We start from the raw sequence: 56,847 nt of genomic DNA, 5'->3' as shown, positions 1-56,847 counted from the left end.
GGTCAAACCTTCACAGTGGAGCAAGTAGGCCAATTGCTGCTGCCTCATCTTATTCATGTTTTCGGATTCGAAGCGGCCAAGCTTGACACTTCGTTGTTGGTGTAGGGGCTGCAATTAAGTTCAAGCCATGCGATTGCTCGCATGGCTTGTCCCGTAGCTGCTCTGCTTATGTGGTTGCAAGATGAGATGCAGCTAGGTACCCCTAGCATGGATCAGCTTGAAGCACTAGCCATATATAAATGGCTCGACAATCACAAGCACGGTGGATGCGAGCATCGCGGCGAGCATGACATATATAATGATTTTAAACCATCGTTTGGATTGCATAAGAACAGAGAACTCCTTTCATCAATAAGATCATGAGTTATTCTCTATTGTACCTTAAATAAACGTTTGGAGGAAAGAGATATGGTTCAACAGGAAAGACTTGTAAAGCACTTTATGGAATTGGTTCAAATTGATAGTGAGACGAAAAACGAACGTGCGATCTGTGATGCGTTGAAACAGCAGTTCGAGGCACTTGGCCTCCAAGTAACGGAAGATGATACAACGTCTGCAACTGGACATGGAGCAGGAAACCTGATTGTGAACTGGCCAGCAACAGAAGGTCAAGAGAACGCAAAGCGTTTGTTCTTCACCTCCCATATGGATACTGTTACACCGGGCAATGGCATTAAGCCGCAGCTTGGCGAAGATGGATATATCCGCAGTGACGGTACGACGATTCTTGGATCAGACGACAAGGCAGGCCTTGCTGCTATGTTCGAAGCGATCCGACTCATTCAAGAATCGAATACACCACACGGTTCGATCCAGTTTATCATTACAGTAGGTGAGGAATCCGGCCTTGTAGGTGCTCGTGTAATGGACAGCAGCCACTTGCAGGCTGACTTCGGTTATGCGCTGGACTCAAATGGTGAGATTGGAGCAATTGCAGTTGCGGCTCCTACGCAAGCGAAAATTACAATGGAAGTGTTTGGTAAGTCCGCGCATGCAGGCGTGAATCCGGAAGATGGCATCAGTGCAATTCAAGTTGCCAGCAAAGCGATCTCCCGTATGCCGCTTGGACGCGTTGACCACGAAACGACTGCGAACATCGGCAAATTCGAAGGCGGTGGAGCGACGAACATTGTATGCGACTATGTGAAGCTGCATGCGGAAGCGCGCAGTATCGTACAGCATAAGGTTGAAGCTCAAGTGAAGGCAATGAAGGAAGCGCTCGAGAGTGCTGCAGAGGAATGTGGAGCAAGAGCCGAGTTCCACAGTGACATCGTGTACCCTGCATTCCAATTCACAGAGAAAGATGAAGTTGTGCAGCTCGCGAAGCGTGCTATTGAGAGTATTGGCGCAACGACGCGCTTGTTCCATTCAGGCGGCGGCAGTGATGCAAATATCTTCAACGGCATGGGTGTACCTACCGTTAACTTGGCAGTAGGATACTTGGACATCCATACGACGAAGGAGCGTATTCACATATCCGACCTGGTGAAGACGAGTGAATTGGTAGTCGCGATTATTCAACAAGCTGCACAAGCATAATGCACGCAATAAACATGTAGCTTGCTTCTGAATGATTATTGCAGGAAATGAATGAAATGATTATCATACTCAGCAGTTGTGCTGCATAGGATAAGCCCTTGTTCGATACCACTCATGAACAAGGGCTTAATTGTTTTGAAACGGTTCGATTGTGCATAAGATGCAGGGGGATTAAGCATGGTAAGGACAGAACAGCGGAAGCCGCCAAGAGGTAAGCTATTTGCTCGATAATTTGCGGGTGGCGGGTTGGTTGTCCAATATCTGAGACAGTGGAGTGTTTCCACCATGGCGCATCATGAGACGACGCAGTTCGGCGATTACTTCTTGCTTCTTGCCTACTAACAGCATTTCCTGTGCTTGATATATGCGTTGCATCCATTCATCACTCCCGGATCGAATCGGACAAGCCGTAATGATATAATGGGTATGTTCAGCGGAACGGAAATATGTACATAAAGGAGCACGAATATATGAATGAGCAACGAGGTTCTGAACGGGCAAGCAATCCCTTAGAAGAAGTTACAATAGAGACGAAGCCTATTTTTGATGGGAAGATCATTAAGCTTCAGGTAGATACGGTTACGCTCCCTAACGGTTCGACTGCAACAAGGGAGATTGTCCGTCATCCAGGGGCTGTTGCGGTATTAGCGATCAAAGAGAATAAAATGCTTGTTGTTGAACAGTATCGCAAGCCTCTTGGGCGCAATCAGGTTGAGATTCCAGCGGGCAAACTTGATCCGGGTGAAGAGCCAATCGTAGCTGCAATGCGTGAGCTTGCGGAGGAGACAGGCTATCGTACAGATCATCTCATTCCATTAGGCTCATTCTATACATCGCCTGGTTTTGCGGATGAAATCATTCATTTGTACGTAGCAGATCAATTGATAGCTGGCGAAGCACATACGGACGAAGATGAATTTTTGGAAGTAGATGCGATGACGCTAGAGGAAGCATTTTCTGCGATGCGCGCAGGGCGAATTAGCGATGCGAAGACTATCAATGCGATGTATGCATGGCAAATTTACAAACTAACAGGAAAGTGGCCGGTATAACCGAATGGAGAATGCAGCAAGAAGTGGACAGCATGATGAGTTGCATACCATGTATGGTGACTTCCATATTCATATAGGCAGTACCTCGGAAGGACAGCCTGTGAAAATCAGCGCGAGCCGCAACTTGACCTTCGAGGCAATAGCACATGAAGCTTCCGAACACAAAGGGGTTCATCTGATTGGCATCATTGATGCGCATGCGCCGGGTGTACTGCGGGATATCGCAACGCTTCTTGATAAAGGCGAGATGGAGGAACTTCAGGATGGCGGTATCCGGTATAAGAACACCACGATATTTCTAGGAACCGAGCTCGAAATTCGTGAAGAAGGATATGGCATTGCACATGTGCTGTGTTATTTGCCGAATATCCATGCAATGGAACGATTCTCGAATTGGCTAACCCCTCATGTCACCAACATGAGTTTATCGTCCCAGCGTGTGTACTTGCCAGGGCGAGCACTGCAGGAAGAAACTGCGGCATATGGCGGATTGTTCGTGCCTGCGCATGTGTTCACACCTTTTAAAAGTATATATGGGAACTGTGCTGACAGAATGGCAGATGTGCTCGATCTGGAGATTATAGATGCTGTGGAGTTGGGCTTAAGTGCTGATACGGAAATGGCGGGATGTATCTCTGAGTTGGATCGTTTTACATTGCTGACGAATTCAGATGCACATTCACTAAGTAAAATTGCAAGGGAGTACAATGCACTTGCCATGGCTTCACCAACATTCAAGGAGTGGGCAATGGCCTTGCGTAGGGAAGCTGGACGCGGGGTTACAGCCAATTATGGTCTTAATCCGCGGCTTGGTAAATATCATCGCACTTCTTGTGCGAAATGTGGCCACGTTGTAGACAGTACTGCTTCCGTAGAAATCACAGATACCCACGCGAATCAGGTACAGCCAAGATGTCCAGAATGTGGTTCAACGAAGTTCATCCGTGGTGTATCCGAGCGGATACGTTCTATCGCAGATCGCGAACAATCGGAGATTCCAGCTCATCGCCCGCCATATTGCATGCAGATTCCGCTTGAATTCATCCCTGGTGTAGGGAAGCGAACGCTTGCCAAGCTGCTGGAGCATTTCGGAACGGAGATGAACGTACTGCACCATGCAACGGAGGAGGAACTCAAGCAAGTGGTTGGACAAGCTACAGCAGAACTTATTGTGCTCGCTAGGAGCGGACAGCTGTCTCTACAAAGTGGCGGCGGAGGCACATACGGCAAAGTAATTACAGGAGAATAGTTCGAATCATAAAGGGACGAGCATGAGCATAAGCTGGATGGACGAGGTATTCGTCGCTTCAACTTATTCGAAAGGGGCATCATCCATGAAGCCTATTGCTCACTCTTTTCGCTCTCAGCTCCATTTATATATTTTCGTGTCCGTTCTCTTCCTCGTCGGCGTTGTATTTGGTTCCTTGCTCGTGAATGCACTGACATTGGAACAACAGCAGGATATCGGGAACCATGTGAGTCAGTTTGTGTCCACAATGGGACAAGAGTCTGCTGCTTCTAATCAGGTGGGGAATAGTGGAGAGACGTTTTTGAACTCGACGATGTTCTACGTCAAATGGATTGCATTAATTGCATTGCTTGGCATATCTATAATCGGATTTCCGCTTGTGCTTGCACTTGTATTTGCGAAGGGTGTGTTTATCGGATTCTCGGTGGGGACACTCATCAGTCAGTATGCATGGAAAGGCGTATTATTCGCATTAGTATCAGTCGCCCCGCATAATATTATTGCGATTCCTTTTCTGATGATTGCAAGCGTTGCGTCTATGGTATTTGCCATGCATATTCTGAAAAATCGATTGTTCGTTCCGAGGATGCAATCCTTGCGTGATCCTCTGCAGCGCTTCATGACACTGCAATCTGTATCCTTAGTAGGAATGGCAGGAGTTGCAGCTGTTGCAACTTGGGTGTCACCTCTTCTAATGAGATGGGTTGTTCCAATATTGACAACGTGATCAGGAATAGACAACACCAAGAATATTGACTTTGTGCAATTCATTTGACACTGCTTGCGTTCTCCCCCTATAATATATAGAAGTGATACAAATGAAACGTGGATGGCAGGCAAGGGGGGAGACCATTGGAAGCGCGGATTGAGAAGATTAAGCAGCAACTTCAATCCCAAGGGTACAAGCTGACACCACAGCGCGAGGCAACCGTGCGCGTCCTGCTCGAGAATGAAGAAGATCATCTTAGTGCTGAGGACGTATTCATGCTCGTGAAAGAGAAAGCGCCTGAAATCGGTCTTGCCACCGTATATCGTACATTGGAACTGTTAAGTGAGCTGCATGTCGTGGAGAAGATGAACTTCGGCGACGGCGTTGCACGATATGATTTGCGCGGTGATACGAATAAGCACCATCATCACCATTTGATATGTGTCCAATGCGGCTCTATGCAAGAAATCCGTGAGGATTGGCTTGGGCCATTGGAAGAGCGCTTGGAGCGAGAATTTCATTTTACTGTCGTAGATCATCGTTTGGATTTCCAAGGCATTTGTAAGAATTGCCGGGAGAAGCAAGCAGAAGAGCAGGCGGAATAACCGCAAGCATTCAACAGGGAATTGAAATGGCGCTACGCTATGACTGCAGGTCGATAGCAGCGAATGAAGATGGATATGATGAGGAAGCCTCGGCAGGACTGCCGAGGCTTTATTGCTTGAGCAATTACATAATTGAAGGATTCGTAGATGCCCTTCTTCTTGGCTGCACTTGCCGTTTGCGATGAGCGGCAGAGGTTCTTTTGGCGCCGATGGAGGAATGCCGCGGGACAACAGCTTGAGAATGACGGGCGGCACGTTGACGATTGCGGCGACGAATTACCAGCACCTTTGACCTGTGTTTGTGTCGGGAAGCGGCTGCAGCCTGAATAGGGATGGCTGGAGTCGAATGCGCTGATTCGAGACCCTCGCTGGCTTCTGCTTCTTGCTGAGCGGCAATAGAGAGTGAAGAGAAGGCGCGGTCTGCTTGAATAAGGCCAGATCCTTGTGAATGGCGAGAATAGTCGTTCAGAGGCCTCGCAGTATCCATGAGCAGCTTGCGAATAAGGGAAGGTTTTACCTTGCGGTTGTGAGCAAGCAGCAATGCAGCTGTACCTGATACATGTGGGGCAGCCATAGATGTTCCTGAATTTGTGATGAATCCTTGTTTATTGCTTGTGGATACAATATCGCTGCCGGGCGCAGCAACATCAATTCCGCGTCCGCGGCTGCTAAATGATGCAATGCGATTGTTTTTGTCAGTGGCGGCTACTGCGATGACTTCCGGGTAGCTGGCAGGCTGATCGATTTTACCGCTGTTTCTTCCTCCATTTCCAGCTGAGGACACGATCACGATGCCCTTGCGATAAGCACGTTTGACCATAGAGCGCAGAGATGCACTGGCGCCATTCAGTCCTAAGCTCATATTGATGACATCCATGTTATTGCGAATGCACCATTCCAACCCTTCCACAATATCTGACACATATCCGTCACCAGACTGATCCAGTACCTTTACAGCATACAGAATGACCTCTGGGGCAACGCCATACTGCATACCACTTTTTCCAAGTGCAGCAACAATCCCGGCTACATGTGTTCCATGGCCATTATCGTCTCTATAGGAACCTCCCTTGCGAATCGTGTTCACACCACCCGCAATATTGAGATCAGGATGAGCCGATATCCCTGTGTCGACTACGGCTACCTTTATGCTCTTCCCCTGGGATGATTTCCATACTTCTGGAGCCTGTATGCGCTTGACGCCCCACGGAATTTGCTTGCTGGAAGTAGGTTCTGCTGTAACAGAATTCAGGATCTGACTAGCAGGATAGTACGATAAGGGATAAATATGTGCCCTTACTCTCGCATCCGTTTCAATTCTACGGACGCTGGGGTGCTTCCTCAATCGCTGCAAGGCATGATGGTTGCCGTCCATATGACAACACAGCATGTTAGCTGAACCTACTTGTTTTACTGGGGTAATGCCAAATTTTTTGAGTTCGAGTATGCATGCATTGTAGCTTTTTTCGTCTTTTAAAATGATCATTTTACGTACAGCTTTACGATGAGGACGGCTGCTTACAGCCGCCTTCAACATGCGTGATAAGGTGCGCATGCTTGCTAGCCCTCCAGTTCGAAACGAATTTGTGCAACTTCTTAGACACTAGTGGAATGGAATGCCTTGTTGTATCGTATGAGACAAATATAGAACGGTGAAATGTTTTAGCAGCGAATTTCAAAAGGGAATACGGAGAGAACCGCATATCCTAAGGCTTGGCATCATATGTTACAGGAGAGTCGAACTTGCCCAGCGGAAGGGGATGAGCAGTGTGATAGTGCCTTTGCGAGCTCTATTAAGACGAATCAAGTTTATGGCGTTATTCCTCATGATGACCTATGCGGTTGCTTATATTATGGGGGCCGTCAGTGACTGGATTTATCCAGTGGACAAGTACCGCGAGCCACATGGCAAGGCAGTTAAGGTCTTCCGCTGGGAGGATGGCTTGGATAAAGAGCATATGACGTTCACAGAACGATTGCGGTTGTACTATTGGTTGGGCGAGTAGCGAACTGTTCGGACAAGGGAAGGGATTTACACTCGTGTTGTTGAATTATTGTAGAGCAGTTGCTTAGATTTGCAGATGTGAAAGTCGCAAGGTAAGGAGTATAGTACGATGGCAGGCTTAATTGAACAACAGGTGGAAGCATACCGAGATTATCTAATACATGAACGGCGAGTGTCCTCGAATACGCGAGAAGCCTATATGCGTGATATACAGATGTTCATCGTATCAGTCGCTGACAATGTGAGCATGGTGGACGACATTCGTGCGTATCATGTGAATCATTATATGTATCAATTGAAACGGGATGGACGTGCGGCCTCGAGTATTGCGCGCATTGCGGCCTCACTGCGATCCTTTTTCCATTTCTGTATCCGTGAAGGGAATTTGAAGCTGGATCCATCCTATGAAGTAGAGCGCCCGAAGGCATCTTCCAAAGCGCCAGAGATCTTGTCATTGCAAGATACAGAGCGGTTGCTGGCATTACCCGACGAGAGCAATCCGTTAGGGATTCGTGATCGGGCAATGCTGGAGACTTTATATGCGACAGGGGTTCGAGTGTCGGAGCTTATGTCGCTTAATATGGAGGATGTTCAGCCTAAGTTGGGGTTTCTGCGCTGCATGAGCGGCAAGGAGCGGGTTGTGCCTCTCGGACAGGTTGCGGCTGAAGCGTTGGAACGATACTTGAACGATGCACGCCCTCAATTATTATCCTCCTCTTCACAGGCTGATGGATTGGAGACTACTGAGCATAATGCGCTCTTTGTCAATGTGCGCGGACAAAGGATGTCACGGCAAGGTTTCTGGAAAATGATCAAAAAATATGCAGAAGAGTTGGAGTTATCCTTTCCCATTACGCCCCATACGCTGCGGCACTCGTTCGCTGTTCATATGTTATCGAATGGTGCGGATGTGCGGGCAGTGCAAGAAATGCTCGGGCATGCAGAGCTTGCGACCACACAGCGGTATGTGGAGCATATGAGAAAGTCAAGTATGAAGGACGTATATACCTCTGCCCATCCAAGAGCGAAGAAGAAATAGCGGGAGTATGGTTCAAATCTCCTTAACATAATCTAAGACGAAGAAAGAGAAGGAGTGGTAACCGTGGATAGAGAGAGCAAGCAATTTGGACGCATTGCAGTTATTGTTCTGGACAGTGTTGGCATTGGAGAACTGCCGGATGCATCGCAATTTGGTGATGCGGGTACACATACCTTGGGACATATCATAGAGCATAAACCGAGTATCAAACTCTCGAATTTACAGCGCCTTGGCTTAGGCAATATCGCCGATCTCGGCAGCTTGAAGGCTGCCGAGTGCCCAGAAGGCGTATATGGCAAGATGGCGGAGATTTCAGTCGGCAAAGACACGATGACTGGTCACTGGGAACTGATGGGACTACGTATTACTTCACCTTTCAATACGTATCCAAATGGATTCCCACAAGAGCTGATTGAAGCATTCGAGCAAGAAACAGGCCGCAAAGTGTTAGCCAACAAGCCGGCGTCAGGCACCGAAATCCTAGATGAATATGGCGAGGAGCAGATGGCGACTGGATCGTGGATCGTATATACATCTGCGGATAGCGTGTTCCAAATTGCCGCCCATGAGGATATTATCCCACTTGATGCGTTATATCGCGCTTGTGAGATCGCCCGGAAGCTGACATTGTGTGAACCGCACACTGTCGGCCGTGTTATCGCACGGCCTTATGTTGGCAAGCCAGGTGCATTCACGAGAACGCCGAATCGCCATGATTATGCAATCAAGCCCCCGGCAAATACCGTGCTCAACCTGCTGCAGCAGGCAGGCAAGGACGTTATTTCGGTAGGGAAAATTAATGATATCTTCTCGGGAGAAGGGATAAGTGCTTCTTATCCGACCAAGAGCAATGCACATGGCATCGACACGACGATCGAGTTGCTAGATCAATCATTTGAAGGGCTGCTGTTCGTCAACTTAGTGGATTTCGATTCATTATACGGACATCGTCGTGATCCGGCAGGCTATGCGAAGGCATTGGAGGAGTTCGACGCCGCCCTACCTAAGATGATGGATAGAATTGGGCCGGATGATTTATTAGTCATTACGGCAGATCATGGAAATGATCCGACACATACGGGTACCGATCATACGAGGGAGTATGTTCCACTTCTGCTGTACAGCCCTTCCCTGCATGCGGGGCAATCACTTGGGGTTCGTACCACATATGCGGATTTGGGTGCTACGATCGCAGATAATTTCCGAGCAAGGCAACCTCAAGTAGGCACAAGCTTTTTGCAAGAACTGTAAAGAGTTTGGACAACAATGGAACAACACATTTTGAAAAGTTTGATGAAGATGATGTTACAACCGATCGATTCTGATCGGACAATGATGAATGGGGGAAATAAGATGAGCAACACAATTACACACGATCATATTCAAGAGGCAGCGACTTATATCCAATCTAAGATTAGTGATACGCCTGAAGTAGGTTTGATTTTGGGATCTGGACTAGGTGTGCTGGCAGATTTGGTGGAACAGCCTGTAACGATTGCATACGGGGACATTCCGCATTTCCCTGTATCGACTGTAGAAGGCCATGCGGGCGAGCTTCTGATCGGCAAGATCGCAGGCCGTACGGTAGCGATGATGAAGGGCCGGTTCCATATGTACGAAGGATATGGGCCAGAGCTAACCGCATTCCCGGTTCGCGTTATGAAGGCGATTGGCGTATCCAAGCTGCTCGTAACGAATGCGGCAGGCGGGATCAACACTTCCTATAAGCCTGGGGATCTGATGATCATTTCCGATCATTTGAACATGACTGGGCGCAATCCGCTGATTGGTGCGAACGACAGCCGTCTCGGGGTACGCTTCCCGGATATGTCTCAGGCGTACAGCCCGCAGCTTCGCCAGAAGGCTAAGGACGTTGCAGCTTCGCAGGGTGTTGAACTGCAGGAAGGTGTATATGTCGGCTTTCTTGGCCCGAACTACGAGACGCCTGCAGAAATCCGCATGCTTCGTGTGCTAGGTGGCGACGCTGTAGGAATGTCGACGGTATCCGAAGTAATTGTCGCGCAACATGCAGGCATGGAAGTGCTCGGCATTTCCTGCATCAGCAACATGGCGGCGGGCATTCTGGATCAGCCATTGTCGCACGATGAGGTCATGGAGACGGCAGAGCTCGTTCGAGACCAATTCCTCAAGCTTGTTATTGGAATTATCCCTGTGATGTAAGAAACACATTCACATGTGAAAAAAGGCCGCTGCATGGCTGTCCGTTGATCGGGCAGCAGCAGCGGCCTTATCTTATGGTTCCAGCAATATAAAATGAGCGAGTCCATTCGAAGAAGGCAATTGTATAACGTTCAATTCGATGAGCTGGTTAGTCACATAAGTATATAAAAAATGATAGTACCAAATAAAATACTCCTCGAAGGAGGTTTCTTCAGCGAAAGGAGAGGCGTGATACGCTTGAACTAGCATCGAACGATAATCCTCGAACAGTCTGATTAAATCTGCCGTAATAAGATTGGCAATGCGATGCAGTGCTTGATATTCCTCGTTGTTCAGTACAGGGATCATCAGCTTGCCGTTCTTCCACAAATGTAACTGCCCCAAACCCTTTCGTATCTCACTTTCAATCGAACCGTTGCCAGATGAGCTTTGAATAATGTGATCGATGATCGTTGGAATTGCAGCCTTATTTTCCGATAATGCAGGGCCAAATAAAGTACATACCTGTTCCTTGCTGAACAGGGGAAGAAGAGGCTGATTGTATCTGTTATTCCCATACGCGCAATAGTACGCCGAACCGATAGGAACACAGTGGTTTCCGTAAATTCCGAACGGTTCTAGCTGCTGATCAGCATGTTTTTCCAACAAACCATAGTAATAGTTCTTTCCATTGCGAGACGGTCTGTCGGACTTGAGGAATAACTGTTCCACATAGTCGATTTGCACGAAATCTAATAATACATCGCTCATTATAAATAGGGAGAGATCGGCAAATTCAAAATTGTGCAATGCCGGGACCTTGAAAGTCTCTTGCTGGATTCGATTCGCGTTGTGATTGATTAGAGATACGATGTCATTTCCGATTGCGATGCTAAGCTGGTAGAACTGTTGCCCCGCCTCATGTGAGATGACCGGAAATGTCGGAACATATCGCCCCTCTACTTTTTTGGCGAGACCTTCACCATAGAGCAGATCGATGCTCTTCTTCCACTGTGCTTGCGAAATAGAGAGCTCCTTCATTAGCTGTTCCTCTGAATAGCCCAGATGCAACCCGATACAGATGCGATCAAGGTTATCCTTAGTAAAATCAAAATCCGGGAAATTCACACCCCTCGAGATCATTTTGTGTTCAAATTGCGACTGAAGCATGATGTCATCCTCTCGCGTTGTGTACTGCATTTCATTTTCGTAGGCTATAAATTTATTTCCCAATTTATTTCGACATCGTGACATGATAAACCTTCCAAGTTCTGCTCTATCTTTCAGTAAGAGTGGAATATTTTGCTTCTGAAAGGTAACACTGGATAGAAAGTGCATCCTGCGCATGTAATGCGCTCAGAATGTACGCTATTTAGATAGGAGGGGACAATCAGTGAACAAATGGCTGTGTGCTAGCCTTAGCTTTTTATTTGCTGCCGCTTGTATATTGCCTTCTTCGGCGAACGCATCTTATGCACGGACAGACTTGCCGCCTTGGACAAATTCAGAAACGCCAAGCCAAGCAACATCCTCTGCTGCGCCGGATGCCCAACTGGCGGATAACGCGCGCTCAGCGGTGCTTATGGATGCGGACACGGGAACGGTGATTTTCGAGAAAAATAGCCACGATCGGCTTCCGCCAGCGAGTATTACGAAAATTATGACGATGCTGCTTGTCATGGAAGCCATTGACAAAGGAAAGCTGAAGATGACGGACAAGGTGGCAACAAGCGAGTATGCCGCGTCTATGGGCGGATCGCAAATCTTTCTGGAACCGGGCGAAGAGATGACGGTTGAGGAAATGATGAAGGGAATCGCAATGGCCTCAGGCAATGATGCATCGGTTGCGATGGCTGAGAAGATCGGCGGCTCCGAGAAGGCGTTCGTACAAATGATGAACGATAAGGCTGCAGAGCTTGGCATGAAGGATACACATTTTGTAAATTGCAATGGCCTCCCTGCTGAGAATCATTATACGTCAGCGCATGATATTGCCTTGATGTCGCAAGCGTTGTTGAAATATCCGAATGTAACGAAATTTACAGGTGCATATGAGGATTATTTGCGACAGAACACCAGCAAGAAATTTTGGCTTGTCAATACGAATAAGCTTGTACGGTTCTACCAAGGTGCAGATGGGTTGAAAACAGGCTTTACTTCAGAAGCTCGTTATTGCCTGTCTGCGACAGCGAAACGGGATAATATGCGTGTGGTAGCTGTTGTGCTTGGCGAACCGAATACGAAGACACGCAATGCAGAAGTCACGCAAATGTTCGATTATGCCTTCGCTCAGTATACGAATGTTCCGCTGCTGAAAAGCGGAGATAAGATTGGCGATATTCGTGTGGAGAAAGGGATGGTCGAGAATATTGAGCTGAAGGCTCGGCGTCCATATCATGTTTTACTCAAAAAAGGCGAGGGCACTGACAATCTTCGCTTCGAACTGGAAGGTCCGAAATCTGTGAAGGCTCCAGTAGCGGCTGGTCAGTCGCTTGGGAAACTTGTCGTTTATCAGGGAGATAAGAAGGTTCGTGAATATCCTGTCGAATCCACCGAGGAAATTGCGAAAGCTGGCTGGTGGACACTCTTTAAACGTACGTGCGGCAAGTTGTTTTTTGTCAATTAACGGCGTGCAGCTTCTAGTTTTGTCGTCAGGCAGGAATTGGTTATCCCATTGACGAACTGTATCGGCATCATGGGGAGGAGAGTGAAGCGCCATGAATCTGCAGGTGGAATTGGAACACCAGCGCAACGTATTGATTACCCGTCTGAGAGGGGAACTGGATCATCATACGTCTGAGTACGTACGAATTCAGCTCGACGAAGCGATTCAACGCAAGCAAGTGAACCATGTCGTGCTAAGCCTTCGTGATTTGACGTTTATGGACAGTTCGGGTTTGGGGGTCATTCTAGGAAGATACAAGCAGATCAAGGGACGAGGCGGAAAAATGGCGGTATGCGATATGAATCCCGCGGTACGACGTCTGTTCGAATTGTCTGGCTTGTTTAAAATTGTGCATGTTTACGATAATGAGCGCAAAGCGCTTAATGGGTTGGAGGTCGTATCATGAGTGTACAATCAGACACGAACGTAATGACGCTGCAATTTTCCAGTCGTTCCGAGAATGAAGCATTTGCCCGTGTGGCTGTTGCAGCCTTTGTATCGCAGCTGGATCCGACAATGGACGAGCTGACAGATATGAAGACCGTAATCTCTGAGGCAGTGACGAATTGTATCATCCACGGATATGATAATGATCCTACTGGGATGGTTACGATTTCAGCGGTTATTTCCGGTGAGGAGATTATGCTGACCGTATCAGACAATGGACGAGGCATTGAGGATCTTGAGCTTGCAAGACAGCCGCTGTATACGTCGAAGCCGGACATGGAACGCTCTGGCATGGGCTTCACGATCATGGAGAACTTCATGGATGAATGCGAAGTAACTACCGAACTGGGCGTGGGTACGAGCATCCGCATGAAGAAGCGGATTGAATCGAAAAAAGCGCTCTATAATTAGGGGTTGAAGCCATGGAAGCTGATTTGAAGCAGTCGTCGCCCAATTATTTGGATGACGCGGAAGTGAAGCGTCTGATTGCACTCAGTCAGACAGGTGACTCGCTAGCGAGAGAAACACTTGTCAATTGCAACATACGCCTTGTCTGGTCCGTCGTTCAGCGCTTTATGAATCGAGGATATGATCCAGATGATTTGTTCCAGATTGGTTGCATCGGATTGCTGAAATCTGTTGATAAATTCGATTTATCATATGACGTGAAGTTCTCGACTTACGCAGTGCCGATGATCATCGGTGAAATTCAGCGTTTTCTGCGTGATGATGGAACGCTGAAGGTGAGTCGATCACTGAAGGAGATGGCGAACAAAGTTCGCAAGACGAAGGATGAGTTGTCCAAGCGGCTCAATCGGCTTCCAACGATTAAGGAAGTTGCAGCGGAGCTTGGGGTATCACCGGAGGATGTTGTGTTCGCACAAGAAGCGAATAAACCACCGACCTCCATTCATGAGACGGTATTCGAAAATGATGGTGATCCAATTACGTTAATGGATCAAATTGCCGATGATACGCAGGACAAATGGTTTGATAAGCTTGCGCTGAATGAAGCGATAGAAGGCTTGAGTGAACGAGAGCAGCTTATTGTCTATTTGCGGTACTATCGGGATCAGACGCAATCTGAGGTTGCCAGTCGCCTCGGAATATCGCAGGTGCAAGTGTCACGGCTGGAGAAGAAAATATTGCAATCCATCAAAGCCCAGATCGCTCAGTGAGCCAGAGAGGGTATGAGGAGCGAACCGCAGGGAGATGTCCTTGCGGTTTTTTTGCTGTCTATTCAACCATACTAACAATATGGAGGAAGGAGGGGGATGAACATGGCGACTTTGGATGAGTTGCCTGATTCCGGCAGTACCTGCTATATCCGGCTGCGCAAGCAATCTTCGGTCAAGCCAGATCATCCGATTCGACTTAAGGATGTAGCTGAGGTCATTGCAGACGATGCATGGTACACGAAATTAAGAGAGCTTGTGCTGAAGGAACCAAAGACAAGCGACGGTAACATGATATTGATTGACATGATGCACATTACGAGGGCAATTAAGGAACTGTGTCCGATAATGACCATAGAATGCTTCGGCCAGCCGCATACATTAGTTGAGGTTGTGACGCAGGTGAAGAAGCCAAATATCGCCCTAATTGTTCTTGTCTGGCTGCTGCTGTTCTTCGGTTCTGGCTTAGCGATCATGAACTTTCACGCCGATGTAAGCATGCTCCCTGTACATAAACGAATTGTAGAAATGCTTACGGGTCGGAAGGATGCGAATCCATTTTGGTTCCAAGCCTGCTATTCCATTGGCATCGGTCTTGGGATGGTCGTATTTTTTAATCACTTTTTCCGCAAGAAGTTCAATGAAGAGCCGACACCGCTTGAAGTTGAGATGTTCCTATATCAGGAAAACTTGAACCAGTACATGATAACCGAGGAATACAAGCGATTGCGCAAGGAGGATTTGAAGCGTGACTGAGACTTGGCTGTATGGTCTTGCACAGCTGCTGGCATCGTTCGCGGGAATCGCTGGCGGGATTACGGTTGGGGGCGCGATGGTGGCATTATTTGTCGTGCTTGACATGCTTCCACGGCTAGCACAGCTTACTCGCTCCTTCCACTGTTCGTATTGGTTTGAGTACGCCATTATTGCGGGCACGCTGTTCTTTACCGTAACAGATTTATGGAGTATCCGATTCTTCTATGCGGGATGGTTCTCTCCATTCATCGGACTGCTGGATGGGGTATTCGTGGGACTTTTGGCTGCAGCGCTGACGGAGGTATTGAATGTTTTTCCGATATTGGCGAAACGGCTTGGTATGACACATGCGCTCCCTCATCTACTGACCGCAATGGTAATTGGCAAGGTTCTTGGATCTTGGTTCGACTGTTTTAAATACCCGCATTGAAATTTCTGTGTGAATGGTGAGAATCTCGCGATGAAGGATATGCCAAAACATTGCGATTCAATAAGAAGGAGGACATTGCCCAATGACAGAGCAGCAAACAGAACAAGAATCGTCGCAAAAGGACGTACTTCCCCCTCCTCATTCGAAATCACCGAAAGAGAAGTCTGAGGATGGAGGAAATCAGCAGCATGCATCTGAGCAAGGCAGCTTGCATGACAGAAAAAAGCAGCGTGAGAAGTCCGATACGATAGAAGAGTCCATCATCTATTGGCAGGACAAGGACGAAATCTCCAAGAAGCTGGACGAGACGAAACGAACGCTGCAGCAGGTAGTCGGACTTGGGGAGTCGTTCGATATCTTGCTGCGCGAGATGGTCTTCGGTGAGCGGCGGGTGGGCCTGTTCTATGTGAATGGGTTTGCTAAGGACGAAGTGATGACGTTAATTTTGTCCCGCATGTCTTACTTGGATAAGGAAGAAATGTCGCCGAACGCGCTCAAATCCTTATTCGAACGCTATATCCCTCATGTTCAAGTGGAGCGGGAGAATAAGTTAAGCAGCGTCATTAATAAGGTGCTCGCTGGCAGCAGCGCTTTCTTTATTGATCATGAATCAAGTGCAATTATAGTGGACTGCAAAACCTTCCCTGTGCGGGGTCTTGAAGAACCGTCGCTCGAGCGGGTGGTTCGGGGTGCGCGTGACGGATTCGGCGAGACACTGCTCACGAACGTTACCCTTGTCCGACGCCGCTTGCGTGATCCAGGGCTTATGTATGAAATGGTGCAGGTGGGACGGCGTACCCGTACCGATGTGTGTATTGCCTATATAGATGATATTGCTGACAAGCGTCAAGTGGAGTCGGTTCGTAATAAAATAAAAGCGGTGAATGTGGATGGTCTGCCACTGGCCGACAAGCAACTGGAGGAGGCGATTATCAATAAGGCGTGGAACCCTTATCCGCTAGTACGATACTCGGAACGTCCAGATGTTGTCGCTTCCCATTTGATGGATGGCAGCATTGTCATATTTGTCGACACTTCTCCATCTGTCATCATTTTGCCGACGACGTTTTTCGACTTATGTCAGCATGCAGAAGAGAATCGACAAACTGCATTTATGGGAACCTATTTGCGGAGTGTGCGCTTCATCGGTATTTTTGCATCGCTCTTCATTCTCCCGTTGTGGCTGCTGCTCGTTATCGAGCCGGGATTAAAGCCTGCCACCCTACAAATTATTGGACCGCAGGAGACAGGGAAGATACCGCTCATTTTCCAGTTCCTCATCGCAGAGCTCGGCGTGGATCTCATGCGAATGGCGGCTGTTCATACTCCGTCGCCGCTTGCGATAGCATTGGGCTTGCTAGCTGCGATACTCGTAGGTGACATAGCGGTCAAAACAGGAGTGTTCGTCAATGAGGTTATTTTGTACATGGCTGTAGCTGCCGTAGGGATGTTTGCGACACCGAGCTATGAGCTGGCGCTGGCCAATCGAATCGTGAGGCTTGTGCTGCTTATTTCGGTTGCGCTATTCAGAGTTCCCGGACTCGTAATTGGTACAACCGTTTGGCTGCTCTGGCTGACCCTGCATCGCTCGTACAATGCATCATACTTATGGCCGTTCATTCCGTTCAATGCCAAAGCGATGTACAATATCATCGTGCGACAGCCATTCTTGCTGATAAAGACGCGCCCTAGCTTGAATCAGACGCGAGATAATACAAAGATGCCGCCAAGAACGAAGCGATAGCTTCAACGTTTGGAAGGCAAGGTGTTTGTCCCTTGACAACCTCTATAATGCAAATGATGGACGGAAAAATCCATTCTTTCAAGATCGAATAAGCTGATATACTCGATGTAATATTTTCACCAACAATTGGAACAACATGAGGGGATAGACATAGAAGATCGAGTGGGAGTGGGGAGAAATGACGATGTACTTACACGGAACGAGCAAGATTAATGGGGATGGACATTTAGAAATTGGCGGTTGCGATGTAACCGAATTGAAGCAGCAATTTGGTACTCCGCTTTATATTTTTGACGAAGCATTAGTCAGAGAACGCTGTGGACAATACATGGAAGCATTTCGCGAGTCAGGGTTAACCTTTCAGGTTGCATATGCAAGCAAAGCATTCTGTACAGCAGCAATGTGCCGGCTAGTCGACCAAGAGGGGCTGTCGCTGGATGTTGTATCGGAAGGGGAATTGTATACAGCCTTGCAGGCTGGATTCCCGGCCCAGCGAATCCACTTCCATGGGAATAATAAGACGCCCGAGGAGATCGAAATGGCGCTTGATGCCCGCATTGGCTGCTTTGTTGTTGATAATTTCACGGAGCTGAAGCTGTTGAATGCAATTTGCCAAGAACGCAATCAGTCCGTACCTGTGCTGCTCCGCGTTACACCAGGGGTTGAGGCACATACGCATGAATACATTTCGACAGGTCAGACGGATTCGAAGTTTGGCTTTGACATCGGCAATGGCACGGCGCTTGAGGCTGTGCGTCATGCGGCGGATGCAACTCATTTGGAGCTGCTGGGCATCCACTCGCATATCGGATCTCAAATCTTCGAAACTGAAGGATTCCAAATGGCGGTTGAACGCGTTGCACAATTTGCTCGTGGGGTGAAGGAACAGCTAGGGATCGCATTCCGGGTTGTGAACTTGGGCGGCGGCTTTGGCATCCGCTATGTAGAAGGGGATACGCCTCTGCATGTTCGCGATTATGTAAAGGCCATTACAGATGCTGTAAAGCAGCATTTTGCTGACATCGGAGAATGCTTGCCTGAAATTTGGGTAGAGCCAGGCCGCAGTATTGTTGGAGAAGCGGGAACAACACTGTATACAGTTGGCTCTGTGAAGGATATTCCAGGCGTGCGCAAATATGTAGCTGTTGATGGAGGGATGACCGACAACCCTCGACCAGCGCTGTATGAGTCTCGTTATGAGGCACTGCTTGCTAACCGTGCGACTAATGAGTCCACGGAGACAGTGTCGATAGCAGGAAAATGCTGCGAAAGCGGCGATATGCTGATCTGGGATGCTGTGCTTCCTGCCGTCCAGCAGGGCGATCTGTTGGCTGTGTCTTGCACAGGTGCGTACAATTATTCGATGGCAAGCAACTATAACCGTATTCCAAGACCAGCTGTCGTATTCGTGCACAACGGGGAAGCGGATATTGTTGTACGTCGTGAGTCGCATGAAGATATCGTGCGCAATGACTGCATTCCAGCTCGTCTGCGCAAGGAGCCAGCGCTGAAATAGTACGGGATGTGACGATTGCAAGATCCGCGGCAGCAGTTGAATTTCATATTCGAAGTTACACCAGATATGGAAACTATTACAACACCCAATCTTCTGTCTTGCCGTGGCATAACGATGAGGCAGAAATCGGGTGTTTTCTTTTTGTTATGAAATAACGTATAATCGGATGAGCAAGCGTGAGCATTGTACATATGGAAGGAGACGATACATGATGAGCAAATATGCATTGATTGAATTGGAAAAAGGCGGCACGGTGAAAATCCAGCTCCATGAGCAAGAGGCACCAGGTACCGTTGCAAACTTTGAGAAGCTGTCCAACGAAGGTTTCTATAACGGCTTGACATTCCACCGTGTTATTCCGGGCTTTGTAGCTCAAGGCGGTTGCCCGCACGGAACAGGTACAGGCGGCCCAGGCTACACAATCAAATGTGAGACAAAAGGCAACCCGCACAAGCATGAGCGTGGTGTACTTGCGATGGCGCATGCCGGCAAGGATACAGGCGGTTCCCAATTCTACATCACTTACGATGCATTCCCTCACTTGGATGGCGTGCATACGGTATTTGGCAAAATTGTAGAGGGCATGGAGCATGTAGATGCTGTTAAGCAAGGCGACAAGATGAAGCAAGTTACAATCGTGGAAGAATAGAAATAATTGAGGGAAGGCGTGTATGCAGCTTGGCTGCTGCACGTCTTTTTTATTTGAACGCAGCTGAATGTTCCATGCGGTGAAGCGACACAAGTTGCATTTTACCAGGTCAGGTGGTACACTTCTAAGTGCAACATCTTAGAAACTAATTTTATAGCAATACGAATGACAGACCTTCAGGGCAGGGTGAAATTCCCGACCGGCGGTGATGAACCTATTCTTGCGTGTGCAAGATGTTCTTAGTCCGTGACCCGGGTGGATTCGTCCACACGGTGGATCTGGTGCAACTCCAGAGCCGACAGTATAGTCTGGATGGGAGAAGGGGCGTCAGGAGAGAAGAACTCGATAATTAGTTCTTTCAAGTTCTTATTTTCACAATTTCATGAGCATTCCAGGCGAAATGGACGGCGAATACCTGCGTAAGCGCGAGGTTTTCTATTCATCTATCGTCGTATTTGACATATGCGAAATCGTTGCAGTTTGCTGAGAACATCCTTGTTGTCGGTTTTATTTGTCATATACAAATGGAAATTATGCTTATGTGCGACTATTGTGAAATTAAGTACATACCTGTAAGCTCAATCAATCATGCCCTTCGGAGGATCCGAAGGGCTTTTTTGCGTTAGCCTTGATCTGTTTGTGGAAAGGAGGATACCTAATGTCTGCTGTTATCAATGATGAACTGTACATGCAGCTCGCTGTGAACATGGCAGAGCAGGTGCTTGGACAGACCGATGTGAACCCTGCAGTTGGCTGTGTCATTGTGAACGAGGGACGAATCGTCGGTCTTGGAGCTCATTTGCGGCGTGGTGAAGGCCATGCGGAAGTCTATGCTTTACAGATGGCTGGTGAAGCGGCGAGAGGAGCGACTGCGTATGTGACCCTTGAGCCATGCAGCCACTATGGGAGAACACCGCCTTGCAGTCTGCGATTGATTGAAGCGGGAATTGCCCGTGTCGTGATCGCTTGCGTCGATCCGAATCCAGCGGTTGCAGGGAGAGGAATTGCTCTACTGAAGGATCATGGAATTGGGATAACGTTGGATGTGCTTCGGGAGAGAGGTCTCGCACTGATTGAAATGTTCGCTAAGCATATTACGACCGGCATTCCGTTCGTTACCCTCAAGACAGCAAGTACGCTGGACGGCAAGATCGCCACTTCGACTGGGGACAGCAAGTGGATCTCGAATGAGCGAAGTCGTGAACTCGTTCATTCGATGAGGCACCGTCATCAAGCGATTATGGTAGGCATAGGCACTGTGCTTGCGGATGATCCATCGCTGACAACACGTCTGTCGGTCCCTGGGGTAAACCCAGTGCGCTTGATTGTAGACTCGAAGCTTCGGATCCCTATGGACGCCAACGTCGTAACCGATCAAGCTGCACGAACCTGCATCTTCACAACTGCACGGGCAAGCGGGGAGAAGCGGCGTGAATTGGTGTCCAGAGGCGTAGAGGTTATCGAGTGCGGTGAAGGCGAGAAGGTAGACCTTCAGCAGATGATGGAATGGTGTGGCCAACATGAGATCGGATCCATACTCCTTGAAGGTGGAGGTCGATTGAATGGGGCGATGCTAGAGAAGAAGCTGGTCGACAAAGTTGCAATATTTATGGCTCCGATTGTCGTCGGCGGTCAGCATGCGCCTGGTAGTTTTGTGTTTGAAGGTGTAGAGAGGATGCAGGATGCATACCGGCTTCAGCATGTGGAGGTTGAGAAGCTCGGAGATAATATCTGCATCACAGGATATCCTTTCGGCAAGCGTGAGGTGGAGCATTTGACTCATTCCAGCATAAAGGAGGAGCATAGCAATGTTCACCGGACTGATTGAAGAAGTGGGCTCACTGCAGTCTGTGATGAAGCGGGGTGAGGCGATGGTGCTTCACATCCGAGCATCTAAGGTTCTAGATGGCATGAAGCTGGGGGACAGCATCGCTGTCAATGGTGTATGCCTGACATCAACGTCATATGATGGCACCTCCTTCATGGCGGATGTGATGCCGCAGACGTTTCGCCACACGAATTTGAAGGATTTAAGGCCGGGCGATCCGGTCAATCTAGAGCGTGCAATGGCAGCAGGCGGGCGATTCGGCGGTCATATTGTGCAAGGACATGTAGATGGTCTTGCAACGATTGTGGGACGAACAAGAGATGCGAATGCTGTCGTCATCGAATGTCGGGCGAGTCGGCCTGAGATGGCGAAATATATGATTCCACAAGGTTCTGTCACCATTGACGGCATCAGCTTAACCCTAACACGAGCAGAGCATGGAGAGTTTGCCGTATCGATTATTCCACATACGTTGGCACAAACCGCTCTTCAGCGCAAGCAGCCGGGTGATACCGTCAACATTGAATGTGATGTGCTTGGCAAGTATGTGGATCATTTGCTCCGGTATGGTAGATCGGGGCCGGAGAACGAGACAAAGGATTCGAATCGTTCTGGTTCTGGAGGTCTTAATGCAGCGTTTTTGGCAGAGCATGGTTTTATGTAATGGTGAAAGGGGAGGAACAACATGAAGGAAGCATTTCACTTTGATTCGATAGAGGACGCAATTGCAGATTTGAAGCAGGGCAAGGTCATCATTGTGGTTGATGACGAAGATCGGGAAAATGAAGGCGACTTTATCGCGTTAGCCGACAAGGCAACACCGGAAGTTATTAACTTCATGATTACAGAAGGCCGAGGATTGGTATGCGTACCTATTACGCAGGAGCGTGCCGAGGAGCTTGAGCTTCACCCAATGGTTGCACACAACACGGACAATCACGGTACGGCATTTACCGTATCTATTGATCACGTAGATACGACTACTGGCATTTCAGCGCACGAACGCTCACTAACGATCCAGAAGATGCTGGATGCGAACGCCAAGGCAGAAGATTTCCGCCGTCCGGGTCATATCTTCCCGTTAATAGCGAAGAATGGTGGTGTGTTGCGCCGTGCAGGGCATACGGAAGCAGCGGTTGATCTCGCCCGGTTGAGCGGATCTGCACCTGCTAGTGTCATCTGCGAAGTGATTAAGGAAGATGGCACGATGGCGAGACTGCCCGACTTGATGGAACTGAAGGGGCAATGGGACTTGAAGCTCATCAGCATCAAGGATCTCATTCATTATCGTAATGAGAAGGAGAAGCTGGTTCAACGTGAGGTCGAGGTGAACATGCCTACTGACTTCGGGATATTCCGAGCTATTGCCTATACGAATGGTGTGGACAATAAGGAACATGTTGCCTTAGTGAAGGGCGACATTGATGGAACTCAGCCAGTACTTGTTCGTGTTCATTCGGAATGCTTAACCGGGGATGTATTTCATTCACATCGCTGCGACTGTGGCCCTCAATTCGCCGCTGCGCTTTCACAAATAGACAAGGAAGGCAATGGCGTCCTGCTCTATATGCGCCAGGAAGGCCGCGGGATTGGACTTATTAACAAGCTCAAAGCTTACAAGCTTCAGGAGCAAGGGCTAGACACTGTGGATGCCAACTTGAAGCTTGGATTTCCAGCGGATCTGCGGGATTACGGCATTGGAGCTCAAATCTTGAAAGATCTTGGCATTCGTCAAATTCGCCTTCTTACAAATAATCCTCGCAAAATTAAAGGGTTGGAAGGCTATGGTTTGGAGGTCGTTGAGCGCGTCCCGATTCAAATGCAGGAGAATGAAGACAACACAAAATATCTGCATACGAAGGCTGCAAAGCTCGGGCATATGCTCGTATTCGACGATATTGAACAGGATGAACAAGCACGCAGATAAGCCCTGAAGGAAATGAAGTACCGCAAGCGTGCGATAAATCGATATGATTCAGTTATTTATCACAGAGGAGGACTTTACTTATGCCACATGTATTTGAAGGACACTTAGTTTCCGAAGGATTAAAATATGGAATTGTTGCTGGTCGATTCAATGAATTTATTGTCAGCAAGCTTGTTTCGGGAGCACTTGATGCGCTGAAGCGCCACGGGGTTAAAGATGAGGAGGTAGATATTGCCTGGGTCCCGGGTGCATTTGAAATTCCACTTATTGCGCAGAAAATGGCGGAGAGCGGGAAGTATGATGCGGTGATCACACTAGGCGCAGTTATTCGCGGAACCACTCCGCATTTCGATTATGTGTGCAGTGAAGCGGCTAAAGGCGTTGCGCAAGTGAACATGAAGACAGGGGTTCCGACCATATTCGGAGTGCTGACAACAGACTCCATCGAGCAGGCAATTGAACGTGCAGGAACGAAGGCAGGTAACAAGGGTTGGGAAGCTGCGTCTACTGCAATTGAAATGGCGAACTTGACGAATCAGTTAAAATAGTGCTTATTTAATGTAGTGCCCTTTTTGCAAGGGCGCTACATTTGTTTTTATTGCTCAGGAGGTTATCACGGGGTGACCGTAACGTATAAGCTGGAACAGTTTGAAGGACCGCTCGATTTGCTCCTGCATTTAATCGACCAAGCGGAAATTAATATTCAAGATATATCGATTAGTGAGATTACAGATCAATATATGGAATATTTGCACAACATGCAGGAATTAGAGCTGGAGATTACGAGCGAGTTTCTCGTTATGGCGGCAACGTTGCTGTCCATGAAATCACAGCAATTGCTTCCCAAGCCTCCGGTCATGGAATGGGACGACTATGAAGATTATGTGGATGATGAGCCTGATCCGCGGGCAGAGCTTATACGCAAGTTGATCGAATACCGAAAGTACAAGGGAATTGCGGAGCATCTCCGGGAACGCGAGACAGAACGAAGCATGATTTTTTCCAAGGAACCAGAGGACTTAACGCCATTTATGCCAACAGCTCCTGATAATCCAGTGGATGGATTACATGTCACAGACTTGATCGCAGCTTTCCGCAAGGCACTTAGTAAAGCGTCGCGCAGAACGCAGGTCGCAACAATCCACCGGGATGAAATATCGGTGAAGGATCGGATTAAGAGCATTATCGACACGCTGCGTCCATTTGGCAAGGGAGGTAAGATGATGTTCTCTAACTTGCTTAGCGAGCATCTCACGCGTTCGGAAATTGTCGTTTCCTTTCTCGCGCTGCTGGAGCTGATGAAGATGAAGCAAGTTCGCTGCTACCAGGATAGCCTCTTTGAGGACATCGTGATTCAATGGAGTGGGGAGGTGGACACGGAAGATGGACTTTCAGATGCTGAAGTCGATTATTGAGGGGTTGTTGTTCATGGCTGGAGATGAAGGCTTGAACATTAAGCAAATCTCAGAAATTACAGAACAGCGCCCAGAGGTTATAGAGGAAGCGATGAACGATCTGCGCGCGGACTTCGAGCGCTCGAAACGTGGTCTGCAAATTGTTGCAATCGCAGGGATGTACGAGCTAGCTACATTGCCAGAACATGCCCCGTATTTTGAGAAGATGGCATATTCGCCATCGCGCTCTTCACTGTCGCAAGCAGCCCTAGAGACCTTGTCTATCGTTGCCTATCGACAGCCGATTACCCGTGTTGAGATCGAAGAAATCCGCGGCGTAAAATCGGATCGTGCGATTCAGACGCTAACGAACAAGGGTTTGATCGAAGAGGTTGGACGAGCAGAAGCGATCGGAAGGCCGATTTTGTATGGCACAACGAAATCATTCTTAGATTATTTCGGATTATCAACAATTAAAGAACTGCCGGATTCCTCTGCTTTTGAACAAATGGATGGGTTAGAAGAGGAAACACAGCTCTTGTTCGAGAAGTTAGATGGACGCCAATTGACGATTGAAGACGTGAAGGAAGTTGAAGAACAATTGGAAGCAGGAGTTCAACATGAGCACGAGGAAGAGATACGATAAGAACTTCTGCGTATGAAGCTGTTGAATATGCAAATATGAGGAGGAACTGCTTTGAACATTCATTTCCACGGTCATTCCTGCATTCAGCTTGTTACCGAACAGCATAGTATTATCATTGATCCTTTCTTGACTGGCAACCCTGCAGCAGTCACACGCTCAGAAGAGATTCATGCGGACTATGTGCTGCTCACACATGGACATGGCGATCATATTGGTGATGCGGTATCCATCTCCAAGCGCTGCAAAGCGCCTATTATTGGCATGGTAGAGCTTACGAACTACATGGAATCGCAAGGTGCGCAAGCTATAGGCATGAACCTAGGTGGACCAGCTCCATTCGAATTTGGATCGGTTGCGCTAGTGCCTGCCCTGCACAGTTCCTCCGTTACAGTCAATGGTCAGGATATTTATATGGGTAACCCTGCAGGGATTGTCCTGCAAACAGAAGGGCTAACGATTTATCATGCCGGAGACACTGCATTGTACAGCGATATGAAGCTCATTGGCGATCGCTACAAGCCAGATATCGCCTTCTTGCCAATTGGCAGCTTCTTCACGATGGACCCGGAAGATGCATTGCTAGCTGCGCAGTGGGTACAGGCTAAAGTTGTCATCCCCGTGCACTACAATACATTTCCTCCTATTCAACAGGATGGGGCAGCATTTGTGGCGAAGCTTCAGGAGCTTGGGATTCAAGGACTGGAACTTTTGCCTGGTCAATCTATTGATCGTTCCAAGCTGATGCTGTAAAGAGGCGCTTGTCCCTAACATTCAAAGAAACTTGCTTGAACGAGGAGCATCAATATGTTCTAATGCTTGCCCGTCAGCTTCGTATGCGATAATACGAGCTGCCGGGTTTTTTTATTTGGTAAGGTCACTCGGAATTATGCTCCTCGTGCATGCTAGTTTGGATAAAAGGCCATAATACGGATAGTTTAGGAAATGGAGGCGCATGACATGATAGGATGGGCGATTGCTGGGGGGATAGTAGTTGTCTTGCTTGCCCTCATTGTCTTTTCGTCCATTGAGTGCAAAATCATCATTCACAAATCAGGAAAACATGAGCGAGTTGTTCTTTTGATTCGGGCATGCTATGGACTGCTTCGTTGGAAATATGAATGGCGATCCATTCGATTTATTAACATGGAAACAGGGGTTCACCTGCATGTAAAAGCTAAGGATAATGTCGGAACAGGTCATGCAAGTCGAGATGAAACTCAGGTCGATAAAAAATTGATAGAGAGATATAAGCACAACGTGCGGCGACTTCTACGTCATACGCGTTGCATCATTCATTGGCTCAAAGAAACTCTCCAACGGGTACAGTGCAGCATGTTTACTTGGGATACGGAGATTGGACTGCTTAATCCAGCAACAGCTTGTCTATTGACAGGGGCATCATGGTCAGTGAAGAGCATGCTGGTAGGAGCATTGTCTCACCATATTCGATTTCGAAGACATCCTCAGATGGAAGTGAATCCGCAATTTCACACCCCTTTTTTTTCCACTAGGATCGTTTGTATAACCAAAATTCGCATCGTGCACGCTATAACTGCTGTAATCAAGTTGATTATTCGCATCGTTCGCGCAGAAGGAGGAATACGAACATGGCGGAACATCCTATCGAGGGCTTAATGCATGCAGCCTTTAACAATATTAAGGCTATGGTAGATGTAAATGCAATCGTGGGCGATCCTGTCCAAACACCTGACGGCAGTGTCATTTTGCCGATAAGCCGTGTTGCATTTGGCTTTGCGGCAGGAGGCAGCGACTTCCGGTTGGATGAGAGACACGACAGGCACGACAGACATGACAGACCAGCCTCAGAACGTGGTGAGGCGCGTACTGTTCCTGCAGCCTATGCCTATGGTTCGAAGCCATTTGGAGGAGGTAGCGGCGGTGGCGTCTACATAACACCGATTGCCTTTCTCGTCGTTGGCAGACGGGGCATTGATGTCGTGTCGCTCGACAATCAGACGCATTTGCTGGAGAAAATTATTGATGCCGCACCTAATGTGCTGGATCAAATCAGTTCGATGTTCAAGAAGCAGGAATCAACGACGGCCGAGGATATTATTATATCGGATCGGTAGGAATATGGCGTCAGGCTTGATTGTTGCTGCCGTTATTGCCGGTAAAATGGCGATGCAGTCAACGGGAGCTTGACGCTATTTTTCATTAGAGCAACTCCTGCTTGCTTAAGTAATCGTAAGTGATGGACATACTCGGTCTCGAACAAGCATACATATGGAACAACTTGACCGGTATACAGATTAAGGAGGAACGTATGAGCAAGCATCCATACGTAGGACAAGTTGGAAAGATGATTGCGTTGTGCGCACTGTTGGGTTCGGTTCTGGCATATGATTTGTATGGACGTGCCGCGTCAGCTGATCCATCCGTGGACACAAGTCGCACACAGCGTGAGGCTGTACAGGAATGGTCTATCCCGCTGCAGGTTGAGCCATCGAATGGAACTGCTTCGGCTCGAATCGCGCCTCCATCTACTGCAGCAAGAGCAGCAGCCTTAATAGATGTAGCATCTGGAAGAATGCTGTACAGCCATAACGGGAAGCAGGAGCTTCCAATGGCGAGTACGACGAAAGTGATGACCGCGATTGTGGCAATTGAGCATGGCCGGCTGGAGGATAAAGTAAAGGCGACTTCTCGTGCTGTAGGGAAGGAAGGCTCCTCCATTTACTTGAGACTTGGAGAAGAGATGAGTCTCAACCATTTGTTGTATGGCCTTATGCTTCGTTCAGGAAACGATGCTGCGGTGGCGATTGCTGAGCACGTTGGAGGCTCGGAAGAAGGCTTCGTCCACTTAATGAATGAGAAGGCGAAGCTGCTCGGGTTGGAGCATACCCAGTTCCGCAATCCTCATGGTTTGGATGAGAAGGGTCACTATACGACTGCAGAAGATCTAGCTCGTATATCAGCATATGCACTGCATAATGCAACCTTCCGTGAAATCGTGCGCACCCGTACGAAGAAGGCGCCTAATACAATCGACAATTGGGATTATGTGTGGGGCAATAAGAATAAAATGCTTCACTTGTATGAAGGAGCAGATGGTGTGAAGACAGGTTACACGAAAGGTGCATTGCGGTGTCTAGTCAGTTCTGCCACACGGAATGGCCAGCAGCTTGTTGCTGTAACACTGAATGACTCCAGAGATTGGGAAGACCATAGAAGGATGCTCGATTACGGCTTTCAAGCGTTTCCGCAAGCGAAGATTGTAGAGGAAGGCCAACATATTGAGGGTCAGCCATTCGAAGCTTCTAGATCGCTGACGTATCCGCTTGGATATGGGGAGCAATCGAAATTGTCTGCCAAGCTCTTCGTACCGGCTAGCGGTAGTCTCGATGCAAGGTTAGGTCATCAGGGACGCTTGACGATGTATGTGGACAAGGAACCGATAGCCAGTGTAGATGTTCGAAGAATTTCTCCAGACGAATCTGCGCCAACTCGAGGTGGTTCAGCCAAACACACTTCTGCAGTTCCAAGTGAAAGAAAGAGCGGCAACGTACTCAGTGAATGGATGATGGTACTAAAACGTGTAACAGGCAGACTATTTGGCGCAGCTTGATCGCCCATGGGAAGGGAGACGGTTGTCATTGTAAATGCGATATGGATGTTCATGCTGCTTGTGGGATTCATCGCTGCTGCCGCTCAGGGAAAGATTGACGTAGTGACGGAAGCCGTGTTCGAGGGAGCGAAGACAGGAGTATCTGTAAGCTTTGGACTCATCAGTGTGATGGTGTTCTGGCTAGGGATCATGCGGATTGCAGAGGATGCAGGGTTGCTGAAGCGGCTTGCCAAGGCTCTTGGTCCAGTCGTTAGGTATTTGTTTCCCGATGTACCTCGCAACCATCCTGCTCTCGGCTTCATTATGTCGAATATGAGCGCGAATTTGCTTGGGCTAGGCAATGCAGCTACACCGATGGGGATAAGAGCTATGCAGGAGCTCCAGAAATTAAATCCGAATAAAGATACGGCTACGCCTGCCATGTGCACGCTGCTTGCAATCAATACGTCAAGTATAACCCTAATCCCAACAACATTGATTGCGATAAGGATGAATTTCAACTCTGCTAATCCTGCCGAGATTGTAGGTACTACGCTGCTTGCGACCATTGTAGCAACATTTGCAGCGATCTTCGCGGATCGATGGTACCGAAGAAAGGATGCGAAGCGTCCGCCCCCGCAACAATTAAAGTCTGACAAAGGGCGGTATACGGCTTCTCAGGGAGCGGGATATCATACACCAGCTAGTTGAACAATGATTTGATGATTATGGCATCATGACCTTACTTCCAGCCTCGAAATGAAGTAGAAAGGATGGTCCGGTTATGTATGCATTTGTTTCCTCTATATCCGCATGGGCCATACCGGCCATTATCGTTTTTATTCCGCTGTTTGCCTATTTTCGGCGTGTGCCCGTATATGAGACCTTCGTTGAAGGGGCGAAGGATGGATTCCAAACTTCAATCAACATCATTCCAACCTTAGTAGGCATGATGGTTGCGATCAGTGTATTCCGTGCATCTGGTGCGATGGATTGGATGGTGGGGCTGCTGCGTCCGATACTCGATTGGATTGGCATTCCTGGTGAGGTGATGCCGCTTGCTTTCTTGCGGCCCATTACAGGAGCTGGCTCTCTTGCCTTTACTACCGATCTGATTAAGATGTACGGGCCTGATTCCATGATTGGAAGAATTGCTTCAACGATACAGGGGAGCACTGATACAACGATCTATGTGTTGACCGTATATTTCGGCGCTGTTGGGATTAAGAAAGGCCGGTATGCACTAAAAGTTGGCCTATTCTCTGATTTGGTCGGATTTATTGCAGCAATTGTCGTCTGTTTCCTTGTATTTGGTTTCATTACAGGGTAATATCATAATAGCTTGAATAATGTAAGTTAATGACAAGCTCGCGCCCTCTTGGCAGCGGGCTTTTCTCTTCAATGAGGATACTAATAGTTTGAGGTGACAGACATTCATGGAAGAACGTTTACAGAAGATTTTGGCGAACGCGGGCGTCGCATCGCGTCGAAAGTGTGAAGAGCTTATTAAGGCAGGTAAGGTAGAAGTTAACGGAGAAGTCGTAACAACTCTAGGCGTAAAGGCAGATCCGTCAAGCGATGTGATTACTGTTAGTGGGAGAACGATATCGGTTAAGTCCGACAAAATAGTATTAGCCTTCCATAAGCCAAAAGGCGTTATTACAAGTACATCAGATCCAGAAGGCCGCAAGACAGTCATGGATTTCATGAAGGGTGTAAAGGCACGAGTATATCCGGTAGGACGCCTCGATTATGAAACAGAGGGGCTGCTGCTGTTTACAAATGATGGTGAGTTAGCCAATATGCTCATGCATCCGCGCCATCATGTGGAGAAGACCTATCATGCAACCGTGAAAGGCGTACCTCATGGGGATAAGCTGGAGCAACTGAGGAAAGGGGTTAAACTTGAGGATGGTATGACTCAGCCAGCTGCGGTGGAATACCATGATGTTGACTTGGAGAGCAATACGGCAACCATCAGTATAACGATCCATGAGGGTCGCAATCGTCAAGTTCGCCGCATGTTCGAGGTGATTGGCCATCCTGTCACCAAGCTGAAGCGTGTGAAGTTCGGCAATATTACGCTGCAAGGAATTGCCCGTGGCAAACACCGTGTGCTGACGAAGTCGGAAGTCAACGAACTCCGTATGGAGATGAAATCCAACCGTACCATGCATACGTAAATCGGATAGAGCAGTAAATCGCTTTTATTGCACCCCGCCCAGTATATGGTGACACATAATTTTCATATTGAGGAAGATATGTCCGCTAATCTATGAATTATAATAGTCGTGGATGGTGTAATGCAATTGTTGCAATTATGTCGTCTGAATGTGAAATATGTCATAGAAAGCAAGTGTTCAATCTATATCAATTGAACCACATCAAGAAGGGGCGATGATATTGGGCAAGAGAAACAAGACAGTCCAGATTCTCATACTAGCTGTCATTGCGATACTTGGCGGGATTGCAATTAGCAATGCGTACAGTAAGCCTACATACCCTGAGGTTGGCAGCCGCATACCAGATGTGTCGCTTCATACGCTGAAGGGCGATACTGTGCAGCTGAGTGATTACAAGGGAAAGTCCCTGGTGCTTAATTTCTGGGGCTCCTGGTGCGAACCGTGTGAGCGGGAGATGCCCACCTTGCAGAAGGCAGCAGATGATTGGAAGGATCGCAACGTGGAAGTCGTCGGCATCAACTATGGAGAAGATGCGATCGTTGTGGACAATTATATGAAAGCGGTAAATGTTCATTTCACGATGCTGCTCGATTCAAATAAGAGTGTAACCAAAGCCTTCGGTGTCCGTCCATTGCCGACCACATTCTTCATCAAGCCTGATGGCAAAGTCCATGCTATTCATACTGGGGAAGTCACTACAAGCCAGCTAGAGTCCTATTTGGAACAAATGGCGAAAGAATAGGGCTTGAAGGGAAGGAGGACTAGGCTGTGCGGTTTGAGAATACGAAGTGCGAATGCGGCCATCAGAATGCAGTAGGAACTGTATTGTGCGAGGCCTGCGGCAAGCCGCTATTTGAAGGGGATGAGGTGGATTCCGTACTGGAAATGCGTTATGACGGGGTTGCGCGTAAGTCACAGAAGGCAAGTCCGTCATGGATTGATCGCATTTGGAATTTCTTCTCCTCAGTAAAAGTGGCGGTTATTCTTATCGTCATTACATTAATTGGTGCGTCACTCGGCACCATCTACCCACAGGAAAGCTCATTTCTCAGCATAGACCCGACACAATATTATAAGAGCACGTACGGTACATTGGGACAAATCTATTATATGCTTGGCTTGTCTCATACATACGAATCCTGGTGGTTCATTACATTGCTTGTCATGATCGGCGCCTCACTGGTCATTTGCAGCATTGATCGTGTACTTCCGTTATATCGTGCATTACATCGGCAGAAGATACGTAAGCATGTCCAGTTTATTTCGAGACAGCGGATTGTCTATGAAGGATCAATAAACCAAGATGCTGAAGCTTGGCTGGATAACATGTCGAACGTACTCAAGAAGAAAGGCTACCGAGTTACTAAGGATAATGAGGCGCTATTAGCTGAGAAGAACCGGTTCAGCCGCTGGGGGCCGTACATCAACCATATCGGACTTATTCTCTTCTTGCTTGCTATACTTGCACGCAGCATCCCAGGCTGGCATTACGATTATTATGACGGCTTTCCGCAAGGAGAAGCCCGTGAAATACCTGGAACTCCCTATTATTTGCAGAATGATAAATTTACAGTTGAATATTACGGCAAGGAAGATATGCCTGAGCAGTTCGTGAAGGAAGGGCGTGTCATACCGAAGCTGTTCGAGACGAAGGCGACACTGTTCAAGTGTGTGGACAAGTGTGGTGATGCGCGTGTGAAGCCTGTGCTTGAACAGGTAGCTCAGCACAATATTCAGTTGAATTCACCGCTTGAATATGAAGGGCTCATGGTCTATCAGAGCGACTTTGAATCGCGTCTCGTTGCGGTAAGCCCTGTACTTAGCAATGTGGACACAGGAGAGGTATACGGCAAGTTTGAACTTCGGGTGCAGAATACGGCTACGGAGTTTCAAGCAGGTTCATATTCACTGAAACTGACAGGGAAATACTTGGATTTTGCAATTGGCAAAAACGGAGAACTGACAACAAAATCGCAAAACCCGAACGCACCTGCATTCAGCTTCTTGATTAAGGGGCCGAATCTCCCAAGTGAAGGCTTGCCTTACTTGTATTTCGCGCTGCCTAAGGACAAAGATCAATTTCATCAGGATGACATTAATGCCAAGCTGAGAGAGAGTTTAGGGTCTGGCTCGATGCCCAATCTTCGCATCGGATTAGAATCCATGAAAGATATCATCTATACGAATTCAATCAGTTATATGACCGTGCGTAAGGAGACGGCGCTGCCGCTCATCTGGATTGGGGCTGGTATCAGTATGATCGGTCTAGTTATGGGCTTCTATTGGCAGCATCGCCGCATATGGCTTCGAATCGACGGCAATCGCTTACTGCTCGGTGCCCATACGAATAAGAACTGGTATGGAATTCGGAATGAGGTGGCGAGTGCACTCGGAGCTGTTCACGTAGAAGTAGATGCCAAATCGATCGATCGTGGGGGGAATAAGGCGTGACTTTGCAATGGAGTCAGGACGCATATATTATCGCGTTTTTCTTGTTTTGTCTTTCCTTTATTTTGTACGTCGTGACTGTTGCTGGCCGGAAGATGAAAACTCGCGATCCCGTTCGCTTCGAACGCAGATGGGGAGCAATTTCATTTGGTGTAACGATACTTGGATTTATTAGCCAGATCGTTTATTTCGGATTGCGCTGGGCATACGCTGGGCATATCCCTGTCAGCAATATGTATGAGTTCATGTCATTTTTGTCGATGATGATTATCGGTGCATTTATCGTTGTATACCTTATTTACCGAAGTACTGTATTAGGGATCCTTGCTGTACCGCTCGCCTTCTTGATGATGGCGTATGCATCGGTCTTTCCAAGCGAGGTACAGCCGCTTATTCCACAACTGAACTCGGTATGGCTGAAGCTTCATGTGACGATGTCGGCACTTAGCTATGCTTTCTTTGCGGTAGCCTTCGTTGCAGGACTGCTCTACTTATTGCGTACCGTCCGTTGGGATGCTGGAAGTTCGCGCAAGCCACAGCGCTGGCTTGAGTTCACAATGGGATGCATCGTTGTATTCATCGGCTTTATCGTGGTCGTATACAGTTTTCGTGCTGCAAGCTATGAGGTGGTTATAGGACAGAAAGTTGAAACGGTCAAGACCGGAGGGGAGATCGAGACAGGCTTGGAGATGGTCACCTATACAATGCCGCCGCTTGTGGCTCCGCATTTAAGTGATGAAGCTACCCTGCAATCACTACCCTCTTTCCTTGGCATGAAGCTGCCGTTAATGGAAGCACCGGGCTGGATGAAGGGAGTTCAAGCGGGCCGGAAGCTGAATACGGTAGTATGGTCGGTCATCGCGGGACTGATCTTGTACGGATTAATTCGCTTGCTGCTGCGCAAGCCAATCGCGAAGGCCCTTCAACCCTTATTCCATGGGATTGATCCAGACACTGTGGATGAGATTAGCTATCGCTCAATTGCGATAGGATTCCCGATCTTTACGTTAGGCGCACTTATCTTTGCAATGATCTGGGCTCAGGTTGCATGGTCAAGATTTTGGGGCTGGGATCCGAAGGAAGTATGGGCGCTTGTGACTTGGCTTGCATACAGCGCTTACCTGCACTTGCGTCTAGCACGCAGCTGGCAGGGAACTAAGTCTTCTTGGATGTCGGTAATTGGATTTATCATCGTCATGTTCACACTTGTTGGGGTGAACTTGGTGATATCAGGCCTGCATTCCTACTCAGGGGTATAAAAATAAAGGTTAACAAATGGAAAAAAGATGAAACGACTGGGATTACGAACAAGGAGTACCCCAGTCGTTCACATTTTTGCTATAATAGAGCCAAGTATCAAGGCGACGACGAGAGGAGCATCCTGCGAGTTGCCTGCTTATATTACAGCTAGAGCTACCAACCTCATCAATTGCAGCCGCACTTGGCTTCGCTTGAGGTTTTCTTTTATGGTGAAAGGGGAGTCATACATGTCCGAGCAAGTGAATCGAATCTTGATCGTCGATGATGAAGAGCGGATACGCCGACTGTTGAAAATGTACCTTGAAAAAGAAGGTTTTGAAATTGAAGAGGCGGAAGATGGAGAAGCAGCGCTGCGAATGGCTGTAAGTGAAGAGTATGACCTTATTCTTCTTGACTTGATGCTACCAGGCATCGACGGTGTAGAAGTATGCACGCGCTTAAGACAAGTGAAGGCGACGCCAGTCATAATGCTGACAGCCAAGGGGGAAGAGATTAACCGAGTGCAGGGCTTCGAAGTTGGTGCAGATGACTATGTCGTCAAGCCCTTCAGTCCGCGCGAGGTCATCTACCGGGTGAAGGCAGTCCTGAGACGATCTTCGGCTACAGCCTTTTTGACAAGCGATCCGAAGGCGAGCAACAACATTGTATTCCCGCATCTCATTATTGAACATGATGCACATCGTGTGACAGCAGGGGGTCAAGAGATTAGCTTGACGCCTAAGGAATATGAACTGCTGCATTATTTGGCGGTATCTCCGGACAAGGTGTTCTCAAGAGAAGAGCTGCTGAAGGATGTATGGAATTACGAGTTCTTTGGAGACCTTCGTACTGTAGATACGCATGTGAAACGCCTGCGTGAGAAGTTGAATAAGGTCTCGCCAGAAGCAGCTACTATGATTACTACGGTATGGGGTGTCGGCTACAAGCTCGAGGTGCCAAAATAACGTGAAATTTTGGCGAAGCATTGTCGGCAAGTTGTGGATGACCATTATTGGTCTAGTTGCTTTTGTACTTATCATTTTAGGTCTGTATTTGCTGCATTACATTGACAGCAATTTCGCGCATCCGAACGATATCAAGCAGTTGTTCGTATATACAGGAATTATTGGATTTTCACTTACAACTTTCTTTGCGTTCTTCTTATTTACGAAGATTACGCAACCGCTTCGTAAGCTGAAGCAAGCGGCCGATACGATTCGTCAAGGCGATTACTCCACACGAGTAACACTTCGCTCCTCTGATGAAATCGGGGAGTTGTCCCAGACGTTTAATCATATGGCGGAGGAACTGAACTCCACCATTTTGGATTTGCAGCATGAGAAGGAGCATCTAGCGAGTATTTTGCGCAGTATGACGGATGCTGTTATTACCTTTGATGCATCGGGACAGGTGCTGCTCGCGAACCCGCATGGTGAAACAGTCATGAGCCGCTGGAATGGAATGGATTGGGCGATCGATGAAGATATGACAGGTGCATCCGGAGTGCCGGAGCCGTTAAGACCCATTTTTCATACCGTTATTTCTGAAGCTCGGGAGGTTACGACCCGTGTTCATGTGAAGCAGCAGGTTTGGTCTGTTGTGATGGGGCCTCTGCATGCAGACAGCCGCGTACGCGGTGCCGTAGCCGTATTGCGGGATGTGACCGAAGAAGTGCAGCTGGAGAAGCTGCGCAAAGACTTCGTCGCGAATGTATCGCACGAGATTCGTACGCCACTGTCCATGCTTCAAGGATATAGTGAGGCATTATTGGATGATATAGCTGCTTCGCCAGAGGAACGCAGAGAGCTTGTTCAGGTTATTCATGACGAGTCCTTGCGTATGGGAAGGCTGGTGAAGGATCTGCTCGACCTAGCTCGCATGGAGGCGGGCCATCTGCCAATGCACAAAGCAGAGACGGATGTTCACGAACTTGCTTCCCGAGTCTATCGTAAATTCACAGTACTTGCGAAGGAACGTAATATACCGATTGAAATGAAACTTCATGCGATGGATCCAATTCTTCCTGAAGCGGATGAAGATCGGTTAGAGCAAGTGTTGACGAATTTGCTGGACAATGCACTACGCCACTCCTCTGAAGGACAACCGATTCATATTCGGACGGAACGTACGGACAATGAGTGGTTGTGGATTCACATTGAGGATCATGGTCAGGGTATTCCGTCAGAGGATGTCCCGTATGTGTTCGAACGATTCTATAAGGCTGATAAGGCACGCAAACGCGGCCCTTCAGGCGGCACAGGACTAGGTCTAGCGATTGTCAAAAATATTATCGAAGCACATCAGGGTCATATCCGAGTCGACAGCATATTAGGGAAGGGAACTACATTCTCCATTGCTCTACCCGTACAGCCAACACAAACCAGTATATGACACAAAACACCCTATTGCGCAGTTCATCGGCAATAGGGTGTTTTTTTTTTGTAGAATGACGATTGGAATATGTGTCAGACGAGGGCACAATTTTCCGATTAATCTTGATGCTCGTGGAACAGTTTCCACTACTCCACGAGCTGATGAAGGATAAGTTCGGTTTACAGCACAATTTCTTTGGCTTTTTTAATGTCTGTAGTTTCTTTCAGTTTTGCGATTACCTCTTCTGGAATGGCTTTGTCGACGGAAAGCACCATGATGGCAGACCCTCCGACAATTTTCCGACCAACTTGCATGGTTGCGATGTTAACACCATTTGATCCAAGTAGTGTACCGACAATTCCAATTACGCCAGGCTTATCATCATGCGAAATTAATAGCAGATGCCCTTCTGGCGAGAGGTCTACAGGGTACTTGTCAATTTGTACGATACGTTCCCCATATCCGTTCAACAATGTACCAGCTACGAGTCGTTCTTCTGTGTTCGTCTTCAAAGTTACGGACAACAGATTTGTAAACCCTTTGGCAACGTGGGATTGCTGAACGATAATATGAATATCGCGCGTTTTGGCAAGGTGAACAGAGTTGACGATGTTCACATCTGAGCCAAAATGCTGGGTGAGAACGCCTTTCACGATATGTCTCGTAATAGTTTGCGTATCGACCTCAGCCAGATCACCAGAGTAGTTAACAAGGATTTCAAGAATTGGGCTCTTTGTCATTTGTGAAGCGAATTGCCCCAGCTTCTCCGCAAGTGTGAAGTAAGGTTGGATTTTATTCAATACAGCCGGCGCAACCGGCGGCATGTTAACTGCATTCTTGAACGGTTCATTGCGTAGAATATGCAGCACCTGCTCCGAAACATCGACAGCCACGTTCTCTTGCGCCTCAACAGTGGATGCGCCAAGGTGAGGTGTGACGATAATTTTCGGATGACTCAAGAATGGGTGATCCGGTTGTGGAGGTTCAACCTCGAATACATCGAATGCGGCTCCTGCCACAATGCCTTCATCGATTGCTTCGACAAGTGCCATTTCATCGATAATTCCACCGCGTGCGCAGTTAATAATGCGCATACCGCGTTTCATGACCTCGAATTGTGGACGAGCAATCATATGCTTCGTCTCAGGCGTCAATGGTGTATGAACCGTCAGGAAATCGGCTGCGCGAATAATCTCATCAACTGTGCCAAGCTTAACCCCTAATTTTTCAGCACGCTCTTCTGTCATGAATGGATCATATCCGATGATGTCCATGCCAAATGCCTTCGCTCTCTTGGCAACCTCGCTGCCGATACGACCCATACCAAGAACACCAAGAGTCTTGTTCATCAGCTCGACACCTAAGAAAGTCTTGCGATCCCATACTCCATTGATTGTCTTTGCATAAGCCTGAGGGATATGACGAGATAATGCCATCATCATGGCAAAAGCATGCTCACAAGTTGTAATCGTATTCCCATCAGGAGCATTGATTACGATAATTCCGTGCTGTGTGGCTGCTTGCAGATCAATGTTGTCTACACCGACTCCCGCACGGCCCACAACTTTAAGATTCTTACCTGCTTCCATGACGCGTGCTGTAACGCGAGTCTGACTGCGAACGAGCAGAGCATCATAATCTGCGATAATGCCAACCAGCTCGTCCTCCGACAACCCTTTTTGCTTCACAACTGTAATATCCTCTGCGTCAACAAGCTTCTGAATCCCGAAATCGCTAATCGGGTCTGATACTAATACTTTGAACATGGAATTCTCCCTCCTGAGCATAGCTATATATTGTATTAGAAACGGCAATGCCGTTATCTTGCTGTTGAAATGAGGCCTTGGTTATGTATCCAGAATATAGCAAAAAACTCCCGTCCACATACTACGACCGTAGTAAGGGACGAGAGTTCCATCTTCGTGGTGCCACCCTAATTCGCTGCTTATTCGCACAAGCAGCCTTACGCGTCTATGCTAGACGCCGAACGTTAACGGGTTCGATTCGGTTACGCCTACTGCCATCAGGGTTCGACGCAACAACTCCGGAACGCTGGAACAAGTCAATCCGCCACCGATTCACACCGACCATCGGCTCTCTGCAGGCTTCACTGAATGTTCGTTTCCTTCACCGTTTGACTCATGAAATTTTACTTAATGTACCATGCAAATGTTAGGGTGTCAATAGATTTTTATACGAACATAACTGTAGAATATTTGTAAATTGTACGGATTATGATGATTTTCCGGTTTCTTTAAGAATATGGTTTATACAGGCGTCTATTGCGATTTGGGAAGAATGGATCAGTTCTTCGTTTTCGGACTTTGTTCGGATTTTTAATGCTTTTTCAAACCAAGGGAGAGCTGATTCGTACTTGTATTGGTCATATAGATTTTTACCATAATGTTGATAGAGAAAGTCAAGCAAATTGAAATGTTGATCGTTCGAAATCGCATGTTCCAATAGATCGTCGAACATGCGGTTCGATGTGTGGAAGTCACGCATCCATTGATAGGTATGAGCGAGACGGAGCTTATTGATCCACACCTGCTTAGCATTGTTCATTGCAGAATGAATAGAGATTGCGGAAGTTAAGTACGTAATGCTGTCCGCGTAATTGCCGACAATTCGGCTGTAAACACCCAGCATTCCGTATTGTCTTCCTAATTCCTCTTGATTCTGCTGATCAGATTGGGTCTGTTCTTTTATATAAGCAATGGCATTACACATATCAGAGAGGGAGTGCGGAACCTCTCTCAGATCGTCATCGAAATAGAAGGTGCAATTGAAATGCATAGATACAGGCAAAAAATCGGTCTCCTCTCGTGTGAAGTGCATTTATTTTACAAGGCAGTGCCACATTAGGCAATACAATCGCAGATTTTGCAGATTCCTCAACTTGAATGAACCATCTTCAATCTGATATGATGCATCTATTGAGGGATATAATATGGATTGCTAACTCGTTAGGCAGGGATGTAATGAAACAGAAATGGAATGATTTCAAATCTCGACAAGTAGACATACAACAGTTAGATGATAAGGTGCTTCTTCTTAATTTGTATGTAACACAGGGAATCACACTGATTCTTGGTTTGGTGTGGATTTGGCTTCAAGGCAGAAATCCTTTCTTATTGCTAACTACACAGGCATCGAATCTGTCATGGCTATGGCTTGGAGCGGGATTGGCTGCTCTAGTTATTGTTGTTGACATCGCGGTTTCTAGATTTGTTCCTGATGATATGACGGACGACGGTGGGGTGAATGAAAAGCTCTTCCGCAATCGTCCAATATGGCATATAATTGCTATCTCTTTTATCGTTGGCGTATGTGAGGAAATGCTCTTTCGCGGGGCAATTCAGCACGCATTTGGAGCATATTGGACGAGTATTATTTTCGCAGCTATCCATGTACGTTATTTGCGCCATTGGTTACCAACTGGAATGGTGTTTCTAATTAGCTTTGCTTTGGGTACTATTTATGAGTGGACAGGAACCCTGTGGGCTCCTATACTAGCACATTTTATCATTGATCTCATTATGGGACTCATTATACGATTTCGGAGGGAAGTATGAGCGAGAATCACCCACACCCTTTATTTCGAGGGTTCTCTCGCAAGCAAGAGCCAGACCTACATAGCCCGGCACTAGATGCTTTACGTTCATTGAGAGAAAATTCATCGAAGAAAGACACACATACGGAGCAACAAGACAGCAACCATGCGATATCGGAAGAACAGCTGCTTCATCTTGCAGAGAATATCTCCGCATCAGATGAAGATATGGATGATCGTTCATTGCCGTCACGCAAGAAGTTATTTCCGTCGAGTTATGTTAGACTGACAAAATGGTTTTATAATTTTCTATTTTTATTATTTGTAGGATTGTTAATTGGACTACTATTTTGGGGTCGTCATAAGCTGGGGCTGGAGGGGTAATCGATGATGGTTGCTTTTACTGTCATTGCAAGCTTGCTGGCAGCAGCCGGAGTGCTTGTTGTTTATATGTTATGGGAAGCACGGGGGTTTACAATTACAGAAGAAGAAGTGGTGCTGAAGCGGTTGCCGTCGACATTCGACGGGGTCCGCTTGTTTTTTATAAGTGACTTTCATCGAAGGCAATTGACTGACAGACATATTGAGCAGATTTTGGGTCATCAACAGGCTTCTTTGTTTCTTGTCGGTGGGGATATGACTGATCAAGGTGCTCATCTGGAATCCAGTGTGGAGAATATAGCGAAGCTGCGCCAATTAGGGCCTGTGACGGCTGTACATGGCAATCATGATTATAAGGCCGATGTTCGGGAGTTAGATGATAAGCTGAATCAGCTAGGTGTTAAGGTGCTGGACAATGAAGCAATGCGGTTGGAGCAGAATGGTCAATTTATATGGCTTGTTGGTTGGGATGACTATAGCTCGAAGCGAACGAATGTGAAGCTTGCTATGAGTGAGCCAGAACAAGAGCCTAGCTGTACCATTGTTCTAACACATGATCCGCTGTCCTTGCGCAAGGCTGAGCTGCAAGGGATTGATCTCGTATTGTCAGGACATACGCACGGAGGGCAAATTTACCTGCCTGGATACGGGCCGCTTCGCACCTCTAAGTTTTACCGCAAATATCTATGTGGCTGGCATAATTTTCTTGGACAAGGTTCTACAACATTGTTTATCACGAAGGGGTTCGGCACCTCGCATGTTCCTTTTCGTTTATTATGTAAGCCTGAGGCACATTTTATTACGCTTCGTTCGGGCATTGATGGCCAGATTTCCTGATTTTTTACCGGATGGTTCGATACAGTTGCGCTCACACTACAATTGATCCTAACGAATTGAAGGAGGGAACAACAGTGAAAGTGACATCGTTCATTTCTGGTGCAGCCATTGGCATTCTGGCTGGTATGTACTTGGCTGACAGACGTTCGCTGGCTAATTTGCAATCCAAATTGCATGTTGCAGGCAATGTTGTCCAGGATGTGGTTGGCAAAGCGAAGGATAAGGTTATGGATGTGACGACGTCAAATATGCCGGATATTGCTTCCTTGCTTGACATGAAGAAGTTGTCCAAAGAGGCATCTAAGTCGGACTCATTCAGCTTGGATCGCGTCAAGGAACTGATTGAGCGGGATCCAGAAGTGAAGCGCAAGGTGGATGCGATTTTGCGTGAAAATGGGTTGGCTCCGACGCCATCCGATTTGTCAGCTGTGAAAACAGAAACGTCTACTACAACAGTATCTAGCGTTTCCAAAACGCAAGCTGCTCCACGCAGCAAGCCGTTCGAAGAACAACAGTCCACTCACTGATAGCTGAGGAAATTTTATCTTAGAAGCTGCCGAATTTCTTCGGCAGCTTCTTCAATGTTTGGTACATTTACTCTCTGACAACTATTTTATGTAGTGCAAATCCATACAAGAAATGATAACATGAATTACATAGAACCATTTTCAGCACATATTATATGTTGCTTCATAATCTGTTATAACCGAAGTTGCAAAGGAGGGTCCTGTCATGAAGATCGAACGTATCAGTCAAGACAAGATTCGAATTTTCCTTACGTTCGACGATTTGTCTGAGCGCGGGATCAAACGCGACGATCTGTGGCGGGAAATGTCTAAGCTGCAGGAACTGTTCGCGGAAATGATGGATCAGGCGTATACCGAACTCGGATTTGATGCGACGGGACCATTAGCCGTAGAAGTATTCGCAATGCCTGCACAAGGTATGGTAGTTATCGTAACGCGAACGCAGTGGAACCATGCTTCAGGTCATGGTGACGGCATTGAGGATGACGAGTTGGATGATGTATATGAAATGGAAGTAACGCTTGAGGAGAGCGATACGATCGTATTCGCATTTCGAGATTTTGAAGACTTCATCGAGGCGGCACATACGGTTCATGGCAATTTTACCGTACCAGGTGCGCTCTACCAATATAATGGACAGTGGATTTTCCATGCGGAGCCGGCAAATACGGATCCTCAGCGATTGCAAGCCTTCATTGCAATCATGGCTGAGTATGGAGAAGCGGCGTCAGTGACGACAGCTGTTCTGGAGGAGTATGGGAAGTGTATCATTGCAGAGGATGCCATCGACGTTACTTGTACACATTTCAGTCCGCGTCGCGCGTAGGACAGTTTAATATGCGTCCGTGAACAGGGGGGCTTGAGATTTTTCATGGCAAGTGAAAAATTCGGGCTCCCTGTTTCGTGTTTTTCCAGCAGATGGCTACGTCAACCAATATATGCATTTTCCAATGATTTGGACACTGCCCTTTTCGATATCTTCATTTGAAACCATCATTATTCCCTAGCATTCGACAGGGTAAGCGTACATTGCAAACGTATGGTATACTTACTGTTATCCAAATGATCATTATTTTTATGTATAGCCGCCAAAGGAGGATGTGAAGGTGACTTTGCTAACTGCTATCGGCATGCTAGTCGCAGACACTTCTCAGATGGCGGCACAATCTGGTGAAGCTTCGACGCCTATATTGCCTTTGCTTACAGCAGCAATCGCTCCAGGAATTGCATTGCTGGCGTATTTCTACTTGAAGGATCGATATGACTATGAACCGATTCATATGGTCATTCGTGTCTTTCTACTCGGGTTTCTTATTGTATTCCCAATCATGATTATTCAACATGGCCTTGTGTTGTGGTGGGGAAACAATCCGTATGTGTATTCTTTTCTAATCTCGTCGGGTGTAGAGGAATTTGTCAAATGGTTCGTGCTGTACCACATGATCTACAATCATGTAGAGTTCGATGAACACTATGATGGGATTCTGTATGCAGTTGCGGTGTCGCTCGGATTTGCTACCATAGAGAATGTCATGTACGCATGGCTTAATCAGACGTCATTCTCTCAAATGCTCATGCGTGCCTTGCTGCCTGTATCCGGGCATGCCTTATTTGGTGTTATCATGGGCTATTACATGGGAAAGGCAAAATTCCTTGGCGGTCGTTCACGTAAATATTTAATGTACTCGATTGGATTACCGTTGTTCTGGCATGGAGTGTATGATCTTATCCTAATGATGTCCACCCGTTACTGGCTGTGGTTCATCGTGCCGCTGATGCTGTTTCTCTGGTATTACGGCATGGGGAAAGTACGTCGTGCCAATGCCCGATCTCCGCTCCGATTAATGAATCCGGAAGATGAGGTTAATATGGAGCAATAATGGGAATGCTATATGTACATGCTCAAGTTGTGCACCGCACGAACGGGCGCAGTACATGGTAGCAAGGAGGGCTCATGTGAGGGTGAAGGTAACCATTCGCTGCCAATGCTGCGGCGAAAAATTCATTCTACGTGGCAAACGGGAAAAGGGTCGAATTGAAACGGGCTTCAAACAATGCATCTGTGATAATCGAGATGCGTTTCATATTGATGAAGAGCCAATATAAGTATCGTAATAAGAGTGCAATAATGGGAATCGATGCATAAACCTCCCTGATATCCAGCAAACTAACATCACTATGATGTATAAGTAGCTGTGAAGGGAGACGTTTGTACCATGTATAAACGATTAAGTGCAGTGATGTTTCCGATTTTTGCGCTCTTATTTATTGGGGCGATTGTATGGGGATATCAAGAGCATCAAGAGAAGAACTCTATATTGATTAAGGCAGAGAACCAATATCAGCGTGCCTTTCATGATTTGACGTATCATGTTGATAAACTGCATTCTGAACTGGGACAAACACTTGCAGTTAACTCCAAATCGCAAGCGATGCACCGCAAAGGCCTTGTGAATGTATGGAGAATTACAAGCCAGGCGCAAAATGAAATTAATCAGCTGCCGTTGACGCTGCTGCCATTTAACAAGACAGAAGACTTCTTATCACGGATCTCAAACTTCTCATATCGAGCTGCTGTAAGAGATATGACGAAGCAGCCTCTTAGTGATGATGAGGTGAAAATTCTGAAGACACTGCACCAGAATGCTGCTCAAATCTCACAAGACTTGCAGCAGGTTCAGAATAAAGTCATCAGTCAAAGTTTGCGCTGGATGGATGTTGAGACGGCGATGGCCTCCGAGAAGAAGACGATGGATAATACAATTATCGACGGCTTCAAAACGGTGGACAAAAAGGTTAGCGAGTACCCAGAGCTGAACTGGGGACCTTCTATATCAAGCGTGTATACGAAGCGCTCCGTGAAGATGCTGAAGGGAAATCCACTATCAGAGCAGCAAATTAAAGAAAAAGCAGAGAAATTCCTAATTAAGAAGCCGAATGAACCCGTTCAAGTTAGAAAGAATGGCAAAGGTACCGAATATGAGTCGTATACCGTCTTCACGAAATATAAGAACGATGGAAGTGCACTCACGATGGACTACACGAAACAAGGCTTTCTGATGTCATATATGGACACGCGTCCCGTTGGCAAGAAAAAGTTGACGATGGCGCAAGCCGAAGAGTCAGCGAAGCGATTCCTGAAGAAGAATGACTATCCTGACATGGCTGCAGTTCGTTATGATGAGTACAATAATACAGGCAGTCTTACACTAGTTCCGGTTGCTGATGGCGTATATCTATATCCGCAGCAGGTGACAGCTCGCGTAGCATTGGATAATGGCGAAGTTACCGGGCTGCAGGCAGCTGATTTCGTCTATGAAGGCAAGGAGCGCAAGGTTGGCAAGCCCAAGTTGGGCAAAAAAGAGGCGCAAGCAATGCTGAATCCTGACATGGACGTTATGTATGACCGCATGTCGCTTATTAAAAATGATCTGTCTGAAGAAGTGCTCTGTTATGAGTTCGGAGGCAAAATTAATGGCGGTGCTTACCGAGTGTACATTAATGCCGACAATGGAACAGAAGAACAGATTGAAGAGATGAAGCTTCTCAAATCATAAATGAAGTCTAAATAAAGGTTCCAATTCCTAGCAAGGGAATTGGAACCTTTTTCTTTTTGGCATATTGGTATCATGGTATAATCTTCATGGAGGGGAAGCATATGTTACCGAATGTCAGTGACACCTTGTACGTGCAGCCAGTTCGGGAAGAAGTGGACGGGTTTGCCTATAAGGCGAGAGTAACGGAGATAAATGAACAGCTGATCTGGATGGAAATCCCGCTGTCGGAACAGACGGGTAAATACGGCTTGTTCTCCAATGGAGAGGAGCTGAATGTCTACTTCTCGCAATCAGATGGGGTAAAGTGGCATTTTCGTACACAGGTAATGGGCAGGCGCAATGAAACCATTCCAATGATGTCAATTCGGAAGCCTGAGCCCCATTGGGTATCACGAATGCAGAGACGCAACTATTTGCGTGTACAAGCGTCGTTGGAGATGGCGATCAGTACGTTGGATGGTGTGAAATTTCTAGCATTGACTGAGGATATTAGCGGTGGTGGCCTCTCCTTTGTTACCGAGTCCAAATGGGGGCTGCGCGAATCACAAATCATCCAAAGCTGGGTTGCAGTACCGTTCCGAAGCGGTGCTATCGAGCATGTTTTCTTTACTGGGCAGATTGTTCGTGTTCAGCCTCTCAATGATGAGCGCCAGTTAATCATGCTTAAGTTTGACCAGATTGCGAATGTAGAACAGCAGAAACTGATTCGTTATTGTTTTGAACGGCAGTTGGATTTACGGAAATAACATACATATGTGTTGAAACTGTGCATAGCTTGATTGCAGGGTTGCCATACTACTTCCAAAACGAAGGGGTGGCTTCTTATGCACAGTCGATTGAAGAAGAAACCAAACCGTAAAATAGCATGGAGCACTTATACAAAACATATCACACATCCAGAGCTATGTAGCTTATTATCGAAATGGCTAGTTCGCTCGTTATTATGGTTCGTACTCTGTGTTGTAGCCGCCCAATCCTTACTGCTTGTTGGTGCGTTTCGACCGTGGGTGTCGCCTGTGGATAGGCTAGAAGGGGTTCCTTTTCATCCTCCTTTTGAGGAAGAGAATCTATCATTCGATAGAGGCTTGCAGAAGAGGTGACTGCGATTCCCTTTTTGCATCCCTATTCTATGTGTGGTATAATTTTCACGTCGCAGGCAACGCCTGCTTTTTTCTTGAATGGTGCATGAAATGTTTTTCTACGAAGGGAGTCAGCCCCGTTGACACAGTCAGATCACAGCAGACATCACATAAATATTGCCATCGACGGGCCTGCGGGAGCTGGTAAGAGTACGGTTGCACGCCTAGTTGCGCAAGAGCTTGGGTATGTATACATAGATACCGGTGCGATGTACCGGGCGATATCTCTTCACATGTCACGAGCCGGCATTCAACCCGATGAGGCAGCAGCGCTCTCTGAAGAGATGAAACGAGTCACCTTGGAACTGAAGCCGGAAGGCGAGCGGCAATTTGTTATTTTGAATGGTGAAGATGTTACGGATGCAATTCGTACGTCTGAGATCAGCCGCTTGGCATCTGATTATGCCAAATCCCAAGTCGTTCGTGAGCAGTTAGTACATATGCAGCGTCAAATGGCAACACGCAAAGGTGTCGTTATGGATGGACGAGACATCGGTACACATGTACTTCCTGATGCAGAATTGAAGTGGTTCATCACAGCCTCTGTGGAGGAACGAGCCCGCAGACGTTATGCAGAATGGAAGGACAAGGAGAACGCTTCTCTTGAGACATTTATCCAAGAGATTGCGGATCGGGATCGTCAGGATGAGACACGTGAGGTGTCCCCACTTCGTCAAGCTGAAGATGCCGTTCTGCTTGATACGACAGGAATGGCAATTGCTGATGTTGTTTCGACGATCGTTGAGCGTGCTAATTTACAAAAGAGTTGGTGAGCTGTAACAATTATGTTCTATACGTTTGCAAGAGCATTGCTTCGAGTATTATACCGGTTCTTGTTCCGACTTGAAGCGAAGAGGAAGGATTACGTTCCTAAAGAGGGCGGTGTAGTCCTCTGCTCCAATCATATAAGCTTATTAGACCCTCCAGCAATCGGGATTATGTTGGATCGTAAGGTTCGTTTTATGGCGAAGGCTGAACTATTCGACGTCCCCGTGTTGGGTAAGATTATAAACGGTCTTGGAGCCTTTCCGGTTAAGCGCGGCGGAGTGGGCAAAGAAACCATTCGAACTGCTTTTAACCTGCTTCGCGACGGAGACATCATGGGGATCTTCCCTGAAGGCACACGCAATACAGATGGTGCTGTCGCAGCGAAGAAAGGTGCAGCGATGATTGCTTTGAAGAGCGGGGCTGCCGTTGTTCCTGTTGCCGTAATTGGGGAATATAAGCTGTTCCGCAAGACGAAGGTCGTATATGGCCCGCCGATTGACATGTCTGACTTATTGGAGCATGGAAGCGGTGCACTCGAGCTAGCGACTGAACGCATTATGGAGCATATCCATCGCATTATACTCGAGGAAACGGCTGCTTCGTAATTCATGCATGTTTTTGCTTCGATGGTATGATACTACAGGTATTATTTTTCTGGTATGCAGTGACCAATAGTTGGTAAGGAACTCTGCTTCATTCGTGGAGCGGGTTTTGAATAAATGGGGTTCAATCGAGGAGGTATTTCACATGTCTGAAGAAACAAAAGTTAACGAAACTGCCGAAACGGCAAGCCAAGAAGCGTTGGAGAACATCGTTTCCTTGAAGAAAGGTGACACCGTAAAAGGCACAATCGTCAAAATCGATGACAATCAAGCAGTAGTAAGCATTGGCTATAAATACGATGGCATCATTCCTGTGCGCGAGCTAACTGCGGTATCGGTTGACAATGCTGCAGATGTGGTTGAAGTGGGCCAAGAAGTTGAATGCAAGGTTGTTAGCATTGACGATGAAAAGGAACGTCTTGTTCTGTCCAAGCGTCAAGTTGACAGCGAACAGGCTTGGGACGACATGCAGAAGCACTTTGAAGCACAGGATGTGTTCGAAGTAACAGTCGCTGATGTTGTAAAAGGCGGCGTTGTAGCTGATGTTGGCGTTCGTGCATTCATCCCTGCATCCATGGTTGAACGTCATTTCGTTGAAGATTTCAGCGAATACAAAGGCCGTACGCTCCGCGTGAAAGTAAAAGAAATTGACCGCGAGAACAACAAGCTTATCCTCTCCCAAAAGGATGTATTGGAAGCGGAATTTGAAGCTAATAAAATTCGCGTTATGGAAGGCTTGACTGAAGGCCAAGAGCTCGAAGGAACAGTTCAACGCTTGACTCAATTTGGTGCATTCGTTGATGTTGGCGGTGTTGATGGACTTGTTCACGTGTCTGAATTGGCATGGAGCCATGTTGAGAAGCCTTCTGATGTTGTATCCGAAGGTCAAAAGGTAAAAGTCAAAGTACTGAAGGTTGATCCTGCCAACGGAAAAATCAGCCTGAGCATGAAAGCAACTCAACCAGGCCCTTGGGAACAAGCGGGCGACAACATCAAGACAGGCGATATTCTGACAGGTGAAGTGAAGCGTTTGGTTGATTTCGGTGCATTCGTTGAAGTGGCTCCTGGTGTGGAAGGTTTGGTTCACGTTTCCCAAATCGCTCATCGTCACGTTGCTACACCTTACGAAGTATTGAAGCAAGGCCAATCTGTACAAGTGAAAGTGCTTGATTTCAACCCTGCTGATAAGCGTGTAAGCCTCAGCATCAAGGAAACAGAAGAAGCTCCTGCAGCACCAGCACCGAAGGCTGAGAAAAAAGTAAAAGAAGAATTGAACAATCCAAATGTATCCCTTACGAACCAAGCAATGAGCGTTACGCTTGCTGAGCGTTTTGGCGATATGTTGAATAAGTTCAAAAATTAATCTATTCATAAATGCAAATAACGGCGGACTCTTTAGAGTCTGCCGTTTATTTTTGTACTGTGCATCAAATAATAGCATCAGACAAGGAAGGGGGCGCGGTCTCGATGACTTCATCAGGTGTGTTGTCAGTAGCGGTGTGGGTTTGCTTTGCAATCTTGATAGCAAGCGGTTGGCGTACGCCCCTATTCGCGGCTGTTACGCGGACACAGGTGATTATTGTCGGACTTAGCTGGCTGCTTCTTCACAATTGGACGATAGCATTGTCATACGGCAATCAAGTTAATGGCGCATGGGTGCTATGGATGGTGTTGGCTGTATTTTTCCTTGGGCAACAGTCAGGTGGAAAGCTCATTACCGTATGCGGCCATGTCGCCATGCTAGCTGCAATTTGGATGTGGCTTGAGCTATTAAGCCGATTTTCCATGCAAATGTCGAATTCTCAAACAAACATTTGGCTGATAGCAGGCATCTTCTCGTGCTATATTCTGTTGTTTACAACGAATTGGCAGCTGCAATGGATCATCTTGACACTTGGGTTAACCTTAGGAGAAGTTCTCATCCATCTGCGTCTGCATACGTTAATTACTGCTGGAGAAGGGCAAGTTCAGGATGTATGGTGGCTGTCGTTTCTGCTTGTACGTTTGATGTCAATTATGATGGTGTGGATGAAAGAACGGTTTTTGAAAGGGCTTCTTGGCTCCGAACAATAGTGGGAAATGCGCTTTCTTCGAGTATTTCAACCATTTACGTTAGCCAAGACCCGCTTTTTTTGATATGATGATGTACGTGTATAGTTGCAAAATATGAAGGAGTGAACTGCATGGCAAAACCCATTGTTGCCATTGTCGGGCGGCCGAATGTCGGCAAGTCCACCATTTTCAACCGAATCATCGGCGACCGATTGGCTATAGTGGAGGACAAGCCTGGTGTAACTCGTGACCGTATATACGGAACGGGAGAGTGGATTGGCAAGCCGTTCAATATTATCGACACAGGCGGAATCGAAGTTTATGGTGAAGATGAAATGCTGCGTTCCATCCGCGTGCAAGCGGAGCTTGCGATAGAGGAAGCAGATGTAATTGTATTTATGTGCGAAGCGAAGTCCGGCGTAACGCAAGCGGATGAAGAAGTGGCACAGATGTTATTCCGCTCAGGCAAGCCGATTGTTCTAGCGGTAAATAAAGTCGACAACATGAGTCGTATGGATGACATTTATGAATTCTACAGCCTTGGCTTTGGGGATCCAGTTCCGATTTCAGGATCTCACGGTACAGGGATTGGTGATTTGCTGGATGAAGTCGTAAATAATCTCCCGGATTTATCGGATGAAGAATATGATGAAGATGTCATTAAGGTAGCCTTGATCGGCCGACCGAACGTAGGTAAGTCTTCTCTGGTTAACGCAATACTCGGCGAAGAGCGCGTTATCGTCAGCGATGTAGCAGGAACAACACGCGATGCAATCGATACACCGTTCGAGAAGGACGATCAGAGGTTCGTGCTCATCGATACGGCGGGTATGCGCAAGCGTGGCAAAGTATATGAGACGACTGAAAAGTACAGTGTCATGCGTTCGATGAAGGCAATCGAGCGAGCAGACGTCGTACTCGTCGTCATTAATGGTGAAGAAGGCATTATTGAACAAGACAAGCATATTGCAGGCTATGCGCATGAGGCAGGCAAGGCGGTGCTGTTCGTCGTCAATAAATGGGATATCGTTAATAAAGATGATAAGACTATGCAGCAATTCGAAACCAAGATTCGCGACCATTTCTTATTTATGACGTACGCACCGATTGTGTTCTTGTCTGCGAAGACTAAGCAGCGTTTACATAAACTGCTTCCTGTCGTACAGCATGTTGCTCAGCAGCATGCCAAACGCATTCCAACACATTTGTTAAATGACGTTGTAACTGATGCAGTCGCCTATAATCCGCCGCCAACGGATAAGGGAAGACGTCTCAGAATCAATTATGCGACGCAAGTTGCGGTTAAACCGCCAACGATTGTCGTATTTGTTAATGATCCTGAACTGATGCACTTCTCCTATGAGCGATATTTAGATAATCGTATCCGTGCAGCGTTCGACTTTGAAGGGACACCGATCCGGATATTCACACGCCGGAAATCCGACGAAAGTTAGGAGCGAGCGGAATTGACGCTATCTATTATCGCAATTGTAGCGAGTTACCTTCTCGGTTCAGTCAGCTTTAGTCTTCTGATTGGAAAGTGGCTTCGTGGTATTGATATCCGTCAACACGGGAGCGGTAATGCGGGCGCGACCAATACGTTGCGCGTATTAGGCAAAGGGCCAGCGGCTGGGGTTCTCCTGCTTGATGCGGCCAAAGGAATGGTAGCCGTTCTTATGGGTTATTTGCTATCGGATTACACATGGGTCATGGTGCTAAGCGGGATTGCCGCCATCGTTGGTCATAACTGGCCCGTTTATTTTCGCTTCCGCGGGGGGAAGGGGATTGCTACCACAATTGGGGTGCTGGCCGTTCTAGCTTTTTGGCCAGCCCTATGTGCTGGCATTATCGCGATTGCTTCAATTGCTTGGAAACGTTATGTTTCGTTAGGATCATTGCTTTTTGCTGGACTGACTCCGATATTTATTTTGTTATTCCAATATGATTGGAGCATTTTCTGGGGCAGTTTGCTGTTATGCCTATTTGCATTCTATCGTCATCGGAGCAATATCGTTAAGCTGGTTCAAGGGACTGAGAACCGGCTTGGCGCGAGCAAAGGGGGCATGTCCCGTGTCCGTTAAAGTTGCTGTATTCGTAGCCGGAAGCTGGGGGACTGCCCTAAGCGAGGTTCTCGCCCATAATGGACACGATGTGTATCTATGGACGAGAAATGAACAGCAGGCAGAAGAGATCAATACGGTGCATACGAACGGGAAATATCTGCCGAACGTTACCTTGCATCCCGGCATTCGGGCAACCAATTCCGTCGAAGAGGCTATGAGCGGTGCGAAGGCTTGCGTTGTTGTAGCACCATCTGCTGCGATGCGCCAAGTTGCGGGAATGATGAAGCCGTATTTGACGGACGAGATGGTTGTCGTACATGCGACGAAGGGATTTGAAACCGAAACGTTAAAGCGCATGTCAGAGGTACTTGTAGAGGAGCTTGGATGCAGCTCAGATCGAATAGCTGTGCTGTCAGGTCCGAGCCATGCCGAAGAGGTTGTGAAGCAATGTCCAACAACGGTAGTCGTTGCATCAACCAGTACGAAGGCTGCTGAACAAGCACAGGATTTATTTATGAACGAATCCTTCTTTCGTGTCTATACCAATCCAGATGTGATTGGTGTGGAACTTGCAGGAGCGCTCAAAAATATAATTGCATTAGGCGCAGGCTTATCCGATGGACTGGAGTTCGGGGATAATGGCAAGGCTGCTTTGTTAACACGCGGCTTGGCTGAGATTGCTCGGCTCGGAGTTGTGATGGGAGCGAATGCGATGACATTTGCCGGCCTTGCGGGCGTTGGCGATCTAGTTGTAACTTGTACGAGCAGACATAGCCGGAACTGGAGAGCTGGCTCGCTGATAGGTCAAGGTATGGCGGTTGATGAGGTGTTGGCTCATATGGGGATGGTCGTTGAAGGTATCCGTACAACGAAGGCGGCTCATTTCTTGGCTGATCGATATGACGTCCAAATGCCGATTACAGAGCAGTTATATCGAGTATTATTCGAATCTCGTGATCCAAAGACAGCAGTTGAATGCTTAATGGGTCGAGTTCGTAAGAACGAAATTGAAGAAGTGGCCACATCGGATTGGTCATCCTAGATATTGATGGGCTTGCACGGACTCTATTATTGGCTAGTATCCTTATCACCTTCATTTATTCGTCGACATACACTGTATAGAGTACAGACCCGAGGAGGGGCGATATGTCGAATAAATTTCCGAAGGATGCATTGAATGCAATCAATAAGAAGTCTGGCAAGAACATAACGGAGAATCAAATCAAGAAGCTTGCAGGTACGGTGAAGCCTTCGACGATGCAGAATGAGGCGCAGTTGCGGCAGTTGATTAAGCAAGTTGCTTCAATGGCCAAACTACCTGTCTCAGAGTCGACAATAAATGACATTGTCAGCACCGTGAAGAAGAGCGGAGTTAACGCAAACAACCTGGAAGCATTGATGAAGTTGATGAAGAAGTAGCAGGCACAATCGATATGATGTAAAAAAAAGACGACACGACAGCGAGTAGCTTATTGTGTCGTTTTTTTGTGCATGTTCGTGCAAAACGTTTCTCTTCTAATTCATCGAATGGTATAATGAGAGCAGTTTGAACGAATGGGAGAATCGGGAAAATGGACAGTATGACAAAAATGTGGGTATCCTTTATAGGAATAGGCCTAATGGCCTTTTCTGCACTGCTCATTGCTTTTGCCAGAAGTAAGACGAGAGGCTGGGTACGAGGTATTCTTTCGCTTATTGCGTTCATTATGCTGCTTGCAGGTACGGTATATGGATTTTTCTCCATCTTGTAGGCGTAATTAACACTTTACTCAATACATATCGTCATTGACGATAAGACGGTCGAAGGAGTGTGATTGAGGATGGTGGACATCCTATTCATAGGCAAGACGAAGCAAGCGAGTATATCTGTACCTGTAGGTACTACTCTGCTGGATGCCGCAAAGGAATCTGGAGTAGATTGGAATTATGCTTGTACGCGCGGAACATGTGCGAGATGTCGCTGCTTAATCGAAGAAGGACGAGAATATGTATCCGAAGTGACTGATGCAGAGTGGAACCGTATGGAGGAAGAAGAATTCGAGCAGGGTTATCGGCTCTCTTGTCAGGTCGTTGCAGAAGCGGATGGCTTCATTCGTGCAGTTCACAAGCCGTATTTTTGATCATAGGCCTGACTGGTGACTGGCAGCCTGAATAATGCAGTATGGATTCAAATGTGAATGGAGCAAATGGCATGATATCATTATCCGAACCAATAATGGGGACAATTGAACAATTAGTAGCATCAGCGAACAACGATATGAAGCACTGGATGCTAGGTGGGAGCTGTGGATTAGTTCTACAAGGGGTACCGCTTGGCCGGGAGCCTCGTGATGTGGATATCTATGCGGATGAGCCCGATGCAAAGCATCTACAGGAGCAATGGAATCCATATGCAACCGATGCGCCCGAATGGAATGCAACGAGTACTTATCATTCCTTATTAAGTCATTATCAAATATGCGGAGTTCCCATTGAATTGGTTGGTCAATTCATTGTGACTACACCGCAATGCCAATACAACACAATCATTCGTGATGCCTTATGGAATCATCGCATCATCTATAATATTGACAGATTTCGCATCGCGTTAATGCCGCTAGCTCATGAATTGGTTTTCAATATATTGCGTCAGCGGGAAGATCGTACAGCTTCGATCGCACAGGTAATCAATGCTGCTCCTGAGCAGCATATTGCTGCTATGAATACGGTATTGGCAAATTGCTCGGAACCTGCGTATATACGTTCCATCGTGAATGAAAGGTGTCCGAATATGATGTCTTTTTTATTTGTCTAATGTAAATGATTTGTAAATAAAGGTGGAGTCGCATGTAGCCCTACCAACGTTGAGGAAAGGGGCTGGCTAGTATGAGGACAAACGTGCGGTTCGAGCCTTCTGGCAAGGTATGGGGGGCTAAGCGCTCGATGTCGTTATTGGATGCCGCGCAACGCGCAGGTGTTCCGATACGCACAAGATGCAGCGGGAAGGCGGGCTGCTTGATGTGTAAAGTACAGGTATCAGCGGATAAAGAAGGACTAATTGGAGAGCCCACGTTAGCAGAGAGCAGCAAGCTAGGTATCCATTCAGCAACTGGGCTTCGTTTATCGTGCCAGACACTGCTGACAGGGAATCCAGGTACGGTTACGGTGGAAGTCCCAGAAGATCCTCTGAAAGCCATTATTCGCCGCAAGCTAGCGGAACAGGAAGATGACAGCTTGTGGTAATGCCAGAATAGAATGAACAGCTCTATCTTCAAGTGTCGAATTGTGATTGTGACTGAGGAGGAGAAGTAGTTGAGGTCGGGGAGACAAATCTGTTGTATCGTGCTATTCGTTATCATGAGCATGACACTTCAAGGATGCTTATATCCGAAGGAGATGCGCAAGGAAAGCCAACAATCGGTTCGTGAGGGCGTACTTCTTGTCCAAAATGCTGTGGATCAGTATCAGAAGGATACAGGTCTGCTTCCGCTAGTAAGCAGCGATGAGAGTGTTCCACGATATGAGAAGTTCCGTGTGAACTTTGAATTGCTCAAGCGAAAAGATCTGCTTAGCGCAATTCCCGGGAGTGCATTTGAATCAGGTGGCTCGGGTGTGTATCTGATTATTGATGAAGAGACGATTCCGAAAGTGAAGGTGATGGATTTACTTACTTCACAGCGGGTCAATGATCTTGCTCGTGCTGTTGATGCGCATATACGGGCTAAGGGTGCGTTGCCGAAGCAGGAGGAAGTATATCCTGGATTCTATCGAATTGATGAGAAGCTGATAGGCATACAGCCTGTAGAAGTTCGAAGTCCGTTCAGCCGAAGTGTACTGTCGTTCATGATGGATGAGCAAGGAAGGGTATACGCAGATTATGCGCAGGATATTATGCAGCTTGTGGAAAGCTCTGGGAAGCAGCCTACAGGTCAAGAGAAGGATTTGAGGCCCATGCTTGCGGATGCCTCCTTCTTTGTTCCAGTGAAGTCAGTCGCGTACAAATGGAGCAACGGTGCGCCTGTACCTCAAGAAGAGACTTCCAA

64 protein-coding genes, 1 riboswitch and 1 other annotated feature (2 of these 66 running past the window's edge) are annotated in these 56,847 nt (G+C 47.3%); of the genes, 58 read left to right on the top strand and 6 right to left on the bottom strand.

The genetic code is table 11. From position 1 onward, the window contains the following. On the top strand, window positions 1–105 hold the final stretch of the coding sequence (lipB, locus tag BP95_RS0120590; protein ID WP_036590568.1) for a lipoyl(octanoyl) transferase LipB. The gene continues 612 nt to the left of window position 1, outside the view; 105 of the gene's 717 nt are visible here — the last part of the coding sequence; its start codon lies off the left edge, out of view; it ends in the stop codon at window positions 103–105. A 120-nt stretch (window positions 106–225) separates the two neighbouring features. Here the strand turns inward: lipB and prli42 are convergent, their stop codons facing one another. Continuing rightward, window positions 226–327, bottom strand: coding sequence for a stressosome-associated protein Prli42 (gene prli42, locus BP95_RS33260; protein ID WP_005546772.1), 102 nt, complete (start codon window positions 325–327; stop codon window positions 226–228). Between the two features lie 81 nt (window positions 328–408). Between prli42 and BP95_RS0120580 the strand changes: the two genes are divergently transcribed. Then, window positions 409–1,539 (top strand): M20/M25/M40 family metallo-hydrolase, encoded by a 1,131-nt coding sequence (locus tag BP95_RS0120580; RefSeq protein WP_028533124.1) that lies wholly within the window; start codon window positions 409–411, stop codon window positions 1,537–1,539. Between the two features lie 216 nt (window positions 1,540–1,755). On the opposite strand, the gene BP95_RS33255 is transcribed toward BP95_RS0120580, so the two are convergent. Continuing rightward, window positions 1,756–1,914, bottom strand: coding sequence for a hypothetical protein (locus BP95_RS33255; protein ID WP_155987318.1), 159 nt, complete (start codon window positions 1,912–1,914; stop codon window positions 1,756–1,758). 95 nt (window positions 1,915–2,009) lie between these two features. Between BP95_RS33255 and BP95_RS0120570 the strand changes: the two genes are divergently transcribed. The 4 genes from BP95_RS0120570 (at window position 2,010) to fur (ending at window position 5,154) form a co-directional block, all read left to right on the top strand. After that, complete coding sequence (locus BP95_RS0120570) at window positions 2,010–2,591, top strand: NUDIX domain-containing protein (protein ID WP_021252952.1); 582 nt, start codon at window positions 2,010–2,012, stop codon at window positions 2,589–2,591. Window positions 2,592–2,595: 4 nt separating this feature from the next. After that, complete coding sequence (locus tag BP95_RS0120565; RefSeq protein WP_021252951.1) at window positions 2,596–3,840, top strand: endonuclease Q family protein; 1,245 nt, start codon at window positions 2,596–2,598, stop codon at window positions 3,838–3,840. Window positions 3,841–3,925: 85 nt separating this feature from the next. Beyond that, window positions 3,926–4,567: a stage II sporulation protein M gene (gene spoIIM, locus BP95_RS0120560; protein ID WP_028533123.1), complete on the top strand. Its 642-nt coding sequence runs from the start codon at window positions 3,926–3,928 to the stop codon at window positions 4,565–4,567. A 125-nt stretch (window positions 4,568–4,692) separates the two neighbouring features. Next, window positions 4,693–5,154 carry a ferric iron uptake transcriptional regulator gene (gene fur / locus BP95_RS0120555; RefSeq protein ID WP_021252949.1) on the top strand — a complete coding sequence of 154 codons (462 nt, stop codon included), beginning with the start codon at window positions 4,693–4,695 and terminating at the stop codon, window positions 5,152–5,154. Between the two features lie 124 nt (window positions 5,155–5,278). On the opposite strand, the gene BP95_RS31045 is transcribed toward fur, so the two are convergent. Next, window positions 5,279–6,709, bottom strand: coding sequence for a S8 family peptidase (locus BP95_RS31045; RefSeq protein ID WP_021252948.1), 1,431 nt, complete (start codon window positions 6,707–6,709; stop codon window positions 5,279–5,281). Window positions 6,710–6,923: 214 nt separating this feature from the next. On the opposite strand from BP95_RS31045, the gene BP95_RS0120545 reads away from it, so the two are divergent. The 4 genes from BP95_RS0120545 to BP95_RS0120530 all read left to right on the top strand — a co-directional run bounded on the left by BP95_RS0120545 (window position 6,924) and on the right by BP95_RS0120530 (window position 10,379). Continuing rightward, a complete protein-coding gene (locus tag BP95_RS0120545; RefSeq protein ID WP_021252947.1) occupies window positions 6,924–7,160 on the top strand; it encodes a DUF4227 family protein in 237 nt (78 codons plus the stop codon). 108 nt (window positions 7,161–7,268) lie between these two features. Then, entirely contained in the window at window positions 7,269–8,198 is a 930-nt protein-coding gene (locus BP95_RS0120540) for a tyrosine recombinase (RefSeq protein ID WP_021252946.1), read from the top strand. Window positions 8,199–8,261: 63 nt separating this feature from the next. Further along, on the top strand, window positions 8,262–9,449 hold the full coding sequence (locus BP95_RS0120535; protein ID WP_028533121.1) for a phosphopentomutase: 1,188 nt from the start codon (window positions 8,262–8,264) through the stop codon (window positions 9,447–9,449). Window positions 9,450–9,551: 102 nt separating this feature from the next. After that, window positions 9,552–10,379: a purine-nucleoside phosphorylase gene (locus tag BP95_RS0120530; RefSeq protein ID WP_028533120.1), complete on the top strand. Its 828-nt coding sequence runs from the start codon at window positions 9,552–9,554 to the stop codon at window positions 10,377–10,379. Between the two features lie 72 nt (window positions 10,380–10,451). On the opposite strand, the gene BP95_RS0120525 is transcribed toward BP95_RS0120530, so the two are convergent. Beyond that, window positions 10,452–11,612, bottom strand: coding sequence for a hypothetical protein (locus tag BP95_RS0120525; protein ID WP_155987317.1), 1,161 nt, complete (start codon window positions 11,610–11,612; stop codon window positions 10,452–10,454). A 139-nt stretch (window positions 11,613–11,751) separates the two neighbouring features. Here BP95_RS0120525 and BP95_RS0120520 point away from each other — a divergent pair, with 139 nt between their 5' ends. The 27 genes from BP95_RS0120520 (at window position 11,752) to BP95_RS0120390 (ending at window position 37,364) form a co-directional block, all read left to right on the top strand. Next, entirely contained in the window at window positions 11,752–12,984 is a 1,233-nt protein-coding gene (locus tag BP95_RS0120520; protein WP_021252943.1) for a D-alanyl-D-alanine carboxypeptidase family protein, read from the top strand. 91 nt (window positions 12,985–13,075) lie between these two features. Further along, on the top strand, window positions 13,076–13,429 hold the full coding sequence (spoIIAA, locus tag BP95_RS0120515) for an anti-sigma F factor antagonist (RefSeq protein ID WP_021252942.1): 354 nt from the start codon (window positions 13,076–13,078) through the stop codon (window positions 13,427–13,429). Next, window positions 13,426–13,881, top strand: a complete 456-nt coding sequence (gene spoIIAB / locus BP95_RS0120510) for an anti-sigma F factor (RefSeq protein WP_021252941.1) — start codon at window positions 13,426–13,428, stop codon at window positions 13,879–13,881. The genes spoIIAA and spoIIAB overlap by 4 nt, the downstream gene beginning before the upstream one ends. A gap of 11 nt (window positions 13,882–13,892) precedes the next feature. Further along, complete coding sequence (gene sigF / locus BP95_RS0120505; protein ID WP_021252940.1) at window positions 13,893–14,648, top strand: RNA polymerase sporulation sigma factor SigF; 756 nt, start codon at window positions 13,893–13,895, stop codon at window positions 14,646–14,648. A gap of 102 nt (window positions 14,649–14,750) precedes the next feature. Next, window positions 14,751–15,401, top strand: a complete 651-nt coding sequence (locus tag BP95_RS0120500; RefSeq protein ID WP_021252939.1) for a stage V sporulation protein AA — start codon at window positions 14,751–14,753, stop codon at window positions 15,399–15,401. Then, a complete protein-coding gene (locus BP95_RS0120495) occupies window positions 15,394–15,831 on the top strand; it encodes a stage V sporulation protein AB (RefSeq protein WP_021252938.1) in 438 nt (145 codons plus the stop codon). Before BP95_RS0120500 ends, BP95_RS0120495 begins: the two co-directional genes overlap by 8 nt. An 82-nt stretch (window positions 15,832–15,913) precedes the next feature. Next, window positions 15,914–17,575: a spore germination protein gene (locus BP95_RS0120490; protein WP_028533116.1), complete on the top strand. Its 1,662-nt coding sequence runs from the start codon at window positions 15,914–15,916 to the stop codon at window positions 17,573–17,575. A gap of 184 nt (window positions 17,576–17,759) precedes the next feature. Then, window positions 17,760–19,091: a diaminopimelate decarboxylase gene (gene lysA / locus BP95_RS0120485; protein WP_028533115.1), complete on the top strand. Its 1,332-nt coding sequence runs from the start codon at window positions 17,760–17,762 to the stop codon at window positions 19,089–19,091. 211 nt (window positions 19,092–19,302) lie between these two features. Further along, window positions 19,303–19,740 (top strand): peptidylprolyl isomerase, encoded by a 438-nt coding sequence (locus BP95_RS0120480; RefSeq protein WP_021252935.1) that lies wholly within the window; start codon window positions 19,303–19,305, stop codon window positions 19,738–19,740. 168 nt (window positions 19,741–19,908) lie between these two features. After that, a riboswitch (FMN riboswitch) is annotated at window positions 19,909–20,068 on the top strand. A gap of 330 nt (window positions 20,069–20,398) precedes the next feature. Further along, window positions 20,399–21,568, top strand: coding sequence for a bifunctional diaminohydroxyphosphoribosylaminopyrimidine deaminase/5-amino-6-(5-phosphoribosylamino)uracil reductase RibD (gene ribD / locus BP95_RS0120475; protein ID WP_021252934.1), 1,170 nt, complete (start codon window positions 20,399–20,401; stop codon window positions 21,566–21,568). Beyond that, entirely contained in the window at window positions 21,549–22,232 is a 684-nt protein-coding gene (gene ribE, locus BP95_RS0120470) for a riboflavin synthase (RefSeq protein WP_028533114.1), read from the top strand. The genes ribD and ribE overlap by 20 nt, the downstream gene beginning before the upstream one ends. 21 nt (window positions 22,233–22,253) lie before the next feature. Beyond that, window positions 22,254–23,495 (top strand): bifunctional 3,4-dihydroxy-2-butanone-4-phosphate synthase/GTP cyclohydrolase II, encoded by a 1,242-nt coding sequence (locus tag BP95_RS0120465; protein WP_028533113.1) that lies wholly within the window; start codon window positions 22,254–22,256, stop codon window positions 23,493–23,495. 80 nt (window positions 23,496–23,575) lie between these two features. Then, a complete protein-coding gene (gene ribH / locus BP95_RS0120460; RefSeq protein WP_028533112.1) occupies window positions 23,576–24,043 on the top strand; it encodes a 6,7-dimethyl-8-ribityllumazine synthase in 468 nt (155 codons plus the stop codon). Between the two features lie 72 nt (window positions 24,044–24,115). After that, on the top strand, window positions 24,116–24,910 hold the full coding sequence (locus BP95_RS0120455) for a segregation and condensation protein A (RefSeq protein ID WP_028533111.1): 795 nt from the start codon (window positions 24,116–24,118) through the stop codon (window positions 24,908–24,910). Continuing rightward, the gene (gene scpB / locus BP95_RS0120450) at window positions 24,879–25,535 is read left to right on the top strand and encodes an SMC-Scp complex subunit ScpB (protein ID WP_028533110.1); all 657 of its coding nucleotides are present in this window, start codon (window positions 24,879–24,881) and stop codon (window positions 25,533–25,535) included. Before BP95_RS0120455 ends, scpB begins: the two co-directional genes overlap by 32 nt. Before the next feature lie 51 nt (window positions 25,536–25,586). Further along, on the top strand, window positions 25,587–26,285 hold the full coding sequence (locus tag BP95_RS0120445; protein WP_028533109.1) for a metal-dependent hydrolase: 699 nt from the start codon (window positions 25,587–25,589) through the stop codon (window positions 26,283–26,285). 207 nt (window positions 26,286–26,492) lie between these two features. Further along, window positions 26,493–27,170, top strand: coding sequence for a DUF2953 domain-containing protein (locus BP95_RS0120440; RefSeq protein WP_028533108.1), 678 nt, complete (start codon window positions 26,493–26,495; stop codon window positions 27,168–27,170). After that, on the top strand, window positions 27,143–27,628 hold the full coding sequence (gene ytfJ / locus BP95_RS0120435) for a GerW family sporulation protein (RefSeq protein ID WP_021252926.1): 486 nt from the start codon (window positions 27,143–27,145) through the stop codon (window positions 27,626–27,628). Before BP95_RS0120440 ends, ytfJ begins: the two co-directional genes overlap by 28 nt. A 194-nt stretch (window positions 27,629–27,822) precedes the next feature. Next, a complete protein-coding gene (locus BP95_RS0120430; RefSeq protein WP_021252925.1) occupies window positions 27,823–29,124 on the top strand; it encodes a D-alanyl-D-alanine carboxypeptidase family protein in 1,302 nt (433 codons plus the stop codon). Window positions 29,125–29,151: 27 nt separating this feature from the next. Then, window positions 29,152–29,814: a nucleoside recognition domain-containing protein gene (locus tag BP95_RS0120425; RefSeq protein WP_036667435.1), complete on the top strand. Its 663-nt coding sequence runs from the start codon at window positions 29,152–29,154 to the stop codon at window positions 29,812–29,814. 73 nt (window positions 29,815–29,887) lie between these two features. Further along, the gene (locus BP95_RS0120420; protein WP_021252923.1) at window positions 29,888–30,433 is read left to right on the top strand and encodes a spore maturation protein; all 546 of its coding nucleotides are present in this window, start codon (window positions 29,888–29,890) and stop codon (window positions 30,431–30,433) included. A 106-nt stretch (window positions 30,434–30,539) separates the two neighbouring features. Further along, complete coding sequence (locus BP95_RS0120415; protein ID WP_021252922.1) at window positions 30,540–31,286, top strand: pseudouridine synthase; 747 nt, start codon at window positions 30,540–30,542, stop codon at window positions 31,284–31,286. 214 nt (window positions 31,287–31,500) lie between these two features. After that, entirely contained in the window at window positions 31,501–32,028 is a 528-nt protein-coding gene (locus tag BP95_RS0120410; protein WP_227774399.1) for a redoxin domain-containing protein, read from the top strand. Between the two features lie 26 nt (window positions 32,029–32,054). After that, window positions 32,055–33,737 (top strand): cytochrome c biogenesis protein ResB, encoded by a 1,683-nt coding sequence (resB, locus tag BP95_RS0120405; protein WP_028533106.1) that lies wholly within the window; start codon window positions 32,055–32,057, stop codon window positions 33,735–33,737. Then, window positions 33,734–34,993, top strand: coding sequence for a cytochrome c biogenesis protein CcsA (ccsA, locus tag BP95_RS0120400; RefSeq protein WP_028533105.1), 1,260 nt, complete (start codon window positions 33,734–33,736; stop codon window positions 34,991–34,993). The genes resB and ccsA overlap by 4 nt, the downstream gene beginning before the upstream one ends. A 228-nt stretch (window positions 34,994–35,221) precedes the next feature. Next, entirely contained in the window at window positions 35,222–35,938 is a 717-nt protein-coding gene (locus tag BP95_RS0120395) for a response regulator transcription factor (protein WP_021259234.1), read from the top strand. Between the two features lies 1 nt (window position 35,939). After that, window positions 35,940–37,364, top strand: a complete 1,425-nt coding sequence (locus BP95_RS0120390) for a sensor histidine kinase (RefSeq protein WP_021252918.1) — start codon at window positions 35,940–35,942, stop codon at window positions 37,362–37,364. Between the two features lie 161 nt (window positions 37,365–37,525). Here the strand turns inward: BP95_RS0120390 and serA are convergent, their stop codons facing one another. After that, window positions 37,526–39,112 carry a phosphoglycerate dehydrogenase gene (gene serA / locus BP95_RS0120385; protein ID WP_021252917.1) on the bottom strand — a complete coding sequence of 529 codons (1,587 nt, stop codon included), beginning with the start codon at window positions 39,110–39,112 and terminating at the stop codon, window positions 37,526–37,528. A 132-nt stretch (window positions 39,113–39,244) separates the two neighbouring features. Then, window positions 39,245–39,486, bottom strand: a binding site (T-box leader). Between the two features lie 92 nt (window positions 39,487–39,578). Beyond that, a complete protein-coding gene (locus BP95_RS0120380) occupies window positions 39,579–40,154 on the bottom strand; it encodes a tetratricopeptide repeat protein (RefSeq protein WP_021252916.1) in 576 nt (191 codons plus the stop codon). A gap of 173 nt (window positions 40,155–40,327) precedes the next feature. On the opposite strand from BP95_RS0120380, the gene BP95_RS0120375 reads away from it, so the two are divergent. From BP95_RS0120375 to BP95_RS0120270, 21 genes are all read left to right on the top strand, one after another. Continuing rightward, complete coding sequence (locus BP95_RS0120375) at window positions 40,328–40,921, top strand: type II CAAX endopeptidase family protein (RefSeq protein ID WP_028533103.1); 594 nt, start codon at window positions 40,328–40,330, stop codon at window positions 40,919–40,921. Next, window positions 40,918–41,283 (top strand): hypothetical protein, encoded by a 366-nt coding sequence (locus BP95_RS0120370; RefSeq protein ID WP_021252914.1) that lies wholly within the window; start codon window positions 40,918–40,920, stop codon window positions 41,281–41,283. The genes BP95_RS0120375 and BP95_RS0120370 overlap by 4 nt, the downstream gene beginning before the upstream one ends. Before the next feature lie 3 nt (window positions 41,284–41,286). After that, window positions 41,287–42,117, top strand: coding sequence for a metallophosphoesterase (locus tag BP95_RS0120365; RefSeq protein ID WP_021252913.1), 831 nt, complete (start codon window positions 41,287–41,289; stop codon window positions 42,115–42,117). 74 nt (window positions 42,118–42,191) lie between these two features. Beyond that, window positions 42,192–42,644 (top strand): hypothetical protein, encoded by a 453-nt coding sequence (locus tag BP95_RS0120360; RefSeq protein WP_021252912.1) that lies wholly within the window; start codon window positions 42,192–42,194, stop codon window positions 42,642–42,644. Between the two features lie 205 nt (window positions 42,645–42,849). Then, entirely contained in the window at window positions 42,850–43,470 is a 621-nt protein-coding gene (locus BP95_RS0120355; protein ID WP_021252911.1) for a genetic competence negative regulator, read from the top strand. Window positions 43,471–43,798: 328 nt separating this feature from the next. Then, window positions 43,799–44,524 carry a glutamic-type intramembrane protease PrsW gene (prsW, locus tag BP95_RS0120350; RefSeq protein WP_051249867.1) on the top strand — a complete coding sequence of 242 codons (726 nt, stop codon included), beginning with the start codon at window positions 43,799–43,801 and terminating at the stop codon, window positions 44,522–44,524. Window positions 44,525–44,860: 336 nt separating this feature from the next. Further along, window positions 44,861–46,201: a germination protein YpeB gene (gene ypeB / locus BP95_RS0120340; RefSeq protein ID WP_021252908.1), complete on the top strand. Its 1,341-nt coding sequence runs from the start codon at window positions 44,861–44,863 to the stop codon at window positions 46,199–46,201. Window positions 46,202–46,302: 101 nt separating this feature from the next. Continuing rightward, window positions 46,303–46,947 (top strand): flagellar brake protein, encoded by a 645-nt coding sequence (locus BP95_RS0120335; protein ID WP_021252907.1) that lies wholly within the window; start codon window positions 46,303–46,305, stop codon window positions 46,945–46,947. 473 nt (window positions 46,948–47,420) lie between these two features. Beyond that, entirely contained in the window at window positions 47,421–48,113 is a 693-nt protein-coding gene (cmk, locus tag BP95_RS0120330) for a (d)CMP kinase (RefSeq protein WP_021252906.1), read from the top strand. Window positions 48,114–48,125: 12 nt separating this feature from the next. Continuing rightward, complete coding sequence (locus BP95_RS0120325; protein WP_021252905.1) at window positions 48,126–48,713, top strand: lysophospholipid acyltransferase family protein; 588 nt, start codon at window positions 48,126–48,128, stop codon at window positions 48,711–48,713. A gap of 142 nt (window positions 48,714–48,855) precedes the next feature. Then, a complete protein-coding gene (gene rpsA, locus BP95_RS0120320) occupies window positions 48,856–50,073 on the top strand; it encodes a 30S ribosomal protein S1 (protein ID WP_021252904.1) in 1,218 nt (405 codons plus the stop codon). Between the two features lie 104 nt (window positions 50,074–50,177). Then, window positions 50,178–50,783 (top strand): hypothetical protein, encoded by a 606-nt coding sequence (locus BP95_RS0120315; protein WP_021252903.1) that lies wholly within the window; start codon window positions 50,178–50,180, stop codon window positions 50,781–50,783. A gap of 110 nt (window positions 50,784–50,893) precedes the next feature. Beyond that, window positions 50,894–52,216 carry a ribosome biogenesis GTPase Der gene (der, locus tag BP95_RS0120310; protein ID WP_021252902.1) on the top strand — a complete coding sequence of 441 codons (1,323 nt, stop codon included), beginning with the start codon at window positions 50,894–50,896 and terminating at the stop codon, window positions 52,214–52,216. 12 nt (window positions 52,217–52,228) lie between these two features. Beyond that, window positions 52,229–52,843, top strand: a complete 615-nt coding sequence (gene plsY / locus BP95_RS0120305) for a glycerol-3-phosphate 1-O-acyltransferase PlsY (RefSeq protein WP_021252901.1) — start codon at window positions 52,229–52,231, stop codon at window positions 52,841–52,843. Next, window positions 52,833–53,867, top strand: coding sequence for an NAD(P)H-dependent glycerol-3-phosphate dehydrogenase (locus BP95_RS0120300; protein WP_021252900.1), 1,035 nt, complete (start codon window positions 52,833–52,835; stop codon window positions 53,865–53,867). Before plsY ends, BP95_RS0120300 begins: the two co-directional genes overlap by 11 nt. Before the next feature lie 104 nt (window positions 53,868–53,971). After that, the gene (locus BP95_RS0120295) at window positions 53,972–54,244 is read left to right on the top strand and encodes a stage VI sporulation protein F (RefSeq protein ID WP_021252899.1); all 273 of its coding nucleotides are present in this window, start codon (window positions 53,972–53,974) and stop codon (window positions 54,242–54,244) included. Window positions 54,245–54,396: 152 nt separating this feature from the next. Further along, a complete protein-coding gene (locus BP95_RS0120290) occupies window positions 54,397–54,576 on the top strand; it encodes a DUF2768 family protein (protein ID WP_021252898.1) in 180 nt (59 codons plus the stop codon). A 69-nt stretch (window positions 54,577–54,645) separates the two neighbouring features. Further along, complete coding sequence (locus tag BP95_RS0120285; protein ID WP_021252897.1) at window positions 54,646–54,945, top strand: 2Fe-2S iron-sulfur cluster-binding protein; 300 nt, start codon at window positions 54,646–54,648, stop codon at window positions 54,943–54,945. A 71-nt stretch (window positions 54,946–55,016) separates the two neighbouring features. Beyond that, complete coding sequence (locus BP95_RS0120280; protein WP_021252896.1) at window positions 55,017–55,619, top strand: nucleotidyltransferase family protein; 603 nt, start codon at window positions 55,017–55,019, stop codon at window positions 55,617–55,619. A 71-nt stretch (window positions 55,620–55,690) separates the two neighbouring features. Next, window positions 55,691–56,047: a 2Fe-2S iron-sulfur cluster-binding protein gene (locus BP95_RS0120275; RefSeq protein ID WP_021252895.1), complete on the top strand. Its 357-nt coding sequence runs from the start codon at window positions 55,691–55,693 to the stop codon at window positions 56,045–56,047. A gap of 69 nt (window positions 56,048–56,116) precedes the next feature. Then, window positions 56,117–56,847, top strand: partial view of a DUF3939 domain-containing protein gene (locus BP95_RS0120270; RefSeq protein WP_028533099.1) — the 5' portion only. The gene runs 4 nt beyond the window's last position; the window shows 731 of its 735 coding nt (coding positions 1–731); its start codon is at window positions 56,117–56,119; its stop codon lies beyond the right edge, outside the window.

Origin of the sequence: Paenibacillus sp. UNC217MF (assembly GCF_000686865.1) — a bacterium.
GTDB classification, from domain to species: Bacteria; Bacillota; Bacilli; order Paenibacillales; family Paenibacillaceae; genus Paenibacillus_B; species Paenibacillus_B suaedae.
This window is presented reverse-complemented; position numbering and strand designations above follow the sequence as displayed.

What these genes read in the sequence shown, in the direction of transcription:
- BP95_RS0120525 (WP_155987317.1), bottom strand. Translation starts at nt 11,612, where the DNA reads ATGTCACGATGTCGAAATAAATTGGGAAATAAATTTATAGCCTACGAA.
- spoIIAB (WP_021252941.1), top strand. Translation starts at nt 13,426, where the DNA reads ATGAGTGTACAATCAGACACGAACGTAATGACGCTGCAATTTTCCAGT.
- ribH (WP_028533112.1), top strand. Translation starts at nt 23,576, where the DNA reads ATGCCACATGTATTTGAAGGACACTTAGTTTCCGAAGGATTAAAATAT.
- ribD (WP_021252934.1), top strand. Translation starts at nt 20,399, where the DNA reads ATGTCTGCTGTTATCAATGATGAACTGTACATGCAGCTCGCTGTGAAC.
- BP95_RS33255 (WP_155987318.1), bottom strand. Translation starts at nt 1,914, where the DNA reads ATGCAACGCATATATCAAGCACAGGAAATGCTGTTAGTAGGCAAGAAG.
- BP95_RS0120420 (WP_021252923.1), top strand. Translation starts at nt 29,888, where the DNA reads ATGTATGCATTTGTTTCCTCTATATCCGCATGGGCCATACCGGCCATT.
- sigF (WP_021252940.1), top strand. Translation starts at nt 13,893, where the DNA reads ATGGAAGCTGATTTGAAGCAGTCGTCGCCCAATTATTTGGATGACGCG.
- BP95_RS0120500 (WP_021252939.1), top strand. Translation starts at nt 14,751, where the DNA reads ATGGCGACTTTGGATGAGTTGCCTGATTCCGGCAGTACCTGCTATATC.
- BP95_RS0120480 (WP_021252935.1), top strand. Translation starts at nt 19,303, where the DNA reads ATGAGCAAATATGCATTGATTGAATTGGAAAAAGGCGGCACGGTGAAA.
- BP95_RS0120540 (WP_021252946.1), top strand. Translation starts at nt 7,269, where the DNA reads ATGGCAGGCTTAATTGAACAACAGGTGGAAGCATACCGAGATTATCTA.
- BP95_RS0120315 (WP_021252903.1), top strand. Translation starts at nt 50,178, where the DNA reads ATGACTTCATCAGGTGTGTTGTCAGTAGCGGTGTGGGTTTGCTTTGCA.
- BP95_RS0120335 (WP_021252907.1), top strand. Translation starts at nt 46,303, where the DNA reads ATGTTACCGAATGTCAGTGACACCTTGTACGTGCAGCCAGTTCGGGAA.
- prsW (WP_051249867.1), top strand. Translation starts at nt 43,799, where the DNA reads ATGGCGGCACAATCTGGTGAAGCTTCGACGCCTATATTGCCTTTGCTT.
- spoIIAA (WP_021252942.1), top strand. Translation starts at nt 13,076, where the DNA reads ATGAATCTGCAGGTGGAATTGGAACACCAGCGCAACGTATTGATTACC.
- scpB (WP_028533110.1), top strand. Translation starts at nt 24,879, where the DNA reads ATGGACTTTCAGATGCTGAAGTCGATTATTGAGGGGTTGTTGTTCATG.
- BP95_RS0120295 (WP_021252899.1), top strand. Translation starts at nt 53,972, where the DNA reads ATGTCGAATAAATTTCCGAAGGATGCATTGAATGCAATCAATAAGAAG.
- BP95_RS0120395 (WP_021259234.1), top strand. Translation starts at nt 35,222, where the DNA reads ATGTCCGAGCAAGTGAATCGAATCTTGATCGTCGATGATGAAGAGCGG.
- BP95_RS0120285 (WP_021252897.1), top strand. Translation starts at nt 54,646, where the DNA reads ATGGTGGACATCCTATTCATAGGCAAGACGAAGCAAGCGAGTATATCT.
- BP95_RS0120355 (WP_021252911.1), top strand. Translation starts at nt 42,850, where the DNA reads ATGAAGATCGAACGTATCAGTCAAGACAAGATTCGAATTTTCCTTACG.
- BP95_RS0120275 (WP_021252895.1), top strand. Translation starts at nt 55,691, where the DNA reads ATGAGGACAAACGTGCGGTTCGAGCCTTCTGGCAAGGTATGGGGGGCT.
- BP95_RS0120325 (WP_021252905.1), top strand. Translation starts at nt 48,126, where the DNA reads ATGTTCTATACGTTTGCAAGAGCATTGCTTCGAGTATTATACCGGTTC.
- prli42 (WP_005546772.1), bottom strand. Translation starts at nt 327, where the DNA reads ATGCAATCCAAACGATGGTTTAAAATCATTATATATGTCATGCTCGCC.
- BP95_RS0120415 (WP_021252922.1), top strand. Translation starts at nt 30,540, where the DNA reads ATGGAAGAACGTTTACAGAAGATTTTGGCGAACGCGGGCGTCGCATCG.
- BP95_RS0120570 (WP_021252952.1), top strand. Translation starts at nt 2,010, where the DNA reads ATGAATGAGCAACGAGGTTCTGAACGGGCAAGCAATCCCTTAGAAGAA.
- rpsA (WP_021252904.1), top strand. Translation starts at nt 48,856, where the DNA reads ATGTCTGAAGAAACAAAAGTTAACGAAACTGCCGAAACGGCAAGCCAA.
- BP95_RS0120430 (WP_021252925.1), top strand. Translation starts at nt 27,823, where the DNA reads ATGAGCAAGCATCCATACGTAGGACAAGTTGGAAAGATGATTGCGTTG.
- ypeB (WP_021252908.1), top strand. Translation starts at nt 44,861, where the DNA reads ATGTATAAACGATTAAGTGCAGTGATGTTTCCGATTTTTGCGCTCTTA.
- spoIIM (WP_028533123.1), top strand. Translation starts at nt 3,926, where the DNA reads ATGAAGCCTATTGCTCACTCTTTTCGCTCTCAGCTCCATTTATATATT.
- BP95_RS0120280 (WP_021252896.1), top strand. Translation starts at nt 55,017, where the DNA reads ATGATATCATTATCCGAACCAATAATGGGGACAATTGAACAATTAGTA.
- BP95_RS0120375 (WP_028533103.1), top strand. Translation starts at nt 40,328, where the DNA reads ATGAAACAGAAATGGAATGATTTCAAATCTCGACAAGTAGACATACAA.
- lysA (WP_028533115.1), top strand. Translation starts at nt 17,760, where the DNA reads ATGTACTTACACGGAACGAGCAAGATTAATGGGGATGGACATTTAGAA.
- serA (WP_021252917.1), bottom strand. Translation starts at nt 39,112, where the DNA reads ATGTTCAAAGTATTAGTATCAGACCCGATTAGCGATTTCGGGATTCAG.
- BP95_RS0120565 (WP_021252951.1), top strand. Translation starts at nt 2,596, where the DNA reads ATGGAGAATGCAGCAAGAAGTGGACAGCATGATGAGTTGCATACCATG.
- BP95_RS0120410 (WP_227774399.1), top strand. Translation starts at nt 31,501, where the DNA reads ATGATATTGGGCAAGAGAAACAAGACAGTCCAGATTCTCATACTAGCT.
- BP95_RS0120530 (WP_028533120.1), top strand. Translation starts at nt 9,552, where the DNA reads ATGAGCAACACAATTACACACGATCATATTCAAGAGGCAGCGACTTAT.
- BP95_RS0120290 (WP_021252898.1), top strand. Translation starts at nt 54,397, where the DNA reads ATGGACAGTATGACAAAAATGTGGGTATCCTTTATAGGAATAGGCCTA.
- BP95_RS31045 (WP_021252948.1), bottom strand. Translation starts at nt 6,709, where the DNA reads ATGCGCACCTTATCACGCATGTTGAAGGCGGCTGTAAGCAGCCGTCCT.
- der (WP_021252902.1), top strand. Translation starts at nt 50,894, where the DNA reads ATGGCAAAACCCATTGTTGCCATTGTCGGGCGGCCGAATGTCGGCAAG.
- BP95_RS0120440 (WP_028533108.1), top strand. Translation starts at nt 26,493, where the DNA reads ATGATAGGATGGGCGATTGCTGGGGGGATAGTAGTTGTCTTGCTTGCC.
- BP95_RS0120370 (WP_021252914.1), top strand. Translation starts at nt 40,918, where the DNA reads ATGAGCGAGAATCACCCACACCCTTTATTTCGAGGGTTCTCTCGCAAG.
- BP95_RS0120365 (WP_021252913.1), top strand. Translation starts at nt 41,287, where the DNA reads ATGATGGTTGCTTTTACTGTCATTGCAAGCTTGCTGGCAGCAGCCGGA.
- BP95_RS0120490 (WP_028533116.1), top strand. Translation starts at nt 15,914, where the DNA reads ATGACAGAGCAGCAAACAGAACAAGAATCGTCGCAAAAGGACGTACTT.
- ribE (WP_028533114.1), top strand. Translation starts at nt 21,549, where the DNA reads ATGTTCACCGGACTGATTGAAGAAGTGGGCTCACTGCAGTCTGTGATG.
- BP95_RS0120465 (WP_028533113.1), top strand. Translation starts at nt 22,254, where the DNA reads ATGAAGGAAGCATTTCACTTTGATTCGATAGAGGACGCAATTGCAGAT.
- ytfJ (WP_021252926.1), top strand. Translation starts at nt 27,143, where the DNA reads ATGGCGGAACATCCTATCGAGGGCTTAATGCATGCAGCCTTTAACAAT.
- BP95_RS0120580 (WP_028533124.1), top strand. Translation starts at nt 409, where the DNA reads ATGGTTCAACAGGAAAGACTTGTAAAGCACTTTATGGAATTGGTTCAA.